Source organism: Mycobacterium nebraskense (genome assembly GCF_002102255.1).
Lineage (GTDB): Bacteria > Actinomycetota > Actinomycetes > Mycobacteriales > Mycobacteriaceae > Mycobacterium > Mycobacterium nebraskense.
In genome coordinates this window covers 1-47,075 of sequence record NZ_LQPH01000169.1, presented here as the reverse complement: position 1 = coordinate 47,075, position 47,075 = coordinate 1, and the positions used below count along the sequence as shown (strand labels likewise).

The following is a 47,075-nucleotide window of genomic DNA, read 5'->3' as shown; positions in this document are numbered from 1 at the left end:
CATCCCGCCAACCGGACTCACACCAGCAAAATCCACACCGACCAGCGTAAGTCCACTTAAGCAGATAAGCAGTACATCCGTTCGATGGCCCGGTCCGTGCGAGGGCGTGTACCGGGACGGTCGACTCCGGTGCGGCTACGGTTGTGGTGTGGTTGAGCTGGGCACCGATTCCGAGGTGGGAGCCCTGCGTGTCGTCATCCTGCACCGCCCCGGCGGCGAGCTGCGGCGGCTCAATCCGCGCAACATGGATCAGTTGCTTTTCGACGGGTTGCCCTGGGTCGCACGCGCGCAAGACGAACACGACCAGTTCGCCGAGCTGCTGCGTTCCCGCGGCGTGCAGGTGCTGCTGTTGTCGGACCTGCTGGCCGAGGCGCTGACGCACAGCGGGGCCGCGCGGATGCAGGGCGTCGCCGCCGCCGTCGACACGCGCCGGCTCGGAATGTCGTTGGCGCAAGCGCTTTCGGCCTACCTGCGGGGACTGGACGCGGGCAGGCTGGCCCAGGTGCTGATGGCCGGCATGACGTTCAACGAATTGCCGTCGGACATCCGGACCGACGTGTCGCTGGTGTTGCGCATGCACCACGGGGCGGACTTCGTCATCGAGCCCCTGCCCAACCTGGTGTTCACCCGTGACTCGTCGATATGGATCGGCCCGCGGGTGGTGATTCCCACGCTGGCGCTGCGCGCCCGGGTGCGCGAGGCGTCGCTGACCGATCTCATCTACGCCCATCACCCGCGATTCACCGGGGTGCGGCGCGCCTACGAGTCGCGCACCGCGCCGGTCGAGGGCGGCGACGTGCTGCTGCTCGCCCCCGGTGTGGTGGCGGTCGGGGTGGGCGAGCGCACCACCCCGGCGGGCGCGGAAGCGTTGGCCCGCAGCCTCTTTGACGACGACCTTGCGCGCAAGGTGCTGGCCGTGCCGATCGCCCAGCGGCGCGCGCAGATGCACTTGGACACGGTGTGCACGATGGTCGACACCGACACCGTGGTGATGTACGCCAACGTTGTCGACACGCTCTCGGCTTTCACGATCGAGCGCACACCAGACGGCGTGGCCATCAGTGACGAAGCGCCGTTTCTGGAGGCCGCCGCCAAGGCGATGGAGATCGACCAGCTACGCGTCATCGACACGGGGCTGGACCCCGTCATCGCCGAACGGGAGCAGTGGGACGACGGCAACAACACCTTGGCGTTGGCGCCCGGCGTTGTCGTCGCCTACGAGCGCAACGCGCAGACCAACGCCCGCTTGCAGGACGCGGGCATCGAGGTGCTGACCATCGCGGGGTCCGAACTGGGCACCGGCCGTGGCGGCCCCCGCTGCATGTCCTGTCCCGTCGCCCGGGATCCGGTGCGATAGCGGCAATCTCGGCGCGCCAGAAACTACCGCCAGCTGGGCAGCCAGATCTCCATGTCCCACGTCTGCTGCGAAATCGGCAGGCCGGTGAGTACCGGAAACAGCCAGGCGAAGTTGGTCACCACCAACGCAACGTAGAAGCAGACGGCGATCAGCCCCAGCGTGCGTCGTTCCGAGCTCAGACCGCGGGCTCGGCCTGGCGGGTAAAGGATGTCCCCGCAAATCAACGCAATCCCCATCACCAGGAACGGCGCCATGGTCGCCGCGTAGAAGAAGTACATCTGCCGGTCGATGTCGGCGAACCAGGGCAGCCACCCGGCGCAATAACCGGTCAGCACAACGGCGTAACGCCAATCGCGGCGAACGAACGTACGCCAGCACGCGTAAAGCAAGACCGGCACCGCCAGCCACCACATGGCCGGAGTGCCCACCAGCATCTCCGCCTTGACGCACGACTGCGCACCGCACCCGGAAACGTTCTGCTGATCGATCGCATACAGCACCGGCCGCAACGACATCGGCCAGCTCCACGGCTTGGACTCCCACGGATGGTAGTTGCCGGCGGCGTTGGTCAGGCTTTTATGGAAATCGAAAGCCTTGGCGGTGTAATGCCATAACGAGCGGATGGCATCGGGAAGAGGGACCACCGAATGGGGGCCGATCGACTGGCCCACCTCGTGTCGATCGATCGCCGTCTCGGACGCGAACCACGGCGCGTAACTGGCCATATACACCGCGAACGGGACGAGCACCAGCGCGTAAACGGTGGGAATCAGGTCACGCCGCAAAACTCCCCGCCACGGGCTAATCACCTGGTACTGGCGCCGCGCCGCGACGTCGAACGCCAACGACATCGCACCGAAGAACAGCACGAAATACAGCCCGGACCATTTTGTCCCGCAAGCCAATCCGAGCAGCACGCCGGCCGAGAAGCGCCACCAGCGCACCCCCAGCCGCGGGCCCCACACCGTCTCGGCGGCGCGCCCCTCCAGCAGCGCCACGTGCATGCGCTGGCGCACCTGATCTCGGTCGACGATGAGAGCGCCGAACGCCGCGACCACGAAGAAGGTGAGGATGCCGTCGAGCAAGGCGGTCCGCGAGGCGACGAAACTGACGCCGTCGCAGATCACCAGCACCCCGGCGATGGCGCCGACCAGCGTCGAGCGGCTGATCCGCCGGACGATCCGCATCACCAGCACAACCAGCACCACGCCCAGCAGGGCGCCGGTGAACCGCCAGCCGACGCCGTTGTACCCGAAGATCGCCTCGCCGATCGCGATCAGCTGCTTGCCGACCGGTGGGTGGACCACCAGGCCGAACCCGGGGTTGTCCTCCACCCCGTGGTTGTGCAGCGCCTGCCAGGCCTGCGGCGCGTAATGCTTCTCGTCGAAGATGGGTGTGCCGGCATCGGCCGGCGAACCCAGGTTGAGGAATCGGGTGATAGCTGCCAGCACGGCGATCACGCCCGTCACGACCCAGCCGCGAATCTGATCGGTCGGCCCGAAATCGGCCACCGGAACCATCGGTCCCGGGCTGACGACGGGCACGACACGCTCCTGGCCGGCGACCGGGGTTTCGCGGGGCGGGGCGGACATCGGTGTCGATCGTAGGCTGTCCGTCATGACCACTGGCCGCCTGTTGCTGGCCGCGACCCCGTTGGGCCAGCCGTCGGACGCCTCGCCTCGCCTGATCGACGCCCTCGCCCACGCCGACGTGGTGGCGGCCGAGGACACCCGGCGGGTGCGCACCCTCGCGAAAGCGCTGGACGTCACCATCAGCGGCCGGGTGATCAGCCTGTTCGACCGGGTCGAGGCGGCCCGGGTGGACTCCCTGATCGCCGCGCTGGAGGCCGGCGCGACGGTGCTGGTGGTCAGCGATGCCGGGATGCCGCTGATCAGCGACCCCGGCTTCCGGCTGGTCGCGGCGTGCGTGGAAGCCGACCTTCCGCTGACGTGTCTCCCCGGCCCGTCGGCGGTGATGACCGCGCTGGCCCTGTCTGGTTTGCCGGCGGAGAAGTTCTGCTTCGAGGGTTTCGCGCCGCGCAAGAAGGCCGCACGGCGGACCTGGCTGGACTCGCTGGCCGACGAGCGGCGCACCTGCGTGTTCTTCGAATCGCCCCGCCGGTTGGCCGCGTGCCTGCGCGACGCTGTCGACCAACTCGGCGGTGCCCGGCGCGCCGCGATCTGCCGGGAACTGACCAAGGTGCACGAGGAGGTGGTGCGCGGATCGCTCGACGAGCTGGCGGCGTGGGCGGACGACGGGGTGCTTGGCGAGATCACCGTCGTGCTGGCGGGCGCCACCCCGCGCGCCGACCTGCCGTCGCTGGTCGCGCAGGTGGAGGAGCTGGTCGCCGACGGGGCACGTGTCAAGGACGCCTGCGGTGAGGTGGCCGCCGCGCATCCGGGGGTGCGCTCGCGCCAGCTTTACGACGCGGTCCTGCAATCGCGCCGCGGGTGAAGGTCAGCCGGCCGAGAACGCGGCCGCGATGCGCGGTTGCCCGACGACGGGTGAGGCCTTGTGCAGGCATTCGGCCCATTCAGCGTCGGGATCGGAGTCGGCGGTGATCCCTCCGCCGACGCCCAGCACGGCGCCCCCCGCGGCGTCGAACTCGACCGTGCGGATGGCGACGTTCAATTCACACCCGGCCACAGGTGAGGCCAAACCGATTGTTCCGCAGTATATTCCGCGACGATGAGGCTCCCATTGCGAAAGCAGTTGACGGGCCCGGTGTTTGGGTGTGCCGGTGACCGAGGCCGGCGGGAAGGCGGCGTCCAGCAGCGCCGACGTCGGCAGTTCGACGGGAACCCGCGCCGACACGGTGGAGACCAGGTGCCACACGCCCGGGGCGCGCCGCACCACCAATAACTCGGGGACCGTGACGGTGCCGACGATCGCCACCCGGCCGAGATCATTGCGGACCAGGTCCACGATCATGATGTTCTCGGCCACCTCTTTCGCCGACGCCCGCAGCGCCGACGGCCAGGCATCCAGGGGCAGGGTGCCCTTGATCGGGCTGGACGTCACGAGCGTCCCGCGCCGCCGCAGGAAGAGCTCCGGGGACAGCGACGCCACCGCGCCCCACGGCCCGGCGACGTAGGCCGCCCGCGCCGGGGAGGTGCGTGCGATGGCGTCGGCGAAGAAATCCAGCGCGTCGCCCGTGACCGTCCCGGTGAATTGCGTGCACACACACGCCTGGTAGACCTCGCCCGCGCGGATCGCCTCCAGGCAGTTGTGCACGCCGTCGCGGTGCGCCGCCCGGTCGGCGGGGCCCCAGTCGATGCGGCAGTCACGCGCCGGCGGCGGCGCCGTCGCCAGCGCGGCGGCCAGCCAGTCCGGCATCGGCGCGCCGGACAGGCTCTCGTACCACCACCGCCCGTCCCGGTCGCGACGCAGCACGCAGTCGGTCCATCCGCCCGCGGCTTCGGGGATCCGGTTCGGTGCGTCGTCGGCGCCCGGATCGGGATAGGAAAGGTAACCGATCCAGCCGCCGCCCACCGCTGGTGAGTCGAGCGCCTGCGAGTTCAGCTGGACCGCGAAGGCGGCGTCGGCATCGACCGGCTGCGCTGACACGCTCGGGGCGATCACCGCCAGCGCGCCGAACCAGTCGCCGCTCAGCCCGGCCGGCGGCGGCAGACCGAGGCGTGCCGTGGCGTCGCCCACGGCGCGCAGCACCTGGGGTGCGGCGCCAAGGTCGCCGAGCCGGTCGATACGCACCGCCCTAGCTTGACAGAACGGCGAATTTTCGCCCTGCGCGCGTCGCTCGCCTACCCCCGGCTGATGTCGCGGGCGGTCGCCAGGGCCGCCAGCTTGTCCGGGTTGCGCGTCACGTAGAAGTTCGTGATCTTGTCATCGGCGATTTCCAGCGTGATCACCCCCTCGAGGTGATCGCCGAGGTAGAGCAACACGGCCGGGGCGCTGTTGCAGGTCACCATCTCGACGCGGAACTCCCCGAGCACCACCGCCTTGCGGATCAGGCCGACGATCGCCCGGGCCACCCGCTCGGCGCCCACCACCGGCCGGCGCGCCGCCGACACCTTGCCGCCGCTGTCCGCCGTCCAGGTGGCGTCGGGGGCGAGCATCGTCATCAGCGTCTCCACGTCACCGCTGGCGGCCGTCTGAAGGAACTGGGCGATGATCTGCGCGTTGCGCTGCGGGTCGACCGCGTCGAACCTCTTCCGCCGCGCCCGCACGTGTTCGCGTGCCCGGTGCGCCACCTGACGCACCGTCGGCGCCGGCCTGCCCACCGCCTCGGCGATCTCGCCGTAGTCGAAGCCGAACACCTCGCGCAACACGAACACCGCGCGCTCGTCGGGGCTCAGCGTTTCCAGCAGGACCAGCATCGCCATCGAAATGGATTCCGCCAGAACGACATCGGCCGAGGGATCCTGCTCGTCGAGGAGCAGCGGCTCGGGCAGCCACGGCCCCACGTACTCCTCGCGCCGGCGCGCGTCGGCGCGCAGTGCGTTGAGCGCCTGGCGGGTCACCAGCTGGGCCAGGTAGGACTTGGTGTCGCGCACCGTCGACAGGTCGACCGCCGCCCACCGCAGATAGCTGTCCTGCAGCACATCGTCGGCCTCGGTGGCCGAGCCCAGCATCTCGTAGGCGATGGTGAACAGCAGCGGCCGCAGCACGGTGAACCGTTCCGCGTGCTCACTGCCGGCGGGCGGGCGCGTCATCGCAACGCGATCTCGGCCGGCGCCTGCGCGGGCCGCTTACCGCCCTTGATCCAGCGGTAGGACCCCGGCTTGGCGGCCTCGCGGCGGATGGCCCACAGCGTCCCCTTGCAGATGGCCTCTTTGATGGACGCGGCGGTCCGGCCGCCCAGCGCCATGTTCACCGGTGTGTCGTCGGTGCGCGCCAACTGCAGAGTGCCGTAGGAGCGGCCCAGGCTGATGCACTGACCGACGAACGCCTGGCTGAGCAGGGCGGGGGCGGTTCCGGAGATGCGGCTGAGCACGGTGTTGGCGGCTTGCGCACCCAGCGGTCCGGCGGCCTGGCAGCTCATCCGCAGCGGCTGTCCCGACGGCGCGGCCGCGTCACCCGCCGCGACGACGTAAGGATTGTCGACGCTGGTCAGCGTCTCGTCGGTGAGCAGCCGGCCCAGCGCGTCCGTGCTCAGCCCGCTGCGCGCGGCCAGGTCCGGAACCGCGAATCCCGCCGTCCAGATGGTCGCCGCGCTGGGCAGCACGGCCCCGTCGCTGAGCACCACCGCGTCCCACCGCACCTCGGTCACCGTCGCAGATTCCAGCACGTTGACACCGAAACCCCGCAGTCGCTTGGCGACGGAACGCCGGCCCCGCTTGCTCAGCGACGGGCCGAGCTCGGCGCCGCACACCAGGGTCACCTGCCGGCCCTGTTCGGCCAGCTCGGAGGCCGTTTCGATGCCGGTCAGCCCGCCGCCGACGACGGTGACGGGTGCGGCCAGCGGCAGGTCGGCGAGCGCGTAGCGCAACCGCTGCGCGCTTTCCAGGTCGGCTATCGCGTAGGCGAAGTCCGTGAACCCGGGCACGGTCGCCGGCTTCGCGCCGGTGCTGCCGACCGCGTAGATCAGGTAGTCGTAGTCGAGCTCGGCACCCGAGGACAGCAGGACGCGCCGGGCGGTGGCGTCGATGCGGTCGACGGTGTCGACGACCAATCGGATCCCGTCGCCGAGCAGCGTCGCATAGTCCGCGGTCGCGGCGCCGGTGTCGGCGACCAACTGGTGCAGACGGATTCGCTCGACGAAGACCGGCCGGGGGTTCACCAGCGTGATGTCGATGTCCGGACGCTGCCGTAGATGGTTCGCGGCCAGGGTTCCGGCATATCCGCCTCCGACCACGACGACATGAGTTTTCTGGGCGGCTACCTCGGTCATTGCTGTCTCCTGTTCTCACGGGCCTGATGCCCTTGAGACACCGCGGGCCGCTAGAGCGTGACAGCCCCGCCCACATTGTGACGCGTGTCACGGGGGCGGCTTCCGGGGCCGGGCCGCACTGCGTCGGAGCGGGCGGACGCCCGGGTCGTGCGTGTTAGGCTGCGCTACGCCAATTCGTGACCAGCCCCGCGTTAAACACACGCACCAGATAACCCAGGCAGTATGGGGCCACTTCAGTGTGCATCGGTGTGTGTTGGGAGAAGCAACCGTGAAGACGAGGAAGAGCGCGCTGGCCGCTGTCGTATGCACGGCGATGGTGCTGAGCGGATGCGGTGGCAAAAGCGATCCCGGGCCGTTGTCCGCGATGGTCAGCCCGGCCATTCCGCCCACCGCTCAGGAGATCCCCAACCCGCTGCGCGGCCAATACGAGGAAGGCTTGAATCCGCTTTTCCCGCAAGGCAATTCCGCTCAGCAGCGGTACGCCGCCTGGCCCGCGTCGTATGACGCCAGCTTGCGGGTTTCGTGGCGGCAGTTGCAGCCCGTCGACCCGCGCACGCTGCCCCCCGATGCCCCCGACGATCGCAAGTTCGACTTCAGCGTGATCGACGACGCGCTGACGAAGCTCGGCAGCCGAAACATGCGGCTGACCCTTGGCGTGTACGCCTACACATCCTGTTGCAGCGATTCCTATCCGGACAACACCAATATTGCGATTCCGGACTGGATCCGCTCAGCGGCCACCAGCTATCCCGCGAAGCCGAACAGTCCCGCGCCGGGTGTCGCACAGGTCGTCCCGAATTGGAATGACGCCGACTACCTCAACGCCTTCGGGCAGCTGCTCGCCGCGCTCGGGCGGCGCTATGACGGCGACGAGCGCCTCAGCGTGTTCGAGTTCTCCGGGTACGGCGATTCCGGCAAGACCAGCCTGGCGTACTTGCGTGACGCGCTCGGCGCGCCGGGCCCCGCGCCGGACGACAGCGTGCCGAAGTTGGGCTATTACAGCCAGTTCCGCGATCAGAGCATCACCAAAGCGTCCATCGGGCAACTGGTCGCCGCGAACGTCGGCGCGTTCGGCCATACGCAATTGGTGGTCACCGCCGAGAATCCGGAAATCGTCCGCGAATTGCTCGCCGACGACGTGACGAAGAAACTGTCCGCGCCGGTCGGCATCCGCGCGGATTGCCTTGGGGTGCAGGCGCCCCTGCCGGAATGGGCCGAGTCCGGCGACTCGCACTACGTGCGGTTCAACGACGCGGTCGTCAACACGATCAAGCAGCGGCTCACCTCGGCACTGATGATCAGCCAGTGGTGCCGGTTGCCGAACGGGACCGACCCGCGGTCGTACTACGAGAAGGCCCTGCACGACGTCGTCAGGTATCACGTCTCGATGACATCGAGCGCCAACTTCCCCGACCGGGATGCCACGTCGGCGATGGATCCCAAGCTGTATCTCCTCTGGGCCAAGGCGAACACCGCTGCCGGTTACCGGTACTCGGTGGAGGCAAAGCCGGGATCGCAGTCGATTCAGGGCAAGGTGGCTTCCATTTCCGTCATCTGGACCAACTACGGCTCGGCTGCGGCCACCGAGCAATGGGCGCCCGGCTACAAGCTGGTCGACTTCTCGGGAGCGGTGGTCCGCAGCATTCCGGCGACGGTCAATCTCAAGACGCTGGTTCACGACGACTCCAGCCAGTCACGCGAGGAGGCGGTTCCGGAGTCGTCCACCGAGTCGGTGCGGGTCGACGTGACGGGCCTGGCGCCCGGGCACTACACCCTGCGCGCGTCCGTGGAGTGGCAGCAGCACAAGCCGGCCGCGTCACACGTGGTGAACTATGCGCCGATGGCGCTGGCCCGCGACGGCCGCGACGGCTCCGGTCTCTACCCGATAGCGACACTTGATATAGCGAGCGACGCGGCGTCGGCCAACGGTCAATGACCCCCCACTGACGCCGCACTGACGCGCAGCGGCCCTTGGCGACTGGCCCCCTCGCGCCGTCGACCAGCGTCCGCCAGATGTTGTTCGTTAGCCCTGATGGAGTGGGTCCTGCGTGATACGTTTTGCTGACCAATACCCACTGTGACCTGCCCGGGTCCGCATACACCCGGAGTCCGCCACCGAGACCGTCCCCCGCCCGGCTGGGATGCATGCCCGTATCGGAGGAGACCGTGCCGCGCAGCCTGGACCTGGTCGTCACCTCCGTTGCCACGCAGCTGATGGAGGCCACGGCGGCCACGGCCACCCTGGTGAGTGAGAAGGTGCTCGCGCAACTCGTCGAGCAGTTCGACGTGGACGCCAGCTTCCTGCGACACCTCGACCCGCACACCCGGACCTCGGCGCTGGTTGCCGAGTGGCCACCCCGAACGGACGCCGCGGACCCGGATCCGACGGCCTTCGCCCAGCTGGACATCGCCGAGTCGGTGCTCGCACAGTGCGGGCACGGGCGCAAACCGGTGGTGATCCGGCCTGCGCAGGCCAAACGCTATTTTCGGCGCCGGCCGGGCGAGGCCAAAGTGGCGGCCTCGCCCTCGGTGGCCGCCGCGCCCCTGGTCTCGGGTGAGACGACCACCGGTTTGCTCGGCTTCGTCAAGTTCGGCGCCCGCAAGTGGGAGCAAGCAGAGATCAACACGCTCGAGGCCGTCGCAGCGCTGTTTGCGCAGCTGCAGGCGCGCCTCGCGGCCGAAGAAAAGCTTCGCTATCTCGCCGAGCACGACGATTTGACCGGCCTCTACAACCGTCGCGCGCTGGTCGCGCACCTGTCCGAACGGCTGTTGACGGGACGCCCCGGACCCGTCGCAATCATGTACCTCGACCTCGACCGGCTCAAGCCGATCAACGACTACCTCGGCCACACCGCCGGTGACTGGTTCATCCGGGTCTTCGCCCAGCGCATCCGGATCTGCGCTCCGAACAGCACCATCGCCCGGTTGGGCGGTGACGAGTTCGTCGTCGTCCCCGACCAGCCGATGTCACCGGAGGCCGCGGAGTCGTTCGCCCGTCGCCTCTCGACGATGCTGTGCGAGCGGCTGGCCATCGGCGGCCACGTGATCAGCCGCACGGTCAGCATCGGGCTGGCGGTGGGCGTTCCGGGACGGGACAACTGCACCGACCTGCTCCGTCGCGCCGACGAGGCCGTGCTGACAGCGAAACGTGGCGGCGGCAACCAGATTGCGGTGTCCACCGATGACATGTCCCTCAAGCGCGCGTTCCGCAACGACATCGAGCTGCATCTGCAAGGCGATATCGGCAGCGAAGCGTTGCTGCTGCACTACCTGCCCGAGGTTGACCTGTCGACGGGCGCCGTCGTGGGCGCCGAGGCGCTGGTGCGTTGGCGGCACCCGATCTGGGGGCTGCTGCTGCCGGATTCGTTCATCGGGATCGCCGAATCGACCAACCTGGCGATGGAATTGGGCCGCTGGGTGATGCGCAGTGCGTGCGCCGAATTCGGTCGCTGGCAGGCCAATGGCGTCGGCCGGGGAGCCGTCATGCGGATCAACGTGTCGCCCATTCAGCTCATCACCCGTGGGTTCGTGCGCGACGTCGCCGACACCATCGACGAGTTCGGCATCGACGCCGGCTCGGTGTGCCTGGAGATCACCGAGCGCGCGGTGGTGCACGACATCGATACGACTCGAAAAACCTTGGCGGAGCTCAAGGAAGTCGGGGTCCAGCTGGCCATCGACGACTTCGGCACCGGTTATGCGGTGTTGTCGCACCTGAAATCCCTGCCGGTCGACATGCTCAAGATCGACACCGGTTTCGTGCGCGACTTGGGTAACAACGCAGGTGATCTCGCGATCGTTCGCGCCATCATCGGGCTGGCCGAGGCATTCGGTCTGGAAGTGGTTGCCGAGGGAGTTGAAACACCTGCCGCGGCAATGACTTTGATACAGCACGGGTGTCGCCGGGCGCAGGGTTTCCTGTTGTCGCGCCCGGTCCCCGGTGATGCGATGGAAGCCCTACTGTCCGCGCGCTGGTTGCCGATGCCGTTTTTGGCCGACAGCAAGGCGTTGCCGACGGGCACCATCTAGCATCGCACCGATGGTCCGAACATTCAGACAACGCGTGGCGGCGATCGTCGCCTGCGCGGCGTTGGCGCTGAGCGGATGCGGTGGCCACGGCGAACCCGATCCGTTGTCCGCCGTGATCAGTCCCGCCATACCGCTGGGCGTGCAGGAGATATCGAATCCACTGCGCGGCCAATACGAAGACCTCCTGATGCCACTTTTCCCGCAAGGCAATTCCGCTCAGCAGCGGTATCCGGCGTGGCCGGCCTCGTACGACGCCAGCTTGCGCGTTTCATGGCGGCAGCTGCAGCCCACCGATCCGAATACGCTGCCCCCCGACGCTCCCGACGATCGCAAGTTCGACTTCAGCGTGATCGACGACGCGCTGACGAAGCTGGCCGCCCGGAACATGCGGCTCACCCTTCGCGTGTTCGCCTACAACTCGTGTTGTGACGCCACCTATGCGAACAACACGAACATCGCCATCCCCGACTGGATGCGCGCCGCGTCCACCAGCTATACGGGGCCGCAACGGTACTGGTGGACACCCGGCGTGGCACACGTGGTGCCGAACTGGAACGACCCCGCGTACCTGAACGCCTTCGGGCAGCTGCTCGCCGCGCTCGGTCGTCGCTACGACGGCGACGAGCGGCTCAGCGTTTTCGAGTTCTCCGGTTACGGGGACTTCAGCGAGAACCACATCGCCTATCTGCGCGACACACTCGGTGCACCGGGTCCCTCACCCGAAGAGAGCATCGCAAAGCTGGGTTACTACAGCCAGTTTCGCGATCAGAGCATCACCAAAGCGGCCATCGGACAACTCGTGGCGGCAAACGTGAACGCCTTCCCCCACACCCAATTGGTGACCACCGCGCTGAACCCGGAAATCGTCCGCGAGCTGCTCGCCGACGACGTCACCAAGAAAGTGGCCGCGCCTGTCGGCATCCGCTCGGATTGCCTCGGCGTGTACGCGCCGTTGCCCGTATGGGCCGAGTCGGATGGCTCGTACTACGTGCACACGAAAGATCGGCTCGTCAGCCAACTGAAAGACCGGCTGGCCTCGGCGCTGGTGATCACCGAATGGTGCCAGTTGCCCGATGGAACCAAGCCGCGGGCCTATTACGAAAAGGGATTGCGCGACGTCGTGAAGTATCACGTGTCGATGACGTCGAGTTTCAACTTCCCGGCCGTGGATTCGAGCACTCCGATGGACCCGGCGTTGTACCTACTGTGGGCGCAAGCCAACGTCTCGGCGGGCTATCGATACTCCGTGGAAGCGCGGCCGGGATCGCAATCGTTTCGCGATCGCGTGGCGACCATATCGGTGGTTTGGACCAACTACGGCGCCGCCGGCGCAGTCGAGAAGTGGGTGCCCAGCTACCGGCTGGTGGATTTCTCGGGCGCGGTGGTCCGCACGCTGCCGACAGCCGTGGCCTTGAACAAACTGGTGCCGTCCGCGCAGAACTCGGATAACCAACCGGTCCCGGCGTCGTTCACCGAGTCGGTGACCGTCGACCTGGCGGGGTTGGCGCCCGGGCACTACACGCTGCGCGCTTCCGTGGATTGGCAACAGCACAAGCCGGACGTGTCGCACGTGGTGAACTATCCGCCCATGCGGCTGGCGCGCTCCGGACGCGACGAATCCGGGGGGTATCCGCTCGCAACGCTCGACATACCGCGCGATGCGCTGACTTCCGCCCCGCGCCACTGATCGTGGCCGCCAGCAAATGCGTCGATCGCGCGGACGGCAACTCATTGCGATTGGGACTGTGCTGCATGGAGATGCTGCATAATGTGCTGCACCGGGCTTTGCGCGGAGGGTGCAAAGCAAATCAATTCGACGCTATTTGCGTGGCGTCGTTCCAGAGAGGTTAGTGGATGGATTTCCGCACCTTTGTCCGGACTCTGCTCACGCACTGGAAACTCGCCTTGGGGGCGTTGCTGGCGTGCACGATCGGCGCCGCGGCGGTCACGGCATTGCAGACGAAGCATTACCAGTCGACGGCCACCATCCTGATTTCGTTTCCCGGCGCTACGGACCTCACCGAGTTGTACAACGGCACGCTGACCGCGCAGGAACGGTTGTCGTCCTACGCGCAAATCGCCGGCGGACGGACGGTGGCCGAGCGCGCGGTCAACCAGCTTCAGGTCCCGATCAGCGCCGACACCCTGGTGACCCAAACCCAGGTGAAATACACTGCCAAATCCCAGCTTTTCACGATCACCGTCAAAGACACCGACCCGAACCGCGCCGCGGCGCTGGCGGGAGCGATGGCCGATCAGTTCGCCGCGCTGGTGCCGACTCTCGGTGCGACGACGGGTCCGAACGGCCGGCCCGTGCCGGTGACCCCGGGCCAGCGGCCTGATGTCGGCGAGCCGACTCCGCCGCCGACCCCACCGTCGGAGGCGCCCGGCCAACCGGCCGCCAAACCCTTGCCGGTGGCCAGGGCGCGGGTGGTGGAGGCGCCCCGGGTGCCCGATCACCCCGTCACGCCGGTGCCGGTGCGCAACATGGCGATGGGGTTCATCGCCGGAATCCTCCTGGCCATCGCGGTGGCGGTGGCCCGTGAGGCCAGCGATCGCACGGTGCGCTCTCGGGAGAAGTTGGAACAGCTTTCGGGCCTGCCGACTTTGGCCGAACTACCCGGCAGGCGGGGGAACACACCGCGGTTCGGCGTCGACTCCGCGCTCGACGACGCCGTGCGGGGCTTGCGCGCCCGGCTGCTCAGGGCGGTGGGGCCCGAGGCCCGCCGAGTGCTGGTGGCGGCGCCCTTCGGTGGGGAGGGAACCACGACCACGGCGCTGAACCTGTCGCTGGCACTGGCGGAAATCGGCGAAGACGTGCTACTCGTCGAGGGCGATACGCGCCGGCACGTGATCGCCGGTCTGCTGCGGGTCGAGTCGGGGGAGGGACTGGCCAACGCGCTGGCCAACCCAGAGGTCGCCGCGGAAGCCGTGAAACCCACGCCGATCGCCAAGCTGTTCATCCTCGCGTCGCGGTCCGCCCGCCGCGAAACCCCGCCCTGCAGCGCGTTTCTGCCGGAGGTGATCGACAGGGTGCTGCTGGACTTGTCGTCACGTTTCGACCGGATCGTGGTAGACGGCCCGCCGGTGCTGGCGACGCCGGACAGCGGCCTGCTGTCAGGCGCCGTGTCGGCCACCGTGTTGGTGGTGCGGGCGCGCCGGACTACCGCCGACGAACTCAACGACGCGCTGACCGCCCTTCGCTCGGCCGGCGCGCAGGTCGTCGGCACCGTGCTGACCGACGCGCGGCCGTCCCTGCACATCAAAGCCGCAGCCAAGACCTACCGGGCGAAGGTCAGCAGGCCAACGTGATCCCGTACCTGCCCGGTCGCCATCGCCTCGCGGTAGATGGCGTCCTGCTGGCGGTCTTCCTGTTCGGGTGCTTCATCTTTGGAGTGCTCTCGGTGCGGCGAACCACCGAGGGGGCGTTGCTGATCGCCGCGACGTTCTGCCTGGTTCTGTACTGGGTAAAACGCGAGGGGATGGCGGGGGTGACGCTGTTCCTGGCGTTCGCGGCGCTTCCGGAAGGTTTGCACGTCGGCAAAGTGATTGGGCCGGTGGCGATCTACGTGTACCAGGTGGCCGCGGTGCTGGCGATCGGCTACCTCATCCCGATCGTCAGGCCGCGGTTCAAGGATTTCCTGCTGCCGGGGATGTTCGTGTTGACGGTCCTGTACTTCACCGTGGTCGGGTTTCAGATGGGACATGACACCACGATGGTGCTGCATGAATCGACGACCTTGATCGAGATGGTCATCGGGTTCGTGCTGGCGCTCTTGATCGTGTACGCCGGTTACCTCAAGTTCTGCATGCGCGTGATGGTCGTGACGCTGTGGTTTTCGGCGGCCATGGCGATTTTCAGTTCGTTGCATGCCATCCGGCTGGCCGGCCGGGCCGAAAGCCTGGAGGGGGCCACGGGTGCCGGCCAGGCGCTACGAATCGTCCTGTCCACCCAAACGCCGGCCACCGCCGCGCTGACCGCTCTGGTCGCCGCGTCGATCATCGGCCGCGTCCGGCCCGTGACGTACCTCGCCTTCGGGCCGCCGGCGTTGATCATCTCGTTGCTGGCCTTCTCGCGGAACACGCTGATCGCCGTGGCGGTGGGTGCGACTGTCGCCTTCTTCGCCAACTTCGGCTGGCGGGCCCTGCGCCGTTCGGCCATCGTCGCCGCGGTCAGCGCGGGCGTGGCCGCGCTGATATTGCCGGGATCGCTGTTTTTGCTGCAGCATTCGGAGGCGGGGTCTTGGCTCAGTGATCAGTTCACCGCGTTCAATCAGCGGGTGTTCGGCGGGGTTTCGGCTAGTGCGCTCGCCACCGACGAATCGACGCTTGACCGGCTGCGGGAAGTCGCCCGACTCAACGCCGCGATCGCGCAGGCACCGGTGTTCGGCCATGGCCTGGGCTATGCCTACCAGCTGCCGTCCGGAAACGATCCAAAGGCCTTCGCCTGGACGCTGGGCCCCACCTACTCCCACCTCTTCTACCAATGGTGGCTGGCCAAGGCCGGGGCGGTGGGTATGGCCGCGTTCGCGTGGTTCGCGTTGACACCGATTGTCAGGGCGCTGCGCTGCGCGACGGTGCCGGCGAAGATCAGCGCGGCGGTCTGCGCCGGTCTGCTCGCGATATCCGCCGTCTGGCCGCTGCCCGAAATGCCCATGGACGCACTGGCATTGGGTCTGACCCTCGGAACGGCCATGGGATTCGCCGGCCTACGGCGCCGGAACCAGGAAGCGGTCCATGCGGACGCCGACCCCGCACCGGCGCTGGTTGCTGTTGGCCGAAAATGATTGCGGTCACGCACGTCGGGCCCGACATGTACAGCTTCGGCGGGACGCAGTCGGTAATCCGAGTCATCCGCGACAACAGCATCGGCGCCGACGAGATCCGCGTCCTGTCGACGTGGAACGGACGCCACCACGCCAAGAACCTGTTGCTCACCGCGCGCGCGGGGGCGGCGCTGGCTCGGGCCCCGCGCAGCAGCATCGTGCACTTCCATATGTCGAATGGCGGCGCCTGGTTGCGCGAAGGGCCGCTGATTCGACTCGCGAGGGCGCGAGGTTTCCGGACCATCGTCACCATCCACGGCTCCGACTTTCCCCAGTTCTCCCGGTCGCACCCCCGCTTCGTGGGGGCCACGCTGAGGAAGGCGGACCATGTCATCGTCTTGTCGGAGGAAGCGCGCGCCGCCGCGAAATGGGTTGCGCCCTCGGTGGCGGTGTCGGTCGTGGCCAACCCGATCGCCATCGACCGAGACGCGCCCGGAGCCGGCTCGACACCGCCCGTGGTGCTATTCGCGGGCACCATCGGTCGCCGCAAGGGTGTCGACACGCTGGTCGCGGCGTGGCGGCTGCTCCTCGCCCAGGGCATCGAAGGGCGTTGTCGCATAGTCGGAGTCGTCGACGATTACACGCCGCCGCCAACGGAGCGTCTGACCGTCGAGCCCCCGGTACATCCGGACGAGGTGCGTGAGCTGCTCCGGTCGGTCCGCGTGGTGACGCTCCCGTCGTGCGCCGAGGGAATGCCGATGATCCTGACCGAGGCTCTCGCCGGCGCGCGACCGTTCGTGGCGACCCCCGTCGGCGGTACACCGGAGCTCGCGTCGGACCCGGGCATGCTCGTCCCCGTCGGTGACGCGCCCGCGTTGGCGGCGGCGATCGGCCGGTACTTGCGCGACCCGGATTTGGCCGAGCGTGACGGGCGGCGGGGTCAGGAACACATAGTGGCGACGCGGAGCCCGCAGATCATCGACGCGGAGTTGCGCAAGATCTACGAGGGTTGCGGTGTTGGAGCAGGTTGAGCTCGAGGGACCGCGGTTGAGGGTGAGTGCGGTGGGCTTCGGATGCGGCGCTTTGATGCAATCGCCGTCCCGCAAGGAACGGATGGCCGTGCTGGGCGCCGCGGTGGACAACGGCATCACACACTTCGACACCGCGCGGATGTACGGGCTGGGAAGGGCGGAGGCGGAGCTCGGGGCGTTCCTGCGGACCGTCCCGCGCGACACCGTCACCGTCGCAACCAAATTCGGTATCGATGTCGGCGGGGTTGCCCGGCGCCTCGGCCGGTTTCAGGCTCCGGCTCGCGCACTGCTGCGCAAGGCGCCGGCGCTTCGGCGCGCCGTCAAGCGGCAGCAGGCGACACCAGGGACGGGCCGCGTTTACGACGCGGCCACCGCGACCCGCAGTCTCGACGAGAGTCTCGCGGCGCTGGGGGTCGACTACGTTGACATTTTGTTTGTCCACGGGCCGCAGCCGGGAGACACCGTGGCCAGTGGTGAGCTGCGCCAATTCTTCGAACGCGCCCGCCAGCAGGGAAAGATTCGCGCCTGGGGCGTCTCGCAGGACGAGGGGCTCGAGGTGGATTTCGCCGAGGCATTCGCGCCCGAGGGGGTGAGCCAGGTGCGCGCCGACCTGCTCAATCCGTCGCCGCGCCCGGCGGATCTCGCGTTCGGTGTGCTGCAACGGTCGTACGCGGCGCTCTCGGCAGCGCTGCGGGTCGACCCGCACTTGGCGGGACGCTGGCGCGAGGCACTCCACCTCGATCCGCTCGCTCCCGGTGTGTTGCCAAAGCTGATCCTGGGCTCTTCCGCCGCCGCAACGGGTTGCCGTGCAATCCTTTACAGCACCACCAACCCACGACGGGTCGCCGAAGCCGCCGGCGCCGTCTCGGCGCCGCCGGACGCGGAAACCCTGGCGCGGTTCCTCGCCCTCGTCGCGGAGGTGCGCGGGGGTGCTGCCGCGTGATCCGTGGACCGCGGGATTTCGGCCCCGACACGACGATCGAGACCGACGTGGTGGTCGTCGGGGCTGGCGCGATCGGCATCGCGACGGCGCTGGAACTCGCGCGATCCGGCGTCCAGGTGGCGCTGATCGAAAGCGGACTGGAGCGCAAAGACGAAGCGGCCCAAGAGTTGTCCGCGCTTGATTCACGGCAGGACGACGACCTCCATGCGCGTGGTGAGCTGATGATTCGTCGGCAGGTCGGCGGGACCACGGCGCTCTGGGGTGGCCGCTGCGTCAAGTTCGACCCCATCGACTTCGAGGACCGCCCGCTCACCGCGCAGGCGCCCTGGCCGATCCGGTATGAGGACGTCGAGCCGTACCTGCAACGGGCCTGTGATTGGGCGGCGTGCGGGCGGGCGGCATTCAACGCGCGCGATATCCCGGAGCTGGCGCACCGAGACATGATCGCCGGGCTCCCCGACGGCGACGTGCGCACAACCGATCTCGAGCGCTGGGCCTTGCCGACGCGTTTCGGGCGCGAGTACCGGAGCGCCCTGCGCGACGCCCCTTCCCTCACCTTGTGGACCGGGCTCACCTGCACCGAAATAGTGACCACGCCGGCCGGTGACTCCGTCGACCACCTCGTGATCAAGACGCTCGACGGCCGCCGGGGGAGAGTGGTCGCGGCGGACTACGTCATCGCGACCGGCGGTTTGGAGGCCACCCGCTTGCTGCTCGCATCGGACCGACACCATCCGGCGGGGCTGGGAAACGCGGGCGGCCACCTCGGACGCTGGTACATGTCCCACGTCGAAGGCCGGGTCGCGCGCGTGCAGTTCACCACCGATCAGGTCAGCTACGCCTACGAGCGGGACAGCGACGGGGTGTACGTCCGCCGGCGCTTCACCCTCGACCCGCGCCTGCAGCGCGAAGCCGGGTTGCCGAATGCCGCTGTGTGGCTGGTCAATCCGCCGATCAGCGACCCAGGCCACGGAAGCGGGATCCTGTCCGGGGTCTATCTCACGCTGATCTCCCCGGTCGGCCGGTTCCTGCTCGCGGAGGCCATCCGCGCCAAGCACACTCATACCGACGGCCCGCCGCAAATCCTCGCGCACCTGCGCAACATCGTGCGTGACCTGTTCCCGTCGATCCGCTTCGCGCTCACGTTCTCCTACGCCCGGTTCTTCCGCAGGGGCCGCAAGGCGCCGGGCTTTTTCGTGAGGAGCGCCGACAATCGGTATCTGCTGCACTACCACGGCGAGCATCTCCCGCACTGGGAAAGCCGGGTCGAGCTCGCCGACGACCGCGACGCCCTCGGCATGCGCAGGATCCGCACCCATATCCGCTTCTCCGACACCGACTACGAGAGCGTGCGCACGGTCATCGCCGCCATCGATGAACACCTTCGCCGCCACGCTGCCGGACGCGTGGAATGGCTGACCGAGGACGTCGAGGGTTCGGTACGCGAGTTCTTGGGCGGTCACGCCGGCTACCACCAGGCCGGAACGACGCGCATGTCGAGCACTCCGGAAGGCGGCGTCGTCGACTCGGACCTACAGGTCCACGGCGTGCGCGGGTTGTACGTGGCGAGCACATCGGTCCTGCCGACATCGAGTCAGGCCAACCCGACGCTGCTCGGAATCGCGCTGGGCGTCCGGCTCGCCGACCGCCTCAAGAAGGCGCGAAGGGCTTGCGGGCGTCCAGATTCCAGGACTGCTTGAGCAATTCAGCGGCGACTGGCCAGCACCTCGGCGATGATATCCAGAAACCGCTCGGCGACGATGTCGACGTCGCAGTGCTGGGCGTAGTAGCGCGCCGCCTCGGCGCCGCGCTGCGCCGCGGCGGCCGGGTCGGCCAACAGGTCGAAGGCGGCGGCGACTCCGGCGACGTCGTCGACACCGATCGGCGGACAGCCCGGCGGCTGGTACTCGGGCAGACCACCGGCCGTGGACACGATCGGCATCACCCCCAGCTGCATCGAGAGCACCTGCACGCCGCTTTGTGACGCGCGCCGGTAATGGGAGACCGAACCTTTCGCCGCGGCCAGTGTCGGGATGACATCGGCGTAGCGGTAGCTGCCGTTGCGCCAGCGTGTGTGTTTGGGCAGCGCGCCGGCGTCCAGTGACCCGTCACCGATGAGCACCAGGTTGTCACCGCGCCAGCCGCCGCCGACGATGTGGCGCTGCCACGCCTCGAGCACCACGTCGACGTTCTTGTAGGGGTTGAGCCTTCCGAACATGACGAAGTCGCGGCGTCCTTCGGGTCCCACGAACGGTGGAACCCGGTGCGGGTCAATATCACTGGCGAGCGGCACGACATGCACGGGTGTGCCGGCGACGTCGCGGCGCGCGGCGACGGCTGCCGCGACGTACTCGCTGTAGGTGATGGTGGCCGCCGAGCGGGCGCCCCACCGGTCGAATACCGCGCGTTCGTAGGACGGAACCTGTTCGCCGGGGTCGTGCGGCTGGTCGTCGTGCACCACCTGGATGCGGGGAACCCACCCGGCCAGCGCGATCCAGCGTGGATCGCGGACGATCTCGGCGATGACGACGTCGGGCCGGTACTGCCGGATGCGACGCCAGGCCTTCAAGGTGGGGGGCCAGGTCGCGGCCGTCTTGAACCGCGGATCGAGCACCAGCTCGTAATCGCGGGCGGCATCAGACTCCGGGTGCCGGTCGGAGGTCACCAGTAGCACGTCGGCGCCTCGCCGCAACAGCCCTTCGGCCTGCACCCGCACCGCCGGCCGCGTCCACGGTGAAAGCCAAAGCACCCGCGGCGATTTCATTGCTCTTTGTCGGCCTGTAGGAAGACGTCGGCGTCGGTCCACATCCGTGTCTGAAGCGCGCGTCGTGGGAAGCCCTCCAGAAGGCTGGTGATGCGCGGCGAGGCGAGCAGTCGCCAGGCCAGCGGATTGATTTTCGCCCGTGTCCAGATGTGCAGACCCATGCCCCCGAGCTGCCACCACCGTGTCTTGGAGGTGTGGAACTGCATGCCGAATTGCTTTCCGATGAACTCCAAAGTCGACTTCTGATAGAAGGTGATGTGCTGGCCGGTGGCAAAGGCGTAATACATCCATTCCTCGGGAGGCGGGGGCCCGCCGTCAAACACTTCGGTCGTGAAAACGATCGTGTCGGTGCCGGTGGTCTCCAGCAGTTCGGCAACGAATCCGACCGGGTCGGTGAGATGCTCCATCACTTCGAAGGCGGTGACGGCCGTGTACGGCGGTCCGGGGCCCGCGTCCGCCTCGAAGCCTTGCGCGGTCAGGTTGGGCGAGTGCTTGTCGGTCCAGTAGTAGTCGAAGCCGATGTCCCGCATGAGGCGGGTGAAAACACCGTAACCCCCGGCCGCGTCGAGGAACCGGCCGCGGCGATCGAACAAGAAGTACAGCAGCACCGACATCGCCCGCGCGAGGTACTGATTGCGCCACAGCATGGTGGTGTCCGCCGCCGCGATGGGGCTCGCATAGGCCTCATCCAGCCAATACGGCTCTTCGGTTTGCAGGCCGCCGCAGTTGTCGCAGAAGTAGTACTTGCAGTCGTATCTGGCGAGAACTTTGTGCGTGAACGCCAGACTGGTGCGGGAACTGCAGATGCGGCACAGCACGCCTATCAAACCCTCCCGAGCATGTCCCGCGCCTTGAGCAGACACCCGAGGGACAATGGAGAACCTACGGCACGTTCAATGCTATGGGCAAGCGAAACAGCCCCGAATTTCGGCGCGGACCGACGTTGTGTACCACCGCTATTCATCGAACGCAGGGGATGCTCGCGTATTGCCGTGATAGCTTTGTTTTCAATGGCCAGAAGTGCTACACCGCCGCCGAAAGAATCGCTCCGGCAGAAGATCCGGCGCATTCTCGGCAGTGAAACGCGGGACCAGCTCAAGGATCTGATCCTCTTCGATCATTCCCAGTCGCTGAAGGTGAACCATCCCAACCCGCTCAACCGCGCGGGCAAGAAGTGCTTTTCGGCCACCGACGAGGACGGGATAACGCTGGAGATCCTGCGCCGGATCGGCCGGCTCGAGGGCGGAGTGTTCGCCGAGTTCGGGGTTGGCGACGGGACGGAGAACAACACCCTGATCCTTGCCGCCCTGGGCTGGAAGGGCTTCTGGGTCGGGGGACAGGACCTGGCTGTCGCCGTCGAGGACCACCCCCGGTTCACCTACGAGAAGGCGTGGATAACCGCGGACAACATCCTTGCGCTGAGCCGGTCCTGTCTGCGGAGGATCGACGCCACACAGATGGACGTGATCTCCCTCGATCTGGATGGCAACGACATCTACCTTGTCGAGAAAATCCTGGCCGACGGCATCCGTCCCAAGCTGTTCATCGTCGAATACAACGGCAAGTTCCCGCCGCCGGTGAAGTTCCAGATCGCCTACGACCCCGATCATGTGTGGCAGTCCGACGACTACTTCGGGGCCTCGCTGAGCAGTTATGCCGCGCTGTTCGCCCGCTTCGACTACCGCCTGGTGTGCTGCAACTCCCACTCGGGTTCCGACGCGTTCTTTATCGACACCGCCCTGTCCGAGTACTTCGCGGACGTGCCGACGGACATCGGGCAGATCTACGTGGAGCCCAGGTACTTCCTCTACGGCGGGTTCGGGCAGCACAAGACGTCCCCCCGCACGGTGGCGAAGATCCTCCGGCAGCATCCCGACGAGCGGTAACGTCGCGCCCCGAAAGTCGTCGTCACCGAAGCGCTTTCACAGCACCGCGTTGATCGCGTCGAGATAGGCGTCGGTCATCGCCTCGACGGTGTAGTGCTTGCGCATCCGCTCGAAGCCGCGACGTCCGACCGACGGTAGCGCGTCCGGGTCCGCCAAGATCCGGGCCAGGCTTTCCCGCCATCCCGACACCGATACGGGCTCGACCAGGAACCCGGCCCTGCCGAAGTCGAGCATTTCCGGTACCGCGCAAACCGCCGACGCCGCAACGGGAACCGCCCGAGCCATCGCCTCGAGAATCACCAGCGGGAACGCCTCGGACCGGCTCGGGACACACAGCAGGTCCGCGTCCGCGAACGCGGGCCCGGGGCCGGCCGACCGGCCCCGCCACTGCACCCGATCGCGCAAGCCCGCTGGCGTACGTGCCTGCAGCCTCTCGCGATCCGGGCCGTCACCGAAAATCGAGAGCCGCCAGGGCATGTCGGGGAGGTCGCCGAGCGCCTCGATCAGCAGGTGCGGGTTCTTGTGCTCGACGATGCGCGACAGCATGACCAGGTGCAGCGGCTCACCGGCGGTCCGGCTCCGAGGGGCCGGGTCGCCGGCGAGGGCAACGCCATTGGGCGCGACGAACCGCCGCCCCCAGAGCCGATGCTGGGCGACCAGCATGTCCCAATGCCGTTGCGCCAGAACGATGAAACCGTCGGCGCGCCGCATGGCGGCGGTCAGCGGCCGTGAGTAGATGGGCCGGTCCTCCTCGGGGGGCACATGCGGAGCGACCAACCAGCGTCGGCCGGCCGCGGCCGCACGCCACAACGTGGCGAATCCCGCCTCCGTGTTGGTGTCGGCGGTGATGAGCACCGCGGGACCCTCGGGGATGTCGACGACCGGCGCCCACCAGGGCTGGCGCACCACGCGCACGGTGTCCGGAATCTCGGAGATCATCGGACCGAACCGTTGCACGCAGACAATGGTGACCGAATAGCCGCGACGATCCAATTCGGTTGCCAGCAAAGCCTTTTGCCGCTCGGCGCCACCGTAGACCAGGCGGTTGGTGGTGATCACGATGGCGGGCAGGTCCGCGCGCCGGCCGACGTGAGCGGTCCGCGGCGATCGCTGGAACCGCCCGAGCATCGTGGTGCCGGCCAGATACACGTCGGCGTGGTGCACGCTGCGTTGGTGCTCGAGCAGCAGCGCGGTGTTGGCTCGCGCCAGGTCGCGCATGCGGCGTTCGGCGGGGGTGTCCTCGTCGGCTCGGACGAGGGCGCGGTCGACGCCGAGTTCGTCGGCCAGCAGCATCCGCCAGCCCGCCGCACGGGCCCGGGCCTGCCAGTCGGCGGCCGCGCCGAAGCGGAGAAACTCTTCGTCGAAGCCACCGATGGTGTTCCACGCCGCGCGGTTGATCGCCAGGCAGGTGGCGTCCAAATCGCCGTCGATGCCGCGGGATTCGGCTGGCCGGCGGGCGTAGAGGCGTGTGATCGGCGAGCCGCGTCGCGCGCAAGGGGAACCCGCGGCCAGCTCGCGAACCAGGGTCCGGCGTCGGGTCGCGATGTCCCACGGCGCCCAGCCGGGTGCGGTGTCGTCCCGCGCCATCGGCGAAACCGCGGCCACCCCGGGCTGGCGCAGCAACTCGCGGGTGCGGGTCAACGGTCCCAGCACGCGGGCTCCGACGTCGAGCAGCAGCAGATCGGCGTCGCTCGGGGCGTGCTCCGCCAGCGCGTTAAAGGCCTCGGCGAAGCCAACTTCCGCCGCCCCTGACGCCCAGTGGACCCCCGGGTGCCGGGAGGCGAGGTCCGGGCAGTCGCTGTATGCGTAGACGTAGACCGGCAGCTCGGGCAGCCGCTCGGCGACGCCGTTCAGGCACGTCTCGAGCGTGTCGCGGTCGCTGTCGGCGACGATCAGCACCGCAAGCGACCGCTTGGGCGGCAGTGCGGTCGTGCCGCCGACCGGGCCCTTGAGATACTGCCGATCCAGCTCCCGCTTCATGCCGCCAGCTGATCTCGGCGCAAGGAGGCCAAGTCCGACCAACGCAGCGGGCCCACCGCCGCGCTCGTGGCCAGATAGGCGGCGGCGGCGAGCGCCAGAACGAGAACCACGTGGTGACCCCAGAGCAGCAGTGTCACTGCGACACTCGCTCCCGTCGGTATCAGCACCCGCAGCAAGAACATCACCGGCGTACGGTAACCGCAGTGCCGGCGCAGCCACCAGCTGCTGAACACCATGTTGAAGAACTCCGTGCACACCAGCGCGACGCCGGGGCCGACGGCGCCGTACCGCCCGGCGAGGGCGACATTGAGCGCGACGTTGAGCCCTAGGGTGGCAACCGTCAGCCAGAGCAAGGTCCGCTGGTGATGGCTGGCGACCAAGCCCTGGCCCAGGGTGCCGCTGACGAACCGCAGTGCCGCCGCGACGAACAGCAACGCCAGCGTGGGCGTCCCGCGGGCGACGAACGCCTTGTCACCGAATAACGCGATCAACGGTCCGGCCAACAGTACGCCGACGACCGCGACCGGGACCGCCACGAAGTACATCAGCTCCACGCTGCGGCGCAGGAAGCCGGCGAACGCGGCGACGTCACGCGCGAACAGTTCGGTGGCCGTCGACAGCGTCGACTTGAGGAAGACCAGCGACACCACGATGGTGTTGAACGCGATCGTGAAGGCCAATCCGTACACGCCCACCTCGGCGTGGGTGCTCAGCAGAGACAGGATCACCCCGTCGGCACGGCAGTACAGGAGCCCGACGACCAGAAACCCCATCAGCGGCAGGCTTTCCCGCAACAAGTCGGCGGCCTCCCGCGGGGCGAAGACCGGGCGCACCGAGATGGTGCGCATCGCTGCGGCGCCCTGGATCAGCAACTGCAGGGCAGGCGGAATGAGTTGCGCGACAGCGAACCAGATGACGTCCGCCCGCTGCGCGACCAGGAAGGCGACCATCCCCAAAGCGCCCAGCCGACCGGCCACGTCGGAGATGGCCACCGCGGAGAACCGCACGGTGGCAAGGAACACCGGCTCGAACCGCGTCGTCATGGTCTGCATGAGCAGCGCCCCCGACAGCACGACGAGCATCACTCGCACGTCGGTGTCGCGATAGATGAGCAACCCCGACCCGGCCGCCAACAACGCGAGCGGAACGCAGTAGATCAGGGCCATGCCGCTGTTCACGCGCACCAGGCGCTCGAGGTCGCCCTGGCCGGAGGTCACGCGGCGCACGATCACGGTGGCGATGCCGAGATCGGCCAGGCTGGTCCACATGGCGATGAAGAGCACGGCGATGGAGAACTGGCCGTAGCGTCCCGGACCCAGGTAGCGCGCGGTCATTGCCACCGCGACCACCGAGGCCAGCATTCCCAGTGCCCGGCAGATCAGTTGGATCGAGAACGCGTGAGCCATCCGCGAGAGCGGCACCGATGGGACGACCGCACCAGGCGTCGTCGGCTCAGTCATGACTCCCTAGTATGCGCCGTGACTGGTGAGAACGGCCTTAATCGTCTTGGCGATGATCATGAGATCACCCGACATCGACCAGTTGTCGACATAGGACAGGTCCAACCGCACCGACTCTTCCCACGAAAGGTCCGATCGGCCGCTCACTTGCCACAATCCGCTGACGCCGGGCTTCACCAGCAGCCGCCGCTTGACGTCACCGTCGTAGTTTTCGACTTCCCGCCGCAACGGGGGTCGGGGCCCGACGACGCTCATGTCGCCCTTGAGCACGTTGATGAACTGTGGCAGCTCGTCGATGCTGAACCTGCGCAGAATCCTGCCGACGGGAGTGACCCGCGGGTCTTGGCGCATCTTGAACAGCATGCCGCCGGCGCCTTCGTTCAGCGCCAACAGGTGCTCGATTTGTGTGTCGGCACCGTCGACCATGGTCCGGAACTTGAGCATTCTGAAGGGCTTGCCGTCGATGCCGATCCGTTCGGATGGGTAGAACACCGGACCCTTGCTGGTGAGCTTGACGGCGATAGCCGCCGCGATGAGAATGGGCGCCGTCCCGATCAGGGCAAGCAGCGAAAACAGGAAGTCGAAGACCTGCTTTTGAAAGCGTTGCGTCCCTTCGTATTGCGGCTTCTCCACATGCAGCAACGGCATGCCCGCGGTGGGGCGCAGGGTCAAGCGCGTTTCCGCGACGTCCATCACGCCGGGCGACACCACGACGTCGACGTCCATCGTCTCCAACTGCCACATCAGCTCTCGGATCCCGTGCATCCCAAAGTGATCCGTCTGCGTGACCGCCACGGTGTCCGCGCCGCAGCTGTGAATGGCGGCCACCGCGTGGCTGACGTCACCGAGGATTGGCACCGCGCGGCCCCCGAGGGTGAGGGTATTGCCGCGTGGCGGCCCATATCCCGGAATGCAGATCCCTACCACGACGTAGCCGTCCAGCGGGTTGCGGGCCAGTTCGTGGGCAAGGTGGGAAACCGCCTGTCGGTCCCCGATCGCCAGGACCGCCGTCTGGCATTGGCCGTTCGCGCGCATCTGGCGGATGTGCTTGCGCCACAGGCTGCGACTCCCCAGCAGGCCTATGGTCCCGACGGGAAGCGCGATCGCGAGATAGCCGCGGGCCAGGTCGACCTTGGCGAGCAAAGTCACCATCGCGATGATTCCGAACGTCCAGAATGACGCGCTGCCGATCCGCCGGTACTCGTCGATACCGGCGCCGATGACTCGCGGTGAGCGCGTTTGGAATACCGCCAGCGATGACAGCCACAGCGCCGCGAACAGGAACGACAACATCGTCATCCCGACGTCCGAGTAACCCGAGGTGTTGGCGATTTCGCCGAATCGGACGTACTGCGCGAGCAGCACCGACGCGCACACGATCACGGTGTCACTGATGCGCAGACGGTGCGAATACCGGTGCTGCCAGCGCCGGACGGCATTCCCAGCGGGGGAGGGCGCCGGAGCCGCGGTGACCGGTAAAGCGCTGGTTTGGTGGCGAGGCAACGACATCATGCCGGCAGGTCTCCGCTTGTGCGGTCCTGGTTCGGCGTGCATGACATCCACCAATTCCTGGGTCATCAACGGCTTAGACATGACGCTGCTCTCTCGATCGGCGTGAAGCTCGGCGTTCGCGAGGGCCAACTCGCGTCCCGCTCGGAGATGACCGTGACCGGCAGCGGCCACACGATCCCGAATTCGGGGTCGTTCCAGTGGAATCCCTGCTCGTCGGACGGCGCGGGCTCGCCGCTGACCTGGTAGCTGACTTCGGTGTTGTCGATCAGGGTTTGGAAGCCGTGGGCGACAAACGGCGGCAAGAACAGCGCCCGGTAGTTGTCCGCAGTCAATTCGACCATCGTGTGGTCGCCGTAGGTCTGCGACCCGGGGCGGATGTCCACCGCAACGGCGGCGATGGCGCCGCGGGTGCAGCGGACCAGCTGGGTTTGGGCGTATGGCGGCACCCGATGGTGCAGGCCCCGCACGGTCCCGCGGGTGTAGTTGAAGAAGATGTTCGTCTGGGTGACATCGAAAGTCAGCCCACGACTGGCGAATTCGTCGGCACAGAAGGATCGGGAAGAGAAGCCACGGTGGTCGCGTTGCGGTTCGAGGTCAATGATCGTCACGCCGGCGACCTGGGTTGGCGTGTACTTCACTTACCGCTCCTTCCGTAACGGGTAGCCCATGTGACGGCCTACGCGTATCCACCCGCCGGCGGGCGGGTCATCACGGTCGGGATGACGCCATACCGGGGCCCAAGGTTTTTGCCCGACGCGGCGGCCAGGCGCGGCAGCGACCCCATGATGCTGGGCGGCGTGTTGGCGCCGGCGAGGCTGATGGTCGGCAATGCTGAAGCGGCGCTTTGCGCTGCCGGGATCACGCTGGTCCAGCTCGCCGGCACCGCGAGCGGGCCGAGCGAGGCCGCGCTGCCCAGGCTGCCGATCACGCCCGATCCGACCGATCCGAGCGATCCGAGCGCGCCCGCGCCGGAGCTCGCCGCGCTGGCCGCCCCCGATGCCGCGGTGCCCGCCACCATAGCTGCATCGCCTGCGGCTTTCGCTATGCCCTGTGCGCTTTGGGCCATGCCGAGGACCGATGACATCCCATACAAGGGGGTCGCTCCCGCCATGAAGTAGGTGGGAAGCGAGCCGGGCAGACTGGACATCAGGCTGTCCATCACCGACGAACTGGCCGAGCTGGTTGCGGTGGTGGTGCCGGTAACGGCACCGGTACCGGCGTCGGTCAGCGTGGCGGTCCCGGCTGTCATCGGTGACGAAAGCCCTTGCAGCGTGTTGGGCACCGTGGACACCACGTTCGAGAGCGAAGTATGCGTCGCCGTCAACGTTTCGGCCTGGGCGACCGCGCCGCTCTGGCCGGCCAAGCCCGCTGGGTCGGTGACGTTCGGCGGCGGGCTGAACGGGGTCACCTCGCACGCGGCCGCCGAACCGGCCGCGTACTCATACATCGCCGCCGCGTCCTGCGCCCACATCTCGCCGTACTCGGCCTCGGTGGCCGCGATCGCCGCCGAATTCTGGCCGAAGAAGTTGGTGGCGATCAGCGTCGCGAGCTGGACCCGGTTAGCGGCGACGGCCGGCGGGGGAACGGTCATCGCGAAGGCGGCTTCGTAGATTTCGACGGCGAGCCTGGCCTGACCGGCCGCCTCCGCCGCCCGCGCGGCCGCGCCCGCGGTCCACGCCATATAGGGAGCGAAGGCGGACGCCATGGTCAACGACGAGGGACCCAACCAGCGTCCGCTGGTCAATCCCGCGATCACCGACCGGTAACAACTTGCCGCGGAATGCAATTCGCCGGCAAGAGCGTCCCAGGCCACCGCGGCGGCTACCAGCGAGAAGGGACCAGGGCCGGCATACATCCGTGCGGAGTTGAACTCCGGTGGAAAGGCGCCGAAATCGATCACTTCAGCCCCCGGCTCTCGTGGCGGCCGGGGTCGCCGCAAGCGAACGCCCGCTGACTCGGGGAGCGGCCTGAGCGGCTTCGGCGACGGCCACGCCGTACTGCAGCACCGGCATCCGGCGATTAAACATACTTAAAGTATGAACAGAGTGTGTTCTGCTAGCGAAGGGTATTTCACCTGCGACAGGGAAGGTACTTAGTCCCTCCGTGGGTGTTCTACCTGCTGACGCTGCCAGCCCACGTGGCCTCGTGGTCACGACCGGCATGTCCTTCTCCTAACGCCCTACAGGTGGCCCGCGATCGGGCGTATTGGCTGCTCACCCGCCCGAAGCTAAGGTTTGTGCAGTTCCAACCTACAAACTGACAATCGAATAATAGCGTATGAAACATACTAATAGTTTGTAAAGACCGTGTGATCTGCACTACAGGTATTTACGGGAGCGTCAAGCCGGGCGCCTGCGGCTGCTAATCTCAGAACTGGCCCAAGTACTGCCCGGGGGTGGCCGGTCGGTGTTGCTTCAGACCGCCTAAGAACCGAGGAGTATGCCCTGCTCATCAACCTGACGGCGATCGACCGGGTCCGGGTCACCACCCCGACCAGATCAGCTCGCGTAATCCACGCCTCCGCACAACTGCTGCGCCTTTTAGGCCACGAGAGTTGAGCTAGCAACTCCGATGACGACCCACTCGACCGATGGACGCGCCGACGCGACGCGGCGGCAAATCCTGCGGGCCGCGTCGCATCAGTTCGCGCGCCGGCCGTACCACGACGTCGGTCTCGATGACATTCTCGCCGAGGCTCAGCTGACCAAAGGCGCGATGTATTTCCACTTCAAGTCGAAACATGCATTGGCGGTGGAGCTCATCGACAAGCAGATCGCCGCGGCGACCGTCGCCGTAGGAGACCTGTTGACGCGGGGGCTTTCGGGCCTGGAGACGCTCATCGATTTCTCATATCTGATCGCCGTTCAAGACATCAAGACGGATCTGGTCAGGGCCGGCCTGAATCTGATCGAGTCGGTCGGACAGACGGAAGGCGTCCAGGACACGTTGATGGGCGGATGGGTGGAAGCCCTTTCCGACGTCGTTCAGCAGGCCATCACCGAGGGTGACATCGACGGGCACTGCGATCCCGACGATGTCGGGCGCCTGATGGTGTCCCTGCATATGGGGCTGCGGAAAACCAGCAATCTGGACGAACCGGAACGATTCCTGCTCGACCTGGAGAAATGCTGGATGCTCATCCTGGGCGGGATCCTGCAGCCAGACCGAACCGATTACTTCCGCCAATTCCTAAGGCGGCGTGCGGCGCTCGCCGTCAACTCCAGTTCGGCTGACGAAGGTTCGCCGTAACAGCAGCGAGGCTGACCACACGGCCCACTCGCCGTGGCCGTGGCTGCTAATCTTGGACGTCTTGGCGCTCGATGTGAGACCAGATCAACGACTCCGCGCATCCGACGCGACTCCGGAGGTGCAGGGACAATGTCGCGCCAGGTCCGATCCGAAGCCACTCGGCGCAAGATTCTCGATGCCGCGATCGAGGTGTTTGGCGAAGTCGGGTATGCCGCCGCCGGGTGGGGGGCGATCATCGAGCGGACGGGCATGACCAAGGGCGCCCTCTATCACCACTTCGATTCGAAGGAATCACTGGCGTCGGACATCCTCACGGAAGGCTCCGACTCGCTTCTCACCGCGTTCGGGAACGTATGCGGGTCGTCGTCGCCAGGGCTGGAGAACCTGCTACACGGCGCCTTCACCATCGTCGAAGTGCTCAACTCGGACAAGACGGTTCGGATAGCCGAGCAATTGGCCTCTGCCTTAAGCGGATTGAATGAGGCCGCCGCGAGCTTCTACGCGGACCTGGCAGCGAAGATCGCCGACGAGGCCAGGCGAGCGATCCGCGAGGGAGACCTTCGGCAGGACGTCGACCCCGAGGTACTCTCCGAGTTCCTCGTCGGGGCCATGTTCGGAACGCGGTTGGTATTCAATGCGATAGCTCGCCACGACGCGAACAGGGCCGTCGCCGGCGACATCGCCGGGCGCCTGCGCCAGATCTTGGAACTTCTGCTGCCCGGCACGGTCACGGAAGCGTCGCTCCCTTATTTCCGGCAGTTCCTGGGTCGCGAAGTCATGCGCCATGCCCCGGCTATCGCCGCCCGCACCGACACAGCCACGGAGCCCTGATCGGCTAGAGCTCTGCGTTGCCGAAGTTCGGGCCGGATGTGCCACACCCTTTTTCGCGGTCGTCGAGACGGTGATTCAGTAACTGGGACTTGATGTGCTTTTAACGATGCATACTGTTCCGGTGATGTACCGGAGACGTCTGGGCAAAGTGGTTGCGCTGGCCGCTGTGGCTGGATTCTTAGTGATGAGCGCCCCGGCATCGTGGGGTGCACCGGGCGACCCGGTTACGGCGGCGGACTCGCCGACCCTGTCGCTGACCGACATCGGGTCCGCTCCCACCCTTGAGTTCTGGGGCTTGACGAGCAGCCAGCAGCTGACCGTGCCGGTGCTGCACGGGCTGACACCGACAGCGCTGAACGCCACCGTCGAACTGCCGATCAATTTGCGGTCCGGGTTGATCACCGTGACGCAGGGCGAGCGCACTATCGCGCGACTGAATCTGCCCTCCGCCGATCAGACGCCCATGGTCATCCCGCTGGCCGGGGCGGAAGTCAACGACAACTGGTTGACGGTGACGTTGCGTTCCTACCTGGTGCCGTTGGACGGCTACTGCTTGTACCCGGAGAGCCCGCTGCGCCTGGCCAACGGGACGATCACCTACACCGGCGTTGAACTGCCGCCCACCACGGTTGCCCATTTCCTGCCGCCGGTGCTGCGAAAGCTTTCCATCTTTCTGCCGCAATCGCCGTCGGCAAACGAGTCCGACACGGCGATTCAACTGGCGGCGTCCGCGGCCTCGCACTATGGCAGGCAGGCCCCCGAGATAGCCGTGATCCCACTGGCCGAAGGACAGGCGGCGCCCCCCACACCGCCGCAATCGCTGGAACGTCAGATCGTCGTCAAAGAGGGTCCCGACAACGGGCTTTCCCTCCAGGGTGCCTCCGGCGTGCCGTGGCTACTGATGTCCGGACCGCTCGGCCAGTCCGACGAATCCAACACAGCAGTGCTGTTCAACGACGTGTCGCAGCTGGCCATGTCTTCAAAGGCGGCGGTGGAACAACTGAAGCCCAGCCTGCAGCAGCCCGGCAACACGGTTACGTTGCGCGAACTGGGGCAGCCCGTCGTCAACGCCACGTCGCTGCAACCGCGGCTGTCGATCGGACTGGACCAGACCCGGTTCACCCGGTCCGTGCACGACGTGCGCGTGCATCTCCAGGGCTCTTACACCCCGACGCCGGGGAATATCGGCGGCCAGATTGCCGTGACGATCGGCCCGGAGACCATCGACCACTGGCCGACCGACGGCCATGGCACCATCGACCGCTGGGTCGATGTGCCGGACCGGCTCCTGCAGCGATACACCAGCCTTGATCTGGTTCTCGACGTCGCGGCCAACATCGGACATTGCGGCGACTTCTACACCGCCGGGGCCGGAAACCAGCTCCTCAATTTGAACATCAACGGGGACAGCACAATACAGAGCAGCCCCGCCGCACCACCGGTGCCGGACGGCTTTCAATCGATGCCGCAGTCATTGATGCCCCGGGTGCAGGTGGGCATCGAGCCCCACTCGTTGAGTGACACAGTGCGCGCGATCAACCTCGTGGTGGGCCTGCAGCGAATAAGCTCCGTGCCGATCTACACCACGGTCACGAGTGTGCAGCAGGCGATCGACTCGTCGGATCCCGCGATATTGATCGCCGCCGACGGGTGGAATCACTCCAACGTCGCGCTCCCGGTCTCCGCGGGGCCCAGCGGCCCGATCACCGTCAACGCCGTCCAATCCGACGGCAAGCCCACCAAGCTCGCGCTGGACCCAAGCCTTCGGTTCGCTTCTCTCCAAACGGTTTTCAACCGAGGCAGATCCCTGCTGGTCGCGACGTCCAACGGGGCGCCCGCACAGCTCGACGAGCTGCTCCGATGGCTCAACGGCGATAACAAGCGCTGGCAACGGCTCAAAGGCGTCGCGGTGGTGTCCGCGCCGGGAGGACAGGACCCGGTGACGGTCGAGCACTCGCCCGCGGCCGGTCCGGCCGCGGGATCGCAGAGCCACTCTGATCTCGGCTGGCTATGGTGGTTCGGCGCAGGCTGGATCGCTGTGGCCATCGTCGGCGCAGGGGTGATCGTGTGGCGCACCAGACGCGAATCATGGCGGCGCCGCTAGCGTTTGGCGCTTGATGTCGCGCGTCAAGGACATCGTGGCCACACTGCTGTGTGTCGCTGGGGTGCCGGCATTCGCCCGGCGACGCCACCGCGACACGCTCGCCATCGTGATGTTCCACGGCGTCGAAGACGAACCGCTGTCGCCGGTCTGCCGGCACGTGCACGGCTCGGTGCTATACCGGCGCGAATTGGAATATGTCCGCAGGCATTTCAACATCCTTCCGCTGGAGGAGGCGCTCGATCGACTTGCCGAGGGGACGTTGCCGCCTCGCGCCATGGCGATCACGTTCGACGACGGCACCCGCAACCTCGCCACGCACGCGGTCCCGGTGCTGCGCGAGCTGGGACTGCCCGCGGCGGTGTTCCTGGCGACCGGCCCGATGGGCAGCGGCGAAACCCTGTGGCCCGACCGGCTTTGGCTCGCGATCGCCCGCACCGCCGCGGCCGAGGTCGATCTGGCTGCACTGGGACTGGGAACTCGCTCGCTCGACGGCATCGCCAACCGCGCCAAGGCCTACGCCGCGGCGGTCGAAGGGTTGAAGGACTTGGCCGACGCGGACCGGATCACAGTCCTGGACGAGGTTCTCGGCGCGCTGGGTCACCGTGACGGCGGCGATGTTGGTCCGTTCCGGATGCTCTCCTGGGACGAAGCGCGGGGGATGGCCGGCGACGGTCTGGTGACGCTGCATCCGCACTCGGTGACCCACCCGATCCTCGCCCGTTGCGGCGACGACAAGGTCGAACGGGAGATCGCTGATTCCTGCGCGGCGCTCGAACGCGAGACCGGATGCGCGGCTACGATTTTCGCTTATCCCAATGGCCGGCCCCAGGACTTCGACACCCGCGCGAAGGACGTGCTGCGCGGCCGCGGCATCCGCTGGGCGCTGTCCACCACAGCGGGCCTCGCCGATCGTCGTTGCGACCCGCTGGCGCTGCCGCGCCTTGCGGTGGCCAGCGATGCGTCTTTCGACCACTTCCGGCTGATGGTCTCCGGCGGCCTGCCGCGCCGCTACCGGGGACGGCGCGGCTAGCGGTCGTCCTTCCATAACTGCTCGGTCAGATCCTGGAAGGCCGCGAGGACAAACTGATCGTCGGCTCGCATCGCCGCCGACTTGCTCATCAGGGCCCGTACCACCGAACCGTCCTTGTGTGCCAGTTCGACGACCATGTTCGCCAGCGAATGAACAACCGATAACAACGAATCCGAGGCCGGTGCCTTGTGGAAGATCTGATGGAACCGGAGCGACAAGACCTCTTCCGGCTCGTAACCCATCATCTCGGCGAACGCGGCGTTGGAAAACAGGATGCTGCCGTCATTCTCGATGGCCAGCACCGGGATCGGGATCCGCTCGAGCACGACCAGTGCCGGCAGCTGCTTCAAGGTCGTCATCGGCGAATCCCCATGGTGCCGATTACGTCGTCGCTCCACCGGCTGATTATGGCGCATAACATAGGCTATACACGAGGTCTTCGCGCAGATGCGGCGCCGGATTGGTAACTCGGTTCGTTTCCGTCACTCGATTTCGGTCCCGGAATGCCGCTTACTCGGAAGCCGGTCGTACTGGCCTCACGTCGTCGGTGGGGTGGCGCCGCAGAATCCGCTGATCAGGATGTCGAGGCGGGCGGCGTGATGGTCCGGGCGTAACCGGGCGCTGCGGTCGAGGGTGACCAGGCCGTGCAGTGCGGCCCACACGACCTCTGTCAGCGTGTCGGGGTCTCGCGCGCCCGCGATCAGGTCCACCGCCGCCCGCAGTTCGGCGAAGGCCGCCGTCAGCTCGGCGGGGGTGTCCGCGACGGCGAACGGCAGCGTCGTTGCGCGGGTGAACATCGCATCGAACAGTGCGGGATTGTCACGAGCGAACTTGATGAACGCCCGGGCGACTCGCGCCAGGGCGTCCCGGCCGTCGGTGGCGCCGCCGCGCGCGGTGCGGAGCGCGTCCGCGAGTTCGCCGAATCCCTCGACTGCGACCGACGCGGCGATGTCTTCCATGCCCGAGAAGTGTTTGTAGAGCACCGGTTGGCTGTATTCGATCTCGGCGGACAGCCGACGGGTGGTGACGGCGTCCCAACCCTCTTCCTCGGCCAGCTTGCGCGCCGTGGCGGTGATCAGCCGACGACGGGCAGCCCGTTCGCGCGCCCGGCGGTCTTCGATGGCCATACGTTAATGCTAGCGCCGATATAAGATCTAGCGCTGCTATTGACACACCCCACTTCCAAGGGTTAGCGTCGCTAACACCCACCAAAGACGAGGAGTGCGCATCATGATCGCCACGTTGTTCGCGGTCATCGCGGTGCTGGGTACCGCGGTGGTCTACGGCACCGACGTGTTCTGTGCGATGGTGCAACGGCCCGCGCTGGCCCACGTCGACGACCGCGCCCTGCTCGCGGTGATGGGCAACATTCATCGCTACGGAGACCGCCGGATGCCGGTGCCCGGGGTGCTCGGCCTGGCGGCTGCGGCGATCAGCGCGGTATTCGCCGCGGCGTCCGGCCGCTGGGCGCAAGCCGGCGCGGCCGGCGCCTCCGCCGGCCTGCTGCTGGTGTGGCTGCTGATCTACCTGCGAGTGAGCGCGCCGATCAACCACCAACTCATCGCGGGAGTCGATCGACCCGGGCTGCCAACCAATGCTCGAGCGCTGCAACGTAACTGGGACAAGGTGATCACCACCAGGGCCACCCTGCAGGGCCTGGCAGTCACGGCGTTGTGCCTGGCGCTGCTGGTCTGAACTCCGAAGGGGTATCGGGACAATGACCATAGGCAAGAACGTGGGCCGGCTGCTGATGCGTGCGGCACCGCTCTTGAACACGCCGGTCGCGGCGATAGCGGCCTCGCCGCGCTTCGGCGCAGGCATCCGGCGCAGCATCACGCTCGTCACCTACACGGGTCGGCGCTCGGGACGGACCTTTTCGATTCCGGTGGCCTACCGCCGCCGCGGCGACGATATCGAGATCGCCGCGAATATGCCTGACGCCAAGACGTGGTGGCGCAACTTTGTCGGCGATGGCGCCCCGATGTCGCTGACGCTCGATGGCGTCGAACGGACCGGGCATGCCATCGCTCACCGAGACGCCAGCGGCCGCGTCACCGTTCGCGTTCGTCTCGCAAGCGGCTAGTCGACTTGGTAGCGCGGGAAGACGCCGGTCGGCGCCGGTAGCGCCGTGCCGCGCATCAGCCTCGTGCCGATGGCGTCGAAGCTGCGCTGCTCGGGCGTCTGGCCGAGCAGATCGAGTAGCTTGCTCGCCGAATCGGGCATCACCGGCTGAACCAACAGCGCCGCAATGCGAACCGCTTCGCACGTCGTGTAAAGCACTGTCGTGAAGCGCTTTTGGTCTGCCTCAGAGTCGCTCTTGCGCAAGACCCACGGCTGTTGGGCCGAGAAGTACTTGTTCGCCTCGCCGAGCATCAGCCAGATCGCTTCCAGCGCCAGATGCATGGCCTGCCCGTCGAAGCTGGCGCGCACCCGCTCCAACAATCCGTCGGCCGTCGCCAGCAGATCCGCGTCCGCCGCGGTCAGCTCGCCGGGTTCGGGGACGACCCCACCCAGGTTCTTGGCCACCATCGACAACGACCGCTGGGCCAGGTTGCCGAGCTCGTTGGCCAGGTCGGTGTTGATGCGCGTGATGATGGCGTCTTCGGTGTAGTTGCCGTCCTGGCCGAAGGGCACCTCCCGCAACAGGAAGTAGCGGACCTGGTCCACGCCGAAGGTCTCCGCCAGCGCCACCGGGTCGACGACATTGCCCAGCGACTTGCTCATCTTCTCGCCCCGGTGGTGCAAGAACCCGTGCGCGAAAACCCTTCGCGGCAGCTCGATTCCGGCCGACATCAAGAACGCCGGCCAGTAGACCGCATGGAACCTGATGATGTCCTTGCCGATCATGTGCAAATCGGCGGGCCAGTAGCGGCGGTACAACGGCGACTCGGTATCCGGGAAACCGGCCCCCGTCAGGTAATTGGTCAGCGCGTCCACCCACACGTACATCACGTGCTTGGGATCGTCGGGCACCGGGACACCCCAGTCGAAGGAGGTGCGCGAGATCGAGATGTCTGCCAGGCCCCCCGACACGAAGCTGATCACTTCGTTGCGCCGCACCTCCGGGGCGATGAAGCCGGGGTTGGCTTCATAGTGGGCCAGCAGCTTGTCGGCATACGCCGACAGCCGGAAGAAATAGGACTGCTCCTCGGTCCAGGTCACCTCGGCGCCGGTCTCGACCGCCACCCGTGTCCCGTCCTCGAGGAGCGCAGTCTCCGCTTCGAAGAAGAACCGTTCGTCGCGCACCGAGTACCAGCCGGAGTAGTTGTCCAGATAAATGTCACCGGCCGCCGACATCCGCCTCCAGATCTCCTGGGACGCCTCGTAATGATCGGGGTCGGTGGTGCGGATGAACCGGTCGAAGGAGACGTTCAGCGCCTCCTGCACGCGCTGAAACACGTCGGAGTTGCGGCGCGCCAGCTGTGCGGTCGGTACGCCCGCCGCCGCGGCGGCCTGCGCGACCTTCAGGCCGTGTTCATCGGTTCCGGTCAAGAAGCGCACGTCGAAGCCGTCCAGCCGCTTGAAGCGGGCGATCGCGTCGGTGGCGATGTATTCGTACGCGTGACCCACGTGCGGCGCAGCGTTGGGATACGCGATCGCGGTGGTGACGTAATAGGGCCTCATCGAGAGTCCACCCTATTGTGTGGCCGTGAGTTCCAACCGCTCTGGTAAACGCGAAGCGCCGCCCGCGCCCGAACCGCTGGCCCCCCTGGTCGACGCCCACACCCACCTCGACGCCTGTGGTGCGCGGGACGCCGAGGACGTGCGCGCCATCGTGGACCGCGCCGCGGCGGTCGGGGTGGGCGCGGTGGTCACCATCGCCGACGACCTGGATTCGGCGGGCTGGGTGACCCGGGCCGCCGAATGGGATCCGCGGGTGTATGCCGCGGTGGCACTGCATCCGACCCGCGCCGACGCGCTGGACGACGACGCACGCACCGAAATCGAGCGACTGGTGGCGCATCCCCGGGTGGTGGCCGTCGGTGAGACCGGCCTGGACCTGTATTGGCCCGGGCGCCTCGACGGGTGCGCGCAGCCGGACACGCAGCGGGAAGCCTTCGCGTGGCATATCGACCTGGCCAAGCGGTGCGGAAAACCGCTGATGATCCACAACCGGGAGGCCGACGCCGAGGTGCTCGACGTGCTGGCGGCCGAGGGGGCTCCCGACGCCGTGATCTTCCACTGCTTCTCATCGGATGCCGCGATGGCCCGCCGCTGCGTGGACGCCGGATGGTTGCTCAGCCTGTCGGGAACGGCGAGCTTCCGCAATGCGCGCGAGCTGCGGGAAGCCGTTCGGTTGATACCGCTGGAACAGCTACTCGTCGAAACCGATGCGCCCTTCTTGACGCCGCATCCCTACCGCGGGTCGCCGAACGAGCCGTACTGCCTTCCTTATACTGTGCGGGCGGTCGCTGAACTGGTTGGTCGTCCCGCCGAAGAGCTGGCGCAGGCCACCACGAGCAACGCTCGGCGGGTCTACGGAATGGCTCCGGATTAACTCGCCGAACCTGGCGGTTCCGTTAACAAAGTCGCGCCGGAGTTGCTCAACATTGGCCGGTTCGTTACCGTCTTGTGATCGAAAGGGTAGGGCCTCCGGGCCCTTATTTGTCGCTTGGTGCTGATTAGGTCGTTGGGGTGTGCTTGCTGTGGTCGGGATAGACGCGCGTTGACTGTATTAACAAAACTTCATCAGACCCCATCTCCGATGTTGCGGCTCGTGGTCGGAGGGTTGCTGGTAGTCCTGGCGTTCGCCGGTGGATTTGCGGTCTCCGCGTGCAAGACAGTGACGCTGACCGTCGACGGAATCGCGATGCGGGTGACGACCATGAAGTCGCGGGTCATCGACGTCGTCCAGGAGAACGGCTTCGCCGTAGACGAGCGTGACGACCTGTACCCCGCCGGAGACGTCAAGGTGCACGACGCCGCCAACATCGTGTTGCGCCGCAGCCGCCCGTTGCAGATCTCGCTGGACGGCCACGACACCAAGCAGGTGTGGACGACGGCATCGACCGTCGACGAGGCGCTGGCCCAACTCGCCATGACCGACACCGCCCCGGCCGCGGCCTCCCGCGGTAGCCGGGTCCCGCTGGCGGGCATGGCGCTGCCAGTCGTCAGCGCGAAGACGGTCCGCATCAACGACGGCGGCGCGACACGCACGGTCCACCTGCCGGCACCGAACGTCGGGGGGCTGCTGAGCGCCGCCGGCGCGCCGCTCCTCGAGGGTGATCAGGCGGTGCCGAGCGCCGCCTCGCCCATCGTCGACGGCATGGAAATCCAGGTCACCCGTAACCGTATTCAGCGGGTCACCGAGCGAATGCCGTTGCCGCCGAACGCCCGTCGGGTCGAGGACCCGGACATGAACATCAGCCGCCAGGTGGTCGAAGACCCGGGCAGCCCGGGCACCCAGGACGTCACGTTCGCGGTGGCCACGGTCAACGGCGTCGAGACCGGCCGGTTGCCGATCGCCAACACGGTGATCACCCCGGCCCGGGAGGCCGTCGTGCGGGTGGGCACCAAGCCCGGCACCGACGTGCCACCGGTCAGCAACGGATCCGTCTGGGACGCGATCGCGGGCTGCGAGGCCGGCGGAAACTGGGCGATCAACACCGGCAACGGCTACTACGGCGGTGTTCAGTTCGATCAGGGCACCTGGGAGCGCAACGGCGGGCTGCGGTTCGCTTCGCGCGCCGATTTGGCAACTCGAGAAGAGCAGATCGCGGTCGCCGAGGTGACCCGGGAGCGCCAGGGTTGGGGCGCGTGGCCGGTGTGCAGCGGAAGAGCTGGTGCGAACTGACCATCCGGCTGCTCGGTCGCACCGAGATCAGGCGGCTTGCCAAAGAACTTGACTTTCGGCCACGGAAATCCCTCGGTCAAAATTTCGTCCACGATGCCAATACGGTCCGTCGGATCGTCTCGACTTCCGGGGTGGGTCGGTACGACCACGTCCTCGAGGTGGGACCCGGCCTGGGCTCACTGACGCTGGCCTTGCTCGACCGCGGCACCACCGTCACCGCCGTCGAAATCGACCCGGTGCTCGCCGGTCGGCTGCCGCAAACCGTCGCCGAGCATTCGCACAGCGAAATCCAACGGCTAACCGTGCTCAACCGCGACGTCTTGACCCTGCGCCCGGATGAGCTGGCTGCGGAGCCCAACGCGGTCGTCGCCAACCTGCCCTACAACGTGGCGGTGCCCGCGCTGCTGCACCTGCTCGCGGAGTTCCCGTCCATTCAGACCGTCACCGTCATGGTGCAGGCGGAGGTGGCCGAACGTCTCGCCGCCGAGCCGGGCGGCAAGGAGTACGGCATACCCAGCGTCAAAGTCCGCTTCTTCGGGGCGGTTCGGCGGTGTGGCACGGTGTCGCCGACCGTCTTCTGGCCGATTCCCCGCGTCTATTCGGGGCTGGTCCGCATCGATCGCTATGCCACCCCGCAGTGGCCCACCGACGAAGCCTTCCGCCGTCAGGTATTCCAGTTGGTGGACATCGCGTTCGCGCAGCGGCGCAAGACGGTTCGCAACGCGTTCGTGGAGTGGGCGGGCTCGGGCAACGAGTCGGCGAACCGGCTGTTGGCCGCCAGCATCGACCCGTCCCGTCGCGGTGAGACGCTGTCCATCGACGACTTCGTGCGGCTGTTGCGGCGTTCGGCCGAACGGGCCGACACCCCCGCCGCGGCCAGCCCGCCCGCGGCCGAACAGCAGCCTTCCCCGAGCTGACTGCGGCGCCGCTGCGTGTAGTTGGCCGGTCGCAGCGATAGTCTGCTGCGGTGGCTGACAATGTCTGACGGCAATACCGCCGCCCAGTGGGTGCCCACCGGGTCGGTCACCGTTCGGGTGCCTGGAAAGGTCAACCTGTATCTGGCGGTCGGCGACCGACGCGAGGACGGTTATCACGAGCTGACGACCGTTTTTCAGGCCGTCTCCCTGCTCGACGAGGTGACGGTCCGCAACGCCGACGTGCTGTCGCTCGAGCTCGTTGGTGAGGGTGCGGACAAGCTGCCCACCGACGAACGCAACCTCGCCTGGCAGGCCGCCGAACTGATGGCCGAACACGTCGGTCGGGCGCCCGACGTCTCGATCATGATCGACAAATCCATCCCGGTGGCCGGCGGGATGGCCGGTGGCAGCGCCGATGCGGCGGCCGTGCTCGTGGCCATGAACTCGTTGTGGGAACTCAACGTGCCCCGCCGCGACCTGCGCATGCTCGCCGCGCGGCTGGGTAGCGACGTCCCCTTCGCGCTGCACGGCGGCACCGCACTGGGCACCGGCCGCGGTGAGGAGCTGGCCACCGTCTTGTCCCGCAACACCTTCCACTGGGTGCTGGCGTTCGCCGACGGGGAGTTGCTCACTCCGGCGGTGTTCGCCGAGCTGGACCGGCTCCGCGAAGCGGGGGACCCGCCACGGCTAGGCGGCCCCGGCCCCGTGTTGGCGGCTTTGGCCGCGGGTGACCCCGAACAGCTGGCGTCGCTGCTGGGCAACGAGATGCAGGCCGCCGCGGTGAGTCTGAATCCGAAGCTGCGCCGCACGCTGCGCGCCGGTGTGGAGGCCGGTGCGCTGGCGGCCATCGTGTCGGGCTCCGGCCCGACCTGTGCCTTCCTGTGCCCCTCGGCCGCATCGGCGGTCGACGTGGGCACCGAGGTGTCCGGGGCGGGCGTCTGCCGCACCGTGCGGGTCGCCAGCGGGCCGGTGGTCGGCGCGCGCGTGGTGCCGGCCCCCACCGAAGTGTGAAAATCCCCCCAAATTGCGCATTCGTTTGGGCTGTTCCCTAAGAGGAGTTTAAGATAATCCGCGGTGACGGGTAGCGCTGAGCAAGATCACTTATCTTCGTCGTCCGCCGGGGCTTCCGGCGGACGATTGATGCTTCGGGCCCACCGGCGTTTTTCGGGCCCGATTCGCGCTGATCGAGTGGTCGAATGCGAGGTCGCCGACTCATCGCCGATTCGAGACCTAACCGCTGCCCGACTGTGTTTGCGCGCCTGCTGCGAAGTGTTACCCAGTGGGCGGAATATGAAATTCCGGGCGTTGGGGCAAGCGCCGGATCCGAGGAGGTTTGTGTGAGCAGGTTTACCGAGAAGATGTACCGCAATGCCCGCACCGCGACGACGGGCATGGTCACCGGTGAACCCCACGAACCGGTCCGCCACACCTGGGGCGAGGTCCACGAACGCGCTCGTCGCATCGCGGGCGGCCTGGCCGCCGCCGACATTGGCCTCGGCGACGCGGTCGGTGTCCTTGCCGGCTTCCCGGTGGAGATCGCCCCGACGGCGCAGGGCCTCTGGATGCGTGGGGCCAGCCTGACGATGTTGCACCAGCCCACGCCGCGCACCGACCTGGCCGTGTGGGCCGAGGACACCATGAACGTCATCGGCATGATCGAGGCCAAGGCCGTCATCGTTTCCGAGCCCTTCCTGGTGGCCATCCCCGTGCTCGAGGAGAAGGGCATCCTGGTCCTCACCGTCGACGACCTGCTGGCGTCCGATCCGATCGACCCCGTCGAGGTCGGCGAGGACGATCTGGCGCTGATGCAATTAACGAGCGGCTCCACTGGATCTCCCAAAGCCGTCCAGATCACCCACCGCAACATCTACTCCAACGCCGAGGCGATGTTCATCGGCGCCGAGTACAACGTCGACAGGGACGTCATGGTCAGCTGGCTGCCCTGCTTCCACGACATGGGCATGGTGGGCTTCCTGACCATCCCGATGTACTTCGGTGCCGAACTGGTCAAGGTCACCCCGATGGACTTCCTGCGCGACACGCTGCTGTGGGCCAAGCTCATCGACAAGTACAAGGGCACCATGACCGCGGCGCCCAACTTCGCCTACGCGCTGCTGGCCAAGCGGCTGCGTCGTAACGCCAAGCCCGGTGATTTCGACCTGTCCACCCTGCGTTTCGCGCTGTCTGGTGCCGAGCCCGTCGAACCCGCCGACGTCGAGGACCTGCTCGACGCCGGCAAGCCGTTCGGATTGAATGCGTCCGCGATCCTGCCGGCCTACGGAATGGCGGAGACCACGCTGGCCGTGTCGTTCGCGGAGTGCAACGCCGGTCTGGTCGTCGACGAGGTCGACGCCGACCTGCTGGCCGCCCTGCGCCGCGCCGTGCCCGCCACCAAGGGCAACACCCGCAGGCTGGCAACGCTGGGCCCGCTCCTGCAGGACCTCGAGGCGCGCATCATCGACGAGAACGGCGACGTGATGCCGCCACGCGGCGTCGGCGTCATCGAGCTGCGCGGGGAGTCGCTGACGCCCGGCTACCTGACCATGGGCGGCTTCATCTCGGCGCAGGACGAGAACGGCTGGTATGACACCGGAGACCTCGGCTACATCACCGAGGACGGCCACGTCGTGGTGTGCGGCCGCGTCAAGGACGTCATCATCATGGCGGGCCGCAACATCTATCCCACCGACATCGAGCGGGCCGCCTGCCGCGTCGAGGGGGTGCGCCCCGGTTGCGCCGTCGCGGTGCGCCTGGACGCCGGCCACTCACGCGAGACGTTCGCCGTCGCGGTCGAGTCCAACGCCTGGCAGGACCCGGCCGAGGTGCGCCGCATCGAGCACCAGGTCGCTCGCGAGGTGGTGGCCGAGGTCGACATGCGGCCGCGCAACGTGGTGGTGCTCGGGCCGGGCACCATCCCGAAGACACCGTCGGGCAAGCTGCGCCGGTCCCACTCCGCCACGCTGGTCACGTAGGGACCGCGCTTCCCACTTTCGCCGCGTCGAGTGTGCGGTTTACCAGGCGTGGACGCGGTTCTGCGCCGCCTCTAGCCCCAGTTCGATGAGCAACTCGGTGGCGTCCGCGGCCTGCTCGCAAATGGTGGGGACTTCGCCGCGCTCGGCGGCGGAGAAGTTCTCCAACACGAACGCCGCCGGGTCTTTGCGTCCCGGCGGACGGCCGATGCCGATGCGGACCCGCTGAAACTCCTTGGTGCCCAGCGCCGACGCCACCGAGCGCAGCCCGTTGTGGCCGCCCTCGCCGCCGTCGATCTTGAGCCGGATGCTGCCGAAGTCGAGGTCGAGGTCGTCGTGGACGACGACGATGTCGGCCGGCGTCACCGAGTAGAACTTCGCCAGCGGCCCGACCTGGCGGCCGGACTCGTTCATGTAGCACCGCGGCTTGGCCACCAACACCGAGTGCCCGGCCAACCGGCCGCTTACCACCTCGGTGCCGGATCGCTTGTGCACCTTGAACTTTGAGCCCAGCCGGTCGGCGAGCAGGTCGGCGACCATGAACCCGAGGTTGTGCCGGGTGCGCGCGTAGTTGTCTCCGGGGTTGCCCAGGCCGACCACCAGCAACGGCTCGGCCACGTTGCGATCCGCCTACTCGGACTCGTCCGCGGGGGCCTCGGCTTCGCCGGCTTGCTCTTCCGCGGGGGCCTCTTCGGCCTCGGCGACCTCGCCGGCACCCTCTTCCGCGAGATCCTCGGCGGTCGGCGCGTTGACCACATTGACCACCAGCAGCTCCGGGTCGGAAATCAGGTTGACACCCTTCGGCAGGGTGATCTGCCCGGCCGTGATCTGGGTGCCCGGCTCTAGGTCCTCGACGGACACCGTCAACTGCTCGGGAATCGACATGGCGTCAGTTTCGATCTCGATGGTGTTGGCGTCCTGGGTGACGAACGTGTCGGGTGCGGCCTCGCCCTCGATGACGACCCTGACCTCCACGACGACCTTCTCGCCGCGGCGCACGACCAGCAGGTCGGCGTGCTGGATGGAGCGGCGGATCGGGTGGATGTCGAGCGCTTTGGTCAGCGCCAGCTGTTCCTTGCCGTCGATGTCCAGGGTCAGCACGGCGTTGGTGCCCGCGTGGCGCAGCACGGCCGCAAAGTCGTGGCCCGGCAACTCGAGGTGCTGGGGGGCGGCGCCGTGGCCGTAGAGGACGGCGGGAATCTTGCCGTCGCGGCGGGCTCGGCGGGACGCGCCCTTGCCGGTCTCGGTTCGCACCGTGGCGGTGAGTTGGTTGCCTGCGGACTTGGCCATCGTGTCGCTCCTGTGTGCTCAGTGCCTGAGTGTGGGGGCACGGCCAGGATCGCGACAGTTCGTCGGTCTCCGTCGATAACGGTGCTGACTGGCCAGCCACCCTCGCCGTGACGCCCGGTCAGGTTAGCGCATGCGCACCTCAGAGCGGAAATTGCGGCGGCGGCTCGTGTCACATGCGTCACTCGCTTACCTGGCCGGGGCGATGGTCAAAGTGCCCGCCTCACAGCGACAACTCGCGCGCCACGAACGCCAGCCGTGCGCCGCCTGCGCGTCACGACGGTTGTCGCTCGGAGGCGGGCAAATCGTCGACCGCCCGGCCGGGAGGACAGTGTGGTCGGTGGGACCGGTGGGACTCAGAGCGGAAAGCTGGTGCCGGTGAGCCGCTCGGACAGCTCCCACAGCGCCGCGGCCATTTTCGGGTCCCGTGCCCGCCGGCTGCGTCCAACCGGTTGGGTGGGGCCGATCTGGCCGAACCGCGGTCCGACGAAGGTGTTGCCCGGCAGGTCCTGCGACGCCGCGTACAGCGTCTGCCGAGCGCCGAAGTCGGCGTCGGTGGCCACCACCCGGGTGACCGCCGACATCATCGCGTCGCCCAGCTTCCGCCCGGAGGCCCCCTGCAGGTTGGTGTGCGAGTAGCCGGGGTGGGCGGCCAGCGCGCGCAGCGTGGAACCGGCCGCGCCCAGGCGTCGCTGCAGCTCGCTGGTGAACAGCAGGTTGGCGAGCTTGGACTGGCTGTAGGCCAGCCAGGGCGAGTACCGCCGCCGCTCCCAGTTCAGGTCGTCGAGGCTGATCCGCCCCGCCCAGTGCGCCATCGACGACACGGTGACCACCCGATCGGTGAGTTTGGGCAGCAACAGGTTGGTGAGCGCGAAATGCCCGAGATGGTTGGTGCCGATCTGGCTCTCGAAGCCGTCGACGGTCTTCGCATACGGGGCGGCCATAATGCCGGCGTTGTTGATCAGCACGTCGACCTTGTCGATCCCGTCGGCGAATTCGCGCACCGACGACAGATCCTGCAGGTCGAGCGAGCGCACCTCGACTGGGCTGGTATCGGAACCCCTTATCTGCAGCGCGGCCTTCTCGCCTTTGCGAATGTCGCGGACCGCCATGACGAGCGTGGCGCCTCGCCGCGCCAGCTCGCGGGCGGTCACCGCGCCCAGCCCGCTGTTGGCCCCGGTGATGATCACGGTGCGCCCCGCGAATGACGGCAGATCTGCGGCGGTCCAGTTGGTCATGCGTTTCTCCTATGTCAAGCCGCTGCCGGTTGGCACGGCCGATTGTGGGTTTGTTGGTCGGTGTGGAGGTGGCCAAA

At 67.4% G+C, this 47,075-nt stretch carries 40 protein-coding genes; 22 read left to right on the top strand and 18 right to left on the bottom strand.

The window, feature by feature from the left end; genetic code table 11:
- Nucleotides 1–148: 148 nt before the first annotated feature.
- Entirely contained in the window at nucleotides 149–1,357 is a 1,209-nt protein-coding gene (gene arcA, locus AWC17_RS26085) for an arginine deiminase (RefSeq protein ID WP_046186613.1), read from the top strand.
- 23 nt (nucleotides 1,358–1,380) lie between these two features.
- Here arcA and AWC17_RS26080 read toward each other — a convergent pair whose 3' ends face one another.
- The gene (locus AWC17_RS26080) at nucleotides 1,381–2,949 is read right to left on the bottom strand and encodes a dolichyl-phosphate-mannose--protein mannosyltransferase (protein ID WP_046186614.1); all 1,569 of its coding nucleotides are present in this window, start codon (nucleotides 2,947–2,949) and stop codon (nucleotides 1,381–1,383) included.
- 25 nt (nucleotides 2,950–2,974) lie between these two features.
- Between AWC17_RS26080 and rsmI the strand changes: the two genes are divergently transcribed.
- Nucleotides 2,975–3,811, top strand: a complete 837-nt coding sequence (rsmI, locus tag AWC17_RS26075; RefSeq protein WP_046186615.1) for a 16S rRNA (cytidine(1402)-2'-O)-methyltransferase — start codon at nucleotides 2,975–2,977, stop codon at nucleotides 3,809–3,811.
- Between the two features lie 3 nt (nucleotides 3,812–3,814).
- On the opposite strand, the gene AWC17_RS26070 is transcribed toward rsmI, so the two are convergent.
- The 3 genes from AWC17_RS26070 to AWC17_RS26060 are packed head-to-tail and all read right to left on the bottom strand — an operon-like array spanning nucleotide 3,815 to nucleotide 7,208.
- Complete coding sequence (locus tag AWC17_RS26070) at nucleotides 3,815–5,068, bottom strand: aminodeoxychorismate synthase component I (RefSeq protein ID WP_047323791.1); 1,254 nt, start codon at nucleotides 5,066–5,068, stop codon at nucleotides 3,815–3,817.
- A gap of 50 nt (nucleotides 5,069–5,118) precedes the next feature.
- Nucleotides 5,119–6,030 (bottom strand): RNA polymerase sigma-70 factor, encoded by a 912-nt coding sequence (locus AWC17_RS26065; protein WP_046185682.1) that lies wholly within the window; start codon nucleotides 6,028–6,030, stop codon nucleotides 5,119–5,121.
- Nucleotides 6,027–7,208 carry an NAD(P)/FAD-dependent oxidoreductase gene (locus AWC17_RS26060; RefSeq protein WP_046185683.1) on the bottom strand — a complete coding sequence of 394 codons (1,182 nt, stop codon included), beginning with the start codon at nucleotides 7,206–7,208 and terminating at the stop codon, nucleotides 6,027–6,029. Before AWC17_RS26060 ends, AWC17_RS26065 begins: the two co-directional genes overlap by 4 nt.
- Nucleotides 7,209–7,521: 313 nt before the next feature.
- On the opposite strand from AWC17_RS26060, the gene AWC17_RS26055 reads away from it, so the two are divergent.
- The 8 genes from AWC17_RS26055 (at nucleotide 7,522) to AWC17_RS26020 (ending at nucleotide 19,677) form a co-directional block, all read left to right on the top strand.
- Complete coding sequence (locus tag AWC17_RS26055; RefSeq protein WP_046185686.1) at nucleotides 7,522–9,144, top strand: hypothetical protein; 1,623 nt, start codon at nucleotides 7,522–7,524, stop codon at nucleotides 9,142–9,144.
- 230 nt (nucleotides 9,145–9,374) lie between these two features.
- Nucleotides 9,375–11,237, top strand: a complete 1,863-nt coding sequence (locus AWC17_RS26050; protein ID WP_046185687.1) for a putative bifunctional diguanylate cyclase/phosphodiesterase — start codon at nucleotides 9,375–9,377, stop codon at nucleotides 11,235–11,237.
- Nucleotides 11,238–11,247: 10 nt separating this feature from the next.
- Nucleotides 11,248–12,924 carry a hypothetical protein gene (locus AWC17_RS26045; protein ID WP_046185684.1) on the top strand — a complete coding sequence of 559 codons (1,677 nt, stop codon included), beginning with the start codon at nucleotides 11,248–11,250 and terminating at the stop codon, nucleotides 12,922–12,924.
- 167 nt (nucleotides 12,925–13,091) lie between these two features.
- The gene (locus AWC17_RS26040) at nucleotides 13,092–14,549 is read left to right on the top strand and encodes a tyrosine-protein kinase domain-containing protein (RefSeq protein WP_047323792.1); all 1,458 of its coding nucleotides are present in this window, start codon (nucleotides 13,092–13,094) and stop codon (nucleotides 14,547–14,549) included.
- Nucleotides 14,546–16,024, top strand: a complete 1,479-nt coding sequence (locus tag AWC17_RS26035; RefSeq protein WP_046185464.1) for an O-antigen ligase family protein — start codon at nucleotides 14,546–14,548, stop codon at nucleotides 16,022–16,024. The genes AWC17_RS26040 and AWC17_RS26035 overlap by 4 nt, the downstream gene beginning before the upstream one ends.
- Complete coding sequence (locus AWC17_RS26030) at nucleotides 16,021–17,034, top strand: glycosyltransferase family 4 protein (protein WP_046185465.1); 1,014 nt, start codon at nucleotides 16,021–16,023, stop codon at nucleotides 17,032–17,034. The genes AWC17_RS26035 and AWC17_RS26030 overlap by 4 nt, the downstream gene beginning before the upstream one ends.
- Before the next feature lie 16 nt (nucleotides 17,035–17,050).
- On the top strand, nucleotides 17,051–17,977 hold the full coding sequence (locus AWC17_RS26025) for an aldo/keto reductase (protein ID WP_047323798.1): 927 nt from the start codon (nucleotides 17,051–17,053) through the stop codon (nucleotides 17,975–17,977).
- Nucleotides 17,974–19,677: an FAD-dependent oxidoreductase gene (locus AWC17_RS26020; protein ID WP_046185466.1), complete on the top strand. Its 1,704-nt coding sequence runs from the start codon at nucleotides 17,974–17,976 to the stop codon at nucleotides 19,675–19,677. The genes AWC17_RS26025 and AWC17_RS26020 overlap by 4 nt, the downstream gene beginning before the upstream one ends.
- A 5-nt stretch (nucleotides 19,678–19,682) precedes the next feature.
- Here the strand turns inward: AWC17_RS26020 and AWC17_RS26015 are convergent, their stop codons facing one another.
- Together AWC17_RS26015 and AWC17_RS26010 are read right to left on the bottom strand one after the other, a co-directional pair.
- Nucleotides 19,683–20,726: a glycosyltransferase gene (locus AWC17_RS26015; RefSeq protein ID WP_197089814.1), complete on the bottom strand. Its 1,044-nt coding sequence runs from the start codon at nucleotides 20,724–20,726 to the stop codon at nucleotides 19,683–19,685.
- An 11-nt stretch (nucleotides 20,727–20,737) separates the two neighbouring features.
- Complete coding sequence (locus tag AWC17_RS26010; RefSeq protein WP_141224799.1) at nucleotides 20,738–21,604, bottom strand: methyltransferase domain-containing protein; 867 nt, start codon at nucleotides 21,602–21,604, stop codon at nucleotides 20,738–20,740.
- Nucleotides 21,605–21,751: 147 nt separating this feature from the next.
- On the opposite strand from AWC17_RS26010, the gene AWC17_RS26005 reads away from it, so the two are divergent.
- Entirely contained in the window at nucleotides 21,752–22,627 is an 876-nt protein-coding gene (locus AWC17_RS26005; protein ID WP_046185469.1) for a hypothetical protein, read from the top strand.
- Between the two features lie 36 nt (nucleotides 22,628–22,663).
- Here AWC17_RS26005 and AWC17_RS26000 read toward each other — a convergent pair whose 3' ends face one another.
- The 6 genes from AWC17_RS26000 to AWC17_RS33930 are packed head-to-tail and all read right to left on the bottom strand — an operon-like array spanning nucleotide 22,664 to nucleotide 29,606.
- Nucleotides 22,664–24,607 carry a glycosyltransferase gene (locus tag AWC17_RS26000; RefSeq protein WP_047323794.1) on the bottom strand — a complete coding sequence of 648 codons (1,944 nt, stop codon included), beginning with the start codon at nucleotides 24,605–24,607 and terminating at the stop codon, nucleotides 22,664–22,666.
- Nucleotides 24,604–26,067: an oligosaccharide flippase family protein gene (locus AWC17_RS25995; RefSeq protein WP_046186299.1), complete on the bottom strand. Its 1,464-nt coding sequence runs from the start codon at nucleotides 26,065–26,067 to the stop codon at nucleotides 24,604–24,606. The genes AWC17_RS26000 and AWC17_RS25995 overlap by 4 nt, the downstream gene beginning before the upstream one ends.
- Nucleotides 26,068–26,073: 6 nt before the next feature.
- Nucleotides 26,074–27,645 carry a sugar transferase gene (locus tag AWC17_RS25990; RefSeq protein WP_372517380.1) on the bottom strand — a complete coding sequence of 524 codons (1,572 nt, stop codon included), beginning with the start codon at nucleotides 27,643–27,645 and terminating at the stop codon, nucleotides 26,074–26,076.
- Nucleotides 27,645–28,217, bottom strand: coding sequence for a dTDP-4-dehydrorhamnose 3,5-epimerase family protein (locus tag AWC17_RS25985; protein WP_046186297.1), 573 nt, complete (start codon nucleotides 28,215–28,217; stop codon nucleotides 27,645–27,647). The genes AWC17_RS25990 and AWC17_RS25985 overlap by 1 nt, the downstream gene beginning before the upstream one ends.
- 38 nt (nucleotides 28,218–28,255) lie before the next feature.
- A complete protein-coding gene (locus AWC17_RS25980) occupies nucleotides 28,256–29,479 on the bottom strand; it encodes a PPE family protein (protein ID WP_047323796.1) in 1,224 nt (407 codons plus the stop codon).
- A 1-nt stretch (nucleotide 29,480) separates the two neighbouring features.
- Nucleotides 29,481–29,606, bottom strand: coding sequence for a hypothetical protein (locus AWC17_RS33930; protein WP_264055722.1), 126 nt, complete (start codon nucleotides 29,604–29,606; stop codon nucleotides 29,481–29,483).
- A 544-nt stretch (nucleotides 29,607–30,150) separates the two neighbouring features.
- On the opposite strand from AWC17_RS33930, the gene AWC17_RS25975 reads away from it, so the two are divergent.
- The 4 genes from AWC17_RS25975 (at nucleotide 30,151) to AWC17_RS25960 (ending at nucleotide 34,793) form a co-directional block, all read left to right on the top strand.
- Nucleotides 30,151–30,828, top strand: coding sequence for a TetR/AcrR family transcriptional regulator (locus tag AWC17_RS25975; RefSeq protein WP_046184013.1), 678 nt, complete (start codon nucleotides 30,151–30,153; stop codon nucleotides 30,826–30,828).
- Between the two features lie 129 nt (nucleotides 30,829–30,957).
- Nucleotides 30,958–31,659, top strand: a complete 702-nt coding sequence (locus AWC17_RS25970; protein WP_046184014.1) for a TetR/AcrR family transcriptional regulator — start codon at nucleotides 30,958–30,960, stop codon at nucleotides 31,657–31,659.
- A 106-nt stretch (nucleotides 31,660–31,765) separates the two neighbouring features.
- A complete protein-coding gene (locus AWC17_RS25965) occupies nucleotides 31,766–33,763 on the top strand; it encodes a hypothetical protein (protein ID WP_046184015.1) in 1,998 nt (665 codons plus the stop codon).
- A gap of 13 nt (nucleotides 33,764–33,776) precedes the next feature.
- The gene (locus tag AWC17_RS25960) at nucleotides 33,777–34,793 is read left to right on the top strand and encodes a polysaccharide deacetylase family protein (protein WP_046184016.1); all 1,017 of its coding nucleotides are present in this window, start codon (nucleotides 33,777–33,779) and stop codon (nucleotides 34,791–34,793) included.
- Here AWC17_RS25960 and AWC17_RS25955 read toward each other — a convergent pair.
- Together AWC17_RS25955 and AWC17_RS25950 are read right to left on the bottom strand one after the other, a co-directional pair.
- Entirely contained in the window at nucleotides 34,790–35,152 is a 363-nt protein-coding gene (locus AWC17_RS25955; protein ID WP_046184017.1) for a PAS domain S-box protein, read from the bottom strand. The two genes, AWC17_RS25960 and AWC17_RS25955, sit on opposite strands and share 4 nt — an antisense overlap.
- Nucleotides 35,153–35,329: 177 nt before the next feature.
- Entirely contained in the window at nucleotides 35,330–35,920 is a 591-nt protein-coding gene (locus tag AWC17_RS25950; RefSeq protein WP_046184018.1) for a TetR/AcrR family transcriptional regulator, read from the bottom strand.
- Between the two features lie 94 nt (nucleotides 35,921–36,014).
- Between AWC17_RS25950 and AWC17_RS25945 the strand changes: the two genes are divergently transcribed.
- Together AWC17_RS25945 and AWC17_RS25940 are read left to right on the top strand one after the other, a co-directional pair.
- Nucleotides 36,015–36,488, top strand: coding sequence for a DUF1772 domain-containing protein (locus tag AWC17_RS25945; protein WP_082123019.1), 474 nt, complete (start codon nucleotides 36,015–36,017; stop codon nucleotides 36,486–36,488).
- A gap of 22 nt (nucleotides 36,489–36,510) precedes the next feature.
- Nucleotides 36,511–36,876 carry a PNPOx family protein gene (locus tag AWC17_RS25940; protein WP_046184019.1) on the top strand — a complete coding sequence of 122 codons (366 nt, stop codon included), beginning with the start codon at nucleotides 36,511–36,513 and terminating at the stop codon, nucleotides 36,874–36,876.
- Here the strand turns inward: AWC17_RS25940 and metG are convergent.
- Nucleotides 36,873–38,417, bottom strand: a complete 1,545-nt coding sequence (metG, locus tag AWC17_RS25935) for a methionine--tRNA ligase (protein ID WP_046184020.1) — start codon at nucleotides 38,415–38,417, stop codon at nucleotides 36,873–36,875. The genes AWC17_RS25940 and metG overlap by 4 nt on opposite strands.
- Nucleotides 38,418–38,436: 19 nt before the next feature.
- On the opposite strand from metG, the gene AWC17_RS25930 reads away from it, so the two are divergent.
- From AWC17_RS25930 to AWC17_RS25905, 5 genes are all read left to right on the top strand, one after another.
- Nucleotides 38,437–39,291 carry a TatD family hydrolase gene (locus AWC17_RS25930; RefSeq protein WP_046184021.1) on the top strand — a complete coding sequence of 285 codons (855 nt, stop codon included), beginning with the start codon at nucleotides 38,437–38,439 and terminating at the stop codon, nucleotides 39,289–39,291.
- A gap of 168 nt (nucleotides 39,292–39,459) precedes the next feature.
- Complete coding sequence (locus AWC17_RS25925) at nucleotides 39,460–40,587, top strand: resuscitation-promoting factor (RefSeq protein WP_197083410.1); 1,128 nt, start codon at nucleotides 39,460–39,462, stop codon at nucleotides 40,585–40,587.
- Nucleotides 40,551–41,504, top strand: coding sequence for a 16S rRNA (adenine(1518)-N(6)/adenine(1519)-N(6))-dimethyltransferase RsmA (gene rsmA / locus AWC17_RS25920; protein ID WP_046184023.1), 954 nt, complete (start codon nucleotides 40,551–40,553; stop codon nucleotides 41,502–41,504). The genes AWC17_RS25925 and rsmA overlap by 37 nt, the downstream gene beginning before the upstream one ends.
- A 54-nt stretch (nucleotides 41,505–41,558) precedes the next feature.
- The gene (locus AWC17_RS25915) at nucleotides 41,559–42,515 is read left to right on the top strand and encodes a 4-(cytidine 5'-diphospho)-2-C-methyl-D-erythritol kinase (RefSeq protein WP_197083411.1); all 957 of its coding nucleotides are present in this window, start codon (nucleotides 41,559–41,561) and stop codon (nucleotides 42,513–42,515) included.
- 326 nt (nucleotides 42,516–42,841) lie between these two features.
- On the top strand, nucleotides 42,842–44,476 hold the full coding sequence (locus AWC17_RS25905; RefSeq protein ID WP_046184029.1) for a fatty acyl-AMP ligase: 1,635 nt from the start codon (nucleotides 42,842–42,844) through the stop codon (nucleotides 44,474–44,476).
- A 39-nt stretch (nucleotides 44,477–44,515) separates the two neighbouring features.
- Here the strand turns inward: AWC17_RS25905 and pth are convergent, their stop codons facing one another.
- From pth to AWC17_RS25890, 3 genes are all read right to left on the bottom strand, one after another.
- Nucleotides 44,516–45,091 carry an aminoacyl-tRNA hydrolase gene (gene pth / locus AWC17_RS25900; RefSeq protein WP_046184025.1) on the bottom strand — a complete coding sequence of 192 codons (576 nt, stop codon included), beginning with the start codon at nucleotides 45,089–45,091 and terminating at the stop codon, nucleotides 44,516–44,518.
- Nucleotides 45,092–45,103: 12 nt separating this feature from the next.
- Complete coding sequence (locus tag AWC17_RS25895; RefSeq protein ID WP_046184026.1) at nucleotides 45,104–45,763, bottom strand: 50S ribosomal protein L25/general stress protein Ctc; 660 nt, start codon at nucleotides 45,761–45,763, stop codon at nucleotides 45,104–45,106.
- A gap of 353 nt (nucleotides 45,764–46,116) precedes the next feature.
- Complete coding sequence (locus AWC17_RS25890; protein WP_046184027.1) at nucleotides 46,117–46,998, bottom strand: oxidoreductase; 882 nt, start codon at nucleotides 46,996–46,998, stop codon at nucleotides 46,117–46,119.
- Nucleotides 46,999–47,075: the final 77 nt, after the last annotated feature.

Bases quoted from the DNA above. Each gene is read 5' to 3' on its own strand.
- AWC17_RS26065 (WP_046185682.1), bottom strand. From the start codon at position 6,030: ATGACGCGCCCGCCCGCCGGCAGTGAGCACGCGGAACGGTTCACCGTG.
- AWC17_RS25960 (WP_046184016.1), top strand. From the start codon at position 33,777: ATGTCGCGCGTCAAGGACATCGTGGCCACACTGCTGTGTGTCGCTGGG.
- AWC17_RS26045 (WP_046185684.1), top strand. From the start codon at position 11,248: ATGGTCCGAACATTCAGACAACGCGTGGCGGCGATCGTCGCCTGCGCG.
- AWC17_RS25890 (WP_046184027.1), bottom strand. From the start codon at position 46,998: ATGACCAACTGGACCGCCGCAGATCTGCCGTCATTCGCGGGGCGCACC.
- AWC17_RS25970 (WP_046184014.1), top strand. From the start codon at position 30,958: ATGTCGCGCCAGGTCCGATCCGAAGCCACTCGGCGCAAGATTCTCGAT.
- metG (WP_046184020.1), bottom strand. From the start codon at position 38,417: ATGAGGCCCTATTACGTCACCACCGCGATCGCGTATCCCAACGCTGCG.
- AWC17_RS25975 (WP_046184013.1), top strand. From the start codon at position 30,151: ATGACGACCCACTCGACCGATGGACGCGCCGACGCGACGCGGCGGCAA.
- AWC17_RS26060 (WP_046185683.1), bottom strand. From the start codon at position 7,208: ATGACCGAGGTAGCCGCCCAGAAAACTCATGTCGTCGTGGTCGGAGGC.
- AWC17_RS26030 (WP_046185465.1), top strand. From the start codon at position 16,021: ATGATTGCGGTCACGCACGTCGGGCCCGACATGTACAGCTTCGGCGGG.
- AWC17_RS26040 (WP_047323792.1), top strand. From the start codon at position 13,092: ATGGATTTCCGCACCTTTGTCCGGACTCTGCTCACGCACTGGAAACTC.
- AWC17_RS26080 (WP_046186614.1), bottom strand. From the start codon at position 2,949: ATGTCCGCCCCGCCCCGCGAAACCCCGGTCGCCGGCCAGGAGCGTGTC.
- AWC17_RS25990 (WP_372517380.1), bottom strand. From the start codon at position 27,645: ATGACCCAGGAATTGGTGGATGTCATGCACGCCGAACCAGGACCGCAC.
- AWC17_RS25895 (WP_046184026.1), bottom strand. From the start codon at position 45,763: ATGGCCAAGTCCGCAGGCAACCAACTCACCGCCACGGTGCGAACCGAG.
- AWC17_RS26055 (WP_046185686.1), top strand. From the start codon at position 7,522: ATGGTGCTGAGCGGATGCGGTGGCAAAAGCGATCCCGGGCCGTTGTCC.
- AWC17_RS25965 (WP_046184015.1), top strand. From the start codon at position 31,766: ATGCATACTGTTCCGGTGATGTACCGGAGACGTCTGGGCAAAGTGGTT.
- AWC17_RS26005 (WP_046185469.1), top strand. From the start codon at position 21,752: ATGGCCAGAAGTGCTACACCGCCGCCGAAAGAATCGCTCCGGCAGAAG.
- AWC17_RS25995 (WP_046186299.1), bottom strand. From the start codon at position 26,067: ATGACTGAGCCGACGACGCCTGGTGCGGTCGTCCCATCGGTGCCGCTC.
- AWC17_RS25950 (WP_046184018.1), bottom strand. From the start codon at position 35,920: ATGGCCATCGAAGACCGCCGGGCGCGCGAACGGGCTGCCCGTCGTCGG.
- AWC17_RS25955 (WP_046184017.1), bottom strand. From the start codon at position 35,152: ATGACGACCTTGAAGCAGCTGCCGGCACTGGTCGTGCTCGAGCGGATC.
- rsmI (WP_046186615.1), top strand. From the start codon at position 2,975: ATGACCACTGGCCGCCTGTTGCTGGCCGCGACCCCGTTGGGCCAGCCG.
- AWC17_RS33930 (WP_264055722.1), bottom strand. From the start codon at position 29,606: ATGTTTAATCGCCGGATGCCGGTGCTGCAGTACGGCGTGGCCGTCGCC.
- AWC17_RS26000 (WP_047323794.1), bottom strand. From the start codon at position 24,607: ATGAAGCGGGAGCTGGATCGGCAGTATCTCAAGGGCCCGGTCGGCGGC.
- AWC17_RS25940 (WP_046184019.1), top strand. From the start codon at position 36,511: ATGACCATAGGCAAGAACGTGGGCCGGCTGCTGATGCGTGCGGCACCG.